Source organism: Actinomadura kijaniata NBRC 14229 (genome assembly GCF_001552175.1).
GTDB lineage: Bacteria > Actinomycetota > Actinomycetes > Streptosporangiales > Streptosporangiaceae > Spirillospora > Spirillospora kijaniata.
Map to the genome: position 1 here is coordinate 1 of NZ_BCQR01000034.1, position 54,838 is coordinate 54,838.

A 54,838-nucleotide genomic window follows, 5' to 3' on the forward strand; every position below is an offset into this window, starting at 1 on the left:
CGCGTCCGCCGCCGCGTCCGCCGTCGTGCGGACCGGCGCGGGCCCGGTGCGCGGCGGCCGGGAGAACGGCGTCACCGTCTACCGGGGCGTCCCCTACGCCTCGGTCGCGCGGCGGTTCGCCCCGCCCGCGCCGCCGGCGCCGTGGAACGGGCTGCGCGAGACGCGCGCGTTCGGCCCGCCCGTCCCGCAGCGCCCCGGACACCTGGCGTGGGTGCCCGGCCTGGGGCCGCAGCCCGGCCCGGCCCGCGAGAACCGCCTGACCCTCAACGTCTGGACGCCCGGCCCCGGCACCGGCCCGCACCCGGTGCTGGTGTTCCTGCACGGCGGCGGGTTCGTGTCCGGGTCCGGTGCGCAGCCGATCCACCGCGGCGAGGTCCTGGCCCGCGACCACGGTCTGGTCGTCGTCACCGTCGACCACCGCCTCGGCCTGCTCGGGTTCGGGTACGACGACGAGATCCCCGCCAACCTCGGGCTCCGCGACCAGATCGCCGCGCTGGAGTGGGTGCGCGACACCATCGCCGCGTTCGGCGGCGACCCCGCCCGCGTCACCCTCGCCGGGCACGGCGCGGGCGCCACCGCCGCGCTGGCGCTGACGGCGAGCCCGGCCGCGCACGGGCTGTTCCACCGGGCCGCGCTGCTGAGCGCGCTGCCGTACGGGTTCGCCACCGAACGCGGGGCCCGCGTGCGGACCGCCGCGTTCCGCCGCGCCCTCGGCCGCGCGCTGCCCCGCTCGGCCCCGCTGCGCGCGGTGCTGGACGCCGAGGCCAGGGCGGTCGCGGCCCTGCCGCCCGTCGAGGGCGTGCTGCCGGTCGCCCCGGTCGTGGACGGCGAGATCCTGCCGCGCCACCCGATGGACGCCGTCCGCTCCGGCACGGCCGCGCGGGTCCCGCTGCTGGTCGCCACCACCGCCGAGGAGACGCGGCTGTGGGCGGCCGACGACCCCGGGAGCCTGTCGCGGGCCGACGTGCGCACCGAGGTGGTGTTCACCCGGCCCGCCAACGAGCTGGCCCGCTGGCACCGCGCCCACGGCTCCCCGGTGCGGCGGGAACTCTTCGAGCACCGCTCGCCGCTGGCCCGCCGGGGCGTCCCGCTGGGCGCGGCGCACCTGGTGGACCTGCCGTTCCGGTTCGGGACCCTGCACGACCGGCGCGTGGCGCCGCTCACCGGGACCGGCCCGGAGGCCGTGGCGCTGGCCGAGCGCGCCACGGCGGCGTTCGCCGCGTTCTGCCACGGCGGCGACCACCGCGCGGAGACCGACCACCACAGCGAAACCCACGACCGAAGGGAGGGACGGCCATGCCGGACGCGCAGCGTGTCGCGATCCTAGGATCGGGCAACATCGGCACCGACCTGATGATCAAGGTGATCCGGACCTCGAAGTCCCTCGACATGGCCGTCATGGCGGGCATCGACCCCGACTCCGACGGCCTGGCCCGGGCCCGCCGCCTCGGCGTCGCCACGACCGCCGAGGGCGTCGAGGGCCTGGTGCGGATGCCGGAGTTCGCCGACGTGACGGTGGTGCTGGACGCCACCTCCGCCAAGGCGCACCGCCACAACGCGAAGGTGCTGGCCCCGTACGGGAAGCGGGTCGTGGACCTGACCCCGGCGGCGATCGGCCCGTACGTGGTGCCGCCGGTCAACCTCGACGAGCACCTGGACGCACCCAACGTCAACATGGTCACCTGCGGCGGCCAGGCCACCGTGCCGATCGTCGCGGCCGTGTCGCGGGTGACGCCGGTCCGCTACGCCGAGATCGTCGCCTCGATCGCCTCGAGGTCGGCCGGGCCCGGCACCCGCGCCAACATCGACGAGTTCACCGAGACCACCTCCCGGGCGCTGGAGGAGGTCGGCGGGGCCGCCCGGGGCAAGGCGATCATCGTCCTGAACCCGGCGGAGCCCCCGCTGATCATGCGGGACACCGTGTACTGCGCGGTCGGCGACTGCGACCACGACCAGGTGCGCGCCTCGGTGGAGAAGATGGTCGCCGAGGTCGCCGCCTACGTCCCGGGCTACCGGCTCAAGCAGAAGGTGCAGATCCGCCCCGTCGCCGACGACGACCCGCTCGCCGGGCTGGCCGGGGGCGGCGGGAACCTGGTCTCGGTCTTCCTGGAGGTCGAGGGCGCGGCCCACTACCTGCCCGCCTACGCCGGGAACCTCGACATCATGACCTCGGCCGCCCTCCGCGTGGCAGAAAGGCTGGCCCTGCGATGACGCACGAGCTGTACGTGCAGGACGTGACCCTGCGGGACGGGATGCACGCCATCCGGCACCGCTACACCGTCGACCAGGTCCGCGAGATCGCCCGGGCGCTCGACGCCGCCGGGGTCGACGCGATCGAGGTCGCCCACGGCGACGGCCTCGCCGGGTCCAGCGTCAACTACGGGCCCGGCGCGCACCTGGACGAGGAGTGGATCGCCGCCGCCGCCGAGGTGATGGAGAACGCCGTCCTCACCACGCTGCTGCTGCCCGGCATCGGCACCATCGCCGAGCTGAGGCGCGCCTACGAGCTGGGCGTGCGCTCGGTGCGCGTGGCCACCCACTGCACCGAGGCCGACATCTCCGCCCAGCACATCGCCACCGCCCGCGAGCTGGGCATGGACGTCGCCGGGTTCCTGATGATGTCGCACATGGCCGACCCGGAGACCCTGGCGGGGCAGGCCAGGCTGATGGAGTCCTACGGCGCGCACTGCGTGTACGTCACCGACTCCGGCGGGCGGCTGACGATGGACGGCGTCCGCGACCGCGTGCGCGCCTACCGCGACGTGCTGGACGACGCGACCGAGATCGGGATCCACGCCCACCACAACCTCGGCCTGGGCGTCGCCAACTCCGTCGTCGCCGTCGAGAACGGCGTGCGCCGCGTGGACGCCTCCCTGGCCGGGATGGGCGCGGGCGCGGGCAACTGCCCGCTGGAGGCGTTCGTCGCGGTCGCCGACCTGATGGGCTGGAAGCACCGCTGCGACGTGTTCAAGCTGATGGACGCGGCCGACGACATCGTGCGCCCGCTCCAGGACCGGCCCGTCCAGGTGGACCGGGAGACCCTGACCCTCGGCTACGCGGGCGTGTACTCCAGCTTCCTGCGGCACGCCGAGGACGCCGCCCGGCGCTACGGCCTGGACACCCGGGACATCCTCGTCGAGGTCGGCCGCCGCGGCATGGTCGGCGGCCAGGAGGACATGATCGTGGACATCGCGCTGGACCTGGTCGAAGGAAAGAACGAGCGATGAGCACCAGAGAGCAGGAGGCCCGGCGCCTCGACGCGACCGACCCGCTGCCGACGCTGCGCGAGGAGTTCCTGATCCCGTCGGCCCCCGGTGGCGACCACGAGGAGTGCGCCTACTTCGCGGGCAACTCCCTGGGCCTCCAGCCGCGCGCCACCGCGGCCCGCGTCGCCGAGGAGCTCCAGGACTGGGCCGAGTACGGCGTGGAGGGCCACACCGACGCCCGCCGCCCCTGGGTGAGCTACCACGAGCTGCTGCGCGAGCCCGCCGCCCGCCTGGTCGGCGCGCTGCCGCACGAGGTCGTGGCGATGAACACCCTCACGGTCAACCTGCACCTGATGATGGCCAGCTTCTACCGGCCGTCCGGCGCGCGGACCCGCATCGTCATCGAGGACACGGCGTTCCCCTCCGACTCCTACGCCGTCGCGAGCCAGGCCGTCCACCACGGCCTGGACCCGGCGGCGGCGGTCGTGCGGCTGCGCCCCCGCGACGGCGAGGAGAACCTGCGCACCGAGGACGTCGTGGCGTTCCTGGAACGCGAGGGCGACACGGTGGCGCTGCTGATGCTCGGCGGCGTCAACTACCTGACCGGCCAGCTCATGGACATGGAGACCCTCACCAAGGCGGGCCGCGCCGCCGGGGCGGTGGTCGGCTGGGACCTGGCGCACGCGGCCGGGAACGTCCCGCTGCGCCTGCACGACTGGGACGTGGACTTCGCCGCCTGGTGCACCTACAAGTACCTCAACAGCGGCCCCGGCGCGGTCGCGGGCTGCTTCGTCCACGAACGCCACGTCGGGAACCCGGACATCCCCCGGCTGTCGGGCTGGTGGGGCACCGACCCGGCGGTCCGCTTCCGGATGGACCCCGAGATCTCCCACCCCGCGTCCGCCGACGCCTGGGCGCTGTCGAACCCGCCGATCCTGTCGCTGGCCCCGGTGCTGGTCTCGCTGGAGATCTTCGACCGGGTCGGCATGGAGGCCCTGCGCGCCAAGAGCCTGCGGCTGACCGGCTACCTGGCCGACCGGTTCGCGGAGATCGGCACGATCGAGGTGCTCACGCCGCCGGACCCGGCCGCGCGCGGCACCCAGCTGTCGGTGCGCGTCGCCGACGCCCGCACGACCGTGACCAGGCTGGCCAGGGAGCACGGCGTGATCGCCGACGCCCGCGAACCGGACGTGATCCGCTTCGCGCCGGTCCCGCTGTACTGCACCTTCCACGACTGCCACCGGGCCGCCGAGGCCCTGGCCGCCGTGACGGCCTGACCCTCGCCACGCGACGGCGGCGCCCCCGGGAGCGGGGGCGCCGCCGTCCCGTTCCGGGATCAGCCGTCGGTCGCGGCGGCGAAGGCCGGGAGGTAGCCCTTGGCGTGGCCCTCCGCCGTGGGGTGGACGTTGCCGCCGTCGATCCACTCGTCGGCGGTGCAGATCTCGTGGCCCGCGAACGCCGGGCGGGCGTCGGCGAACGCGAAGCCGGCGGCGCGGGCGCGGTCGGCGATGACGGCGTTGAGCTGGTCGGACCCGTCGTTGATCAGCTCTCGCTTGGTGGCGTTCATGCCGGCGCAGACGCCGCCCTCCCGGTACAGGTACGGGTAGCCGAGCACGACGACCCGGGCGCGGGGCGCGCGGGTCCTGATCGCGGTGTAGAGCGTGTCGAGGCGCCCGGGGAGCTCGGTGCGGACGAAGACGGCCGCGTTCCGCAGCGCGTTCTGGCAGGCGATGGTCGAGAAGTACCGGCAACTGATCATGGTGCTGGCGAAGCCGGAGTCGTTGCCGCCGATGCTGATGCTGACCAGTTCGGTGGCGGAGGTCAGGGCCGGGAGCTGGGTGTTCTGGACGTCGGGGATCCGCGCGCCCCCGCAGGCGACGAACCTGAAGGCGCCCGGGGAGTTGGCCGCGGCCCACCGCGCCGGATAGGCGTTGCGGCTGCGGGTGCACGCGATGTCGGTGTAGTCGCCGGCACCGGTGCCCGACGAGTAGGAGTCGCCCATGGCGACGTACTCGCGGACCTGCGCGGCGGCGGCCGGAGCGGGCAGCAGGGCGGCGGCGAGCGCTGCGACGGCGACGGGGAGGGCGGGGGACAGGCGCATGAGGCCTCCTTGGGAGCGGGACGCGCCAGTAAAGCCGGGACCGCGGCGCCCCGATACGCCTCGGCGGCCCGAATCGCACGGGCGCCGCGCGGGACGCGCGTCTGGCAGTGGTTTCGGCGCGGCGAGCACCGGCGGGCCGTTCGACCTGGCGCTCCGGACCCGGCGATGTCACCGATGCCCCCACCGATTGGGCGGTGGGCGGAGACGCGGTGCCGACGCCGCCGGAGCGTCGATGCCGTGCCCGGTGCGCACCAGAGGCCCGTTCTCAGCGGGTGTCGTTCCCGGTCGCGAAGTGGCGGACCAGGTCGGTGCGCGAGGTGATGCCGAGCCGTGCGAAGACGTGGCGCAGATGGTGGTCCACGGTGCGGGGGCTCAGCGACAGCCGGGCCGCCACCTCCTTGTTGGTCGCGCCCTCCGCCACCAGCCGCGCGATCTGGCGCTGGCGGGACGTCAGCACGGCGTCGGTGGCGGCCGGGTCGGGTTCGCCGTCGCCGCCCGCGCGCAGCTCGGCCCGGGCGCGTTCCAGCCAGGGCCCGGCCCGGTGCCGCCGGAACACGTCCGCCGCGTCCCGCAGCTGGACGCGGGCCTCCCCGCGCCGGCGCTCCCGGTTGAGGTGCTCCCCGTACAGCAGCGAGGTCCGGGCCCGTTCCAGCTCCCGGCCGCCGGACCGGTGCAGCCGCAGGGCCTCCCGGTAGTGCCGGTCGGGGTCGCCGGTGTCCAGCAGGGCCCGGCAGCGCGCCGCCAGCGCGACGGGCCAGCCCCGGCCGATCTGACCGGCCCACCGGTCGAACGCCGCCGCGGCGCGTTCGGCGCGCTCGCGCCGCCCGGCCCGCACCGCGGCCTCGACATAGGTCGGCACGGCCTCCACCGCGACGCCGGGATGCCCCACGTCCGGGCGGGTGACCTGGCCGAGCCGCTCGGCGGCCCGCGCCCAGTCACCCTCGGCCAGGCTCAGCAGCGCCAGCCCCCACAACCCCAGCGACGACGCCAGGCCCAGACCGTGCTCGGACGCCTCGTCCACCACGCGGTCGGCGTACCGGCCGCAGGCGCGGGCGTCGCCGGTCAGTCCCGCGGCGAGCATCAGCGTGCCCATCAGGGTGCGGGCGCAGTTGAGCTGCCCGGTCTCGCGGGCGAGCCGCAGCCCCTCGGCGGCGGTGCGCGTCGCGGCGGCGGGCCCGCCCAGCCAGCACTCCGGATACGCCTGGTACTGCATGGCGTGCGCCATCGTGGCGGTGTCGCCCGCCGCGCGCGCCAGCGCCACCGCCCTGGACGCCAGCGCGCGGGCGCGCGCGTCGTCGGCGGCGAACAGCGCCCCGTAGGCGCCCCAGGTCAGCAGTTGCGGGTCGGTCATCCGGTCCGCCGCGTCGAGCAGGCGGCGCAGCCGCGGCACCGCCTCGGCGAGGCGCCCCTCGAACGAGCCGGCCACGCCCAGCAGGAAGTCGGCGGCGAACCTGATCTCCGCGCGGTCGGGTCCGGGGGCGTCGCCGAGCAGCGCCGGCAGCCGCCGCCCCGCCCGCACCGGCAGCGCGGCGTCGCCCGCGTACAGCCCGGCCTCCCCGGCCGCGACCAGGGCCTTGGCCGCGAGCGGCCGGTCGTGCCCGGCGAGGTGCCCGGCGGCCGACAGCAGCGCGTCGAAGGCGTCGGGGGCGGCGGCCTGGCGGAGCGCGATGACGCCCTGGAGGTACTGGAGACGGCCCCGCAGGTCCGGGCCGGCCAGGGGCGTCGCGCGGTCCAGGAGCCGCGCGGCGCGCCGTGGGCGGCCCGCCCGCAGGTCGCAGTCGGCGGCGCCCAGCAACCGGCGCGCGCGGCGCTCCCCGTCCCGGCTCAGCCACGCCGAACGCTCCAGCAGCGCGGCGGCCCGCGCCTGCTCGCCCAGCCGGCGGGCCTCGGCGCCCTGGCGTTCCAGCTCGTCGGCGAGCCCGTCGTCGGCGCCGGGCGCCAGCGCCGCCTCGTGCCAGGTCCGCCGCTCGTCGCCGGTCTCGGCGAACGCCCGCGCCAGCGACTCGTGCGCCCAGTGCCGTTCGGCCAGGTCGGCCCCCTGGTAGATCACCCGGCCGAGGTCCGGGTGCCGGAAGCGCACGGCGGTGGCCGACAGCGTCACCAGCCCGGCCTCGGCGGCGGGCGCCAGCGCCGCCGGGTCGAGCCCGGCCCGGCGCGTGACGTGGACCAGCGCGAGCGGTTCCAGCCGGGGTTCGGCCGCCAGCAGCACCAGCAGGCGGCGGCACCCGGCGGGCAGGCGGCGGAACCGGGCCAGGCGCGCGGCGGTGAGCCGGGGGCCGAGCGGCAGCGGGTCGGGCAGCAGGGCGGGCTGCCCGAGCTGCGCGGGGCTCAGCGTGCGCAGCAGCTCCAGCAGCGCCAGCGGGTTGCCGTCGGCGGCGTGCACCAGCACCTCGGGCGTGCCCGGCGCCACCGGCGTCGGCCAGCGTTCGGCGATCAGCCGCAGGCAGTCGCCCTCGTCCAGGCCGCGCAGCGGCAGCACCGGCACACCCGGCATCAGCGCGGCGGGGTCGCCGTCGGTGGCGGCCAGGACCAGCGCCCGTTCCGCGCCGACGCGGCGGGCGACGAACCCGAGGACCCGCCGGGACTCGGCGTCGACCCACTGCAGGTCGTCCAGCAGGACCAGCAGGGGACGCCGGGCGGCGGCCCGCGTCAGCAGCCCGAGCGTCGCGACGGCGACCCGCAGCCGTTCCCGGGGCGGCGGGGTGCGCCGCCCCAGCACCCGTTCCAGGGCCTGGCGGGCCGCCGGGGGCAGGTGGGGGACGCCCTCGGCCAGCGTCCGCACCAGCCGGTGCACCGCCCCGTAGGTCAGGTCCTCCTCCGAGGGGACCCCACCGGCGCGGATCGCGCGGAAGCCCACGGCCAGCCGCACGGCGTGCTCCAGCAGCTCGCTCTTGCCGATCCCGGGGTCGCCGGTCAGGACCAGCGCGCCGCCCTCCCCGCCGCGTGCCTGCCCGACCAGTTCGGTGAGCCGGCGGCACTCGCCGCTCCGGCCGATGAGCGCGTGTTCCGTGCGGGGCCTCATGGGACCTCCTCGGGCCGAACGTCGCCTGGAATAACGTTCGGGGACTTCCACGGACACGGACCCGCCGAGGCGCGCGCCTTCCTGTCCCACCCCGATATCCGGTTGACGTGGCGAGGGCGCCCGGGATGCTGGTCGGATGGACGTTGAAGGCTTTGTGCGCGACGGCTACGCGGTGATCCGGCGGGCGTTCGACGCCGACACCGCCGCGGCGTGCCGCGAGGTGATCTGGTCGGCGCTGGAGTCCCACCGGATCGACCGGGCGGACCGCGGCACATGGCGGATCCCCAGCGTCGAGGCCGAGTGCCCGCCGTCGGGGCCGTTCGCCGTCGCGGCGGGCGGCGCGGCCCTCCTCGACGCCGTCGACACGCTGGTCGGCCCCGGCCGGTGGGAGGCCCCGATCCCCGCGCACGGCGGGATGCCGGTGCGGTTCCCCTCCCCGGACTGGCCGGGCGACACCGGCTGGCACATCGAGGGCAACCGGTGGGGCGGCGAGGACTACTGGACCGACGTGCGTTCCACCGGACGCGGCCTGACCGCCTTCTTCCTGTTCTCCGACACCGGCCCCGGCGACGCGCCCACGCGGCTCGTCGTCGGCTCCCACCTGTACATCCCCCCGATCCTGGCCGCCGCCGGCCCGGCCGGGATGAGCGGCGGCGAGGCGGCCCGGCGGCTGCGGCCCTCCGTGCTGCACCGGCCGGTCGCCCACGTCACCGGCCGGGCCGGTGACGTGTACCTGCTGCACCCGTTCATGGTCCACACCGCGACCTGGCCGCACACCGGGACGACACCGCGGATGATGTCCCAGCCGGGCATCGCCGTTCCCGAAGGCTTCGCCCTGGACGGCAGCGACCCCTCACCCGTCGCCCGGGCGATCGTCCGCGGGCTCGGCTCCGCCCCGGCGTGATGACACCTGCCTTCCGCGCGTTCCCTGGTGGGGGCCAAGCGGCGACGATGCGGAGACGCCGGGGAACGACGGCGGCTCCGGCGAAGAAGCCCACGGCCCCGTGGACCCGCTTGGGGCCGTAGCGCTCCAGCGGCCGGCCGCCGGGGATCTGGGCGATCAGCACCGACCAGGCCCGCGCCTGGATCGTGGACACGTTCGAGGTCGGCACCCGCCCATAACGCGCTGTCCACCGGCTCCGCGCGACAGTGGCGGGTGGTGACGCCGTTGGGCGGGGACGCTAGCTTGCCGGGCATGCGCATGCTGCATCTCGGGCTGCGGGTCACCGACCTGGAACGCTCGCTCGCCTTCTACACCGCGCTCGGATACGCCGTTCTCGGCAGTGTCCCCGAGACGGAGTTCGGCAGTCTGACCATGCTCAAGCTGCCCGACGACCCGTTCGTCAGCCTCGAACTCGTCCACGACCCGGCGCGTCCGGTCAAGGACACCGGCGCCGTCAACCACCTGGTCGTCCAGGTCGACGACCTCGACGCCACGGTCGCCGACCTCGCGGCCGGGGGCGTCACGGCCGAGCCCCCGGCGGACCTGGGACCGGGCATGCGAACGTCGTGGCTGACCGACCCCGACGGCTACCGGATCGAGCTCGTGCAGTGGCCGCCCGGTCACCCCGCCGGTATGACAGCGGCCGACTTCGCCTGACCGTCCGTTGTCCCCCCGGTGCGGGACCTGGTTCCACCCGGCGGAAGCGGGTGGTGCCGGTGGGGACTCGAACCGAACGCACATGCCCGCTCATGATCGGGCACACGTCGGCCGCCGGGCGATGCTCATCCCGGTGCGCGGTCTGCCGGCGAACGAGTTCGGTGACGGGAGCCTCCCCGGCGGTGGCGGGCGCGTCGGACGGAGCTTTGAGGACGAGGGCGGTGTGCTCGGCCGACCGCTTGGCGGTCTTGGAACTCCTGGCACGGTGTGCGTCGGAGGCGGTGCCGGCAGATGATGGCGGCGGCCAGGGCCGGGAACGCCTCGCGGACGTCACCCTGGTCGGCCCACCCGGTCCGCGAGGCCGCGAGCGGGATGCCGTCGCCATCCCGGATCGCATGGCGCCTGGAGCGAGCCCAGGCACGCCCCGCCCGGGCTCGGACCGGTCGTGGGCCGCCTTGACCGCCCGCGCGTGCGAATGGTCGATCACCATCCACGCCCTGCGGTACGGCCGGTGACGTCCCGTTCGGCCCCTACACCAGGCCGCCGTCGGCGACGAGGTTCTGGCCGGTCAGCCACGCGGCGTCCGGGCTGAGCAGCAGCATGACGACGGCGGCGATGTCAGCGGGCGTGCCCACCCGGCCGAGGGCCGTCATCCGCGCCACTCCGGCCACCGCCTCCGGCGGGGCGCCGGCGCGCAGCATGTCGGTGTCGGTGGGGCCGGGTGACACCGCGTTGACCGTGATCCCGCGCCGCCCCAGTTCCCGGGAGGCGACCCGGGTGAGCTGCTCGATCGCCGCCTTGCTGGCGGCGTACACCGACTCGCCCGCGCTGGGCCAGGCGGTGCCGGTGGAGGAGACGCTCACGATCCGGCCGCCCTCGGTCATCCTGCGCGCCGCCTCCTGCACGGTGAAGAACGCACCACGCACGTTGACCGCCATCACCCGCTCGTACGCCTGGGGGGTCAACCGGTCGATCGGCGTATGGTCGATGACGCCCGCGTTGTTCACCAGTGCCGACAGCGGACCCGCGGCCCTGTCGGCGAACACCTCGTCCGCCGTGGCCAGCAGCCGCTTCACCTGGTCCAGATCGGCCGCGTCCGCGCGCACGGCGACGGCCCGCCCGCCGCACGCCCGTTCCACCTGCCGGGCCGCCCGCTCGTCGGCGACGTAGCTGAACACCACCGTGGCGCCGCCGTCGGCCAGCCGCTCGACCACGGCCCGCCCGATCCCGCGCGATCCGCCCGTCACCACTGCCGCATGCATGGATGATCTCCCTTTCGGTTCGAGGAGGCCCCACCATGGCAGCCCTTGCGGAAGCAGGACTTCCGCGAGGTGCGAAATGCTGGACGGCGTGGTCACCAAAGATCCTGCGGCGCGGCTGCTGCGGCTGCTGTCGCTGCTGCAGTCCCGCACCGACTGGCCGGGGCCGGAACTGGCGGACCGGCTCGGCGTCAGCACCAGGACCATCCGCTCCGACATCGAACGGCTCCGCGACCTGGGTTATCCGGTCTCGGCCACCTCCGGCACAGCGGGCGGCTACCGGCTGGGAGCCGGTGCCCGGCTGCCGCCGCTGCTGCTGGACGACGAGGAGGCCGTCGCGGTGGCGATCGGCCTGCGCACCGCGGCGGCCCAGACGGTGGGGGGTATCGAGGAGACATCGCTGCGTGCGCTGGCCAAGCTCGACCAGGTGCTGCCGGCCCGGCTGCGCTCCCGGGTGGCCGCGCTGGCGGCCTCCACGGTGCCTCTGCCCGGGAACGGCCCGGCCGTGGAAGCCGACGTGCTGGCCACCCTGGCCGCCGCCTGCCGGGACCGGCGGCGGATACGGTTCGACTATCGCGACCACGGCGGGAACGCCACCCTGCGCGACACCGAGCCGCACCGGCTGGTGGCGACCGGGAGACGCTGGTACCTGGTGGCCTGGGACGTCGGCCGCGAGGACTGGCGGACGTTCCGCATCGACCGGCTCGCGCCGCGCACGCCCCCGGGGCCGCCCTTTCCCGGCCGCCGACTGCCGCCGGACGAGGCGATCGATGTCGTGACCAAGGGTGTGGCCTCGACGCTGGGTCCCTGCCGCACGGTCGCGACCGTGCACGCCCCGGCCGCGGTCGTCAGCGACCGGATACCGCCGGTGGCCAGGGTCGAGCACCTCGACGACGAGCGGTGCCTGCTGCACATCGGCGCGGCCACGCCACTGACCCTGGCGGTCTACCTCGCCGCGCTCGGCCTGCCTTTCACCGTGGAGGGGCCGGCCGCGCTGTTGGAGGCGTTGCGGCAGGTGTCGCGGCACTGCGCGGGCGCGGTATGAGCGGGGACGTGTGGCTTCGTGGTCGAGACCGGCGGCGGTGCCGGGCACCGTGGCCGCGTCCCGGGGCGGTCACGACGCTCAACCGCGCGGCGGATGCGGGCGGTGGTGTTCGAGGCCGTCCGGGACCCGGCCGGTCGCATCGGTCGCGACCGTCGGCGACCGGCGCGTTCAGCGGTGGGCCAGGACGTTGACCACCCGGCCGTCGGGATCGCGGACGAAGAACCGGCGCACTCCCCACTCCTCGTCCCGCAAGGGGTGCACGATCTCCGCGCCGCTCCGGCGCATGACCGCGTAGGCCGCGTCCACATCGTCCACCTCGACGCTCATGTCGGGGGTGACCGGGGCGGTCCTGTCGCCGGTCACCAAGCTGACCTGCGCCGCCGGGCTGGACGGGGAGGCGAGCGTCACGATCCAGCCGAGGTCCATGACCTCCTCCAGGCCCAGCAGCCCGTAGAACTCCCGGCTCTCCCGCACGGCCTCTGACCGGATGTTGGGCACGACACGGCGAACGGCCATCGACGACTCCTGTCGGAAAACGGCGCGGCGGGCCCGCTCCGTGCAGGCCATCGTCGCCCCGGGGCCGCGTTCGCGTCTTGGACGGACGGGAACTCCGCAGGCCATCCGCGGATGACCGCTCGGAGCCGGATCGGCGGCCCGTTGTTGGTGCGGCGATGGTGGAGGGTTGGCCCGGGCGCGGGCAGGGGTGGGGTGTGGAGTTCGTGCGGGTGTCGCGGTGGGCGCAGGCGTTGGAGGTCAGGGCCGCCTGCCCGCGCGCGGTGCCGGTGTCCGGCGGCACCGACGTGATGGTGGAGGTCAAAGCCGGGCGGCTGCGCCCGGCGATGTTGCTGGACCTGGGACCGGTGGCCGAGCTGGCCGAGTGGGAGCCGGCGGACGGGTGGCTGCGGGTGGGGGCGGGGGTCACCTACACCCGGTTGATCGAGGAGCTGGGGGCCCGGCTGCCGGGGCTGGCCCAGGCCGCGCGCACCGTCGGCTCCCGGCAGATCCGCAACCGCGGCACCCTGGGCGGCAACCTGGGAACCGCCGCGACCAAGGGCGTGTGCCACCCGGTGCTGCTGGCCTGCGACGCCCGCGTCGAACTGGCCGGGGCCACCGGCGGCACGCGCCTGATCGACGCGGACGGCTTCTACCAGGGTGAGCGCCGCACCGCGCTGGCCGACACCGAATTGATCCGCGCGGTGTGGCTGCGCCCGGCGCACGGGCCGCAGTACTTCGCCAAGGTCGGCGTCCGCAACGCGATGACCACCGCGATCTGCTCGCTGGCCCTGACGGTGGACCACGACCGGTGCCGGGTGGGGGTCGGCATCGGCGCCGCCGGGCCGGTCCCGGCGCGCGCCCGGGCGGCCGAGGAGTTCGCCGCCGCCCACATCGACTGGAAGGGCGGGCCCGGCCGTCCCCTGGCGGCGGACGTGGTGGGGCACTTCGCCGATCTGGTGGCCCGGGCCGCCGACCCGGCCGACGACCTCAGAGCCGGCGCCGCCTACCGCCGCCACGCCCTGACCGTGATCGCCCGCCGCACCCTCACCTGGGCCACCACCCCGCCCACGACCCGCCCGGCCGACCATCTGCGGCGACACGGAGGTGAACCATGACCGGCGACAGCGCCACCGAAGGCGACGACGACGTCATCGCGCAGCGCATGGCCGACAACCAGGCCAACTGGGACGCCCGCGCCCGCGTCCACGCCGACAGCGAGTTCTACGACCTGGACCGGCGACCGGCCCACACCCGCTTCCACCCTCGGGAGTGGCAGGACCTGGGCCCGCTGGGCGGACGCACGGTCCTGCACCTGCAATGCCACAACGGCGCCGAGACCCTCGCGTTCGCCCAGCGGGGCGCCCACGCCACCGGGCTGGACTTCTCCGCCGCCAGCCTGCGCGAGGCCCGCCGCAACGCCGACGGCCACGGCGTCGACGTCGAGTGGGTGTGCGCCGATGTCCACGACGCCCTGGACGCCCTGGCCGGGCGCACCTTCGACGTGGTGTACACCGGACGCGGCGCCCTGATCTGGCTCCCCGACACGCGCCGCTGGGCCGAGGTGGTCGCCGGGCTGGTGAGCCCCGGCGGGCTGGCCTACGTGATGGAGTTCCACCCCTTGCTGCTGTCGATCGGCCTGGACGAATCCGCCGCCCCCTCCATCGGGGAGGAGGGGGAACGACTGCTGCGCCACGACTACCTGCCCGGCGACCGGCCCATCACCTCCGACCACCCGCAGACCTACGCCCCCTCCCGTTCGGGACGCGTGGTGGAAGGCGCCACCGTCAGCCACCAGTGGAGCCACACCCCGGTGGAGGTGATGAAAGCGCTCCACGACGCGGGCCTGAACGTCGACCTCGGCCTGTGCTGGGAGACCGACTGGCTCAACACCCGCCGCTGGGACGAGATGGTCCGCGCGGCGCCCGGATGGTGGCGCCTGCCCGACCACCACCTGAAACTCGCGTTGATGTACGGCGTGGGGGCGAGGCGACCCGCCCGGTAGACATCCTTGGCCGCTGCCCGCCCCGGCGGCCAAGGCCGCGGCCATCTTCCGGAAGCCGCCGAGGGGTTCGACGGCGGGGGCCGCCATGCCCGCGACGGCCTTCTCGTCCCGGCCGGCACGGCGATCCTCGCTCAGACCGTGACGGCGAGCTTGCCGAGCGTCCTGCCGGTGAAGTCGGTGATCGCCTGTGCGACCTCGGGCAGCGCGTAGCCGCGGGCGATCGGGACGCGCAGGCGGCCCGCGACCACGTCGGCGGCGAGCCGGGCGAGGGTCTCGGGGGTCGGGTCGGACATGATGGTGGTGGCCTTGACACCGCGCGCGTCGGCGTCCCCCGGCGCGAAGTGCACGGTGGACGTGAACCGCCCGCCATCGGCGACCAGCCCGGACACGGTCGGGCCGTCACCGGCGAGATGCACGGCCGCGTGCACACCGCCGGGCGCGATCTCCCGGACCCGTGCGGTCAGGCCGGTGCGGCCGACCGCGTGGGCCGCGCCGAGGGCGGTGACGAACGCGGCCTCGGCCCCGGGTTCGGCGGTCGCGATGACGCGTGCCCCGCGGGCCGCCGCGAGCTGCACCGCGAACGCGCCGACGCCACCGGTCGCGCCCGAGATCAGGACGGTCTCGCCCGGGGCGGGGGAGACCGCGTCCACCGCGTTGAGCGCGGCCGTGCCCGCCAGGCCCAGCGCGCCCGCGCGGGTCTCGTCGAGACCTTCGGGGATCCGGGTGACGCCGTAGGCCGCGTTCACCGCGACGTATTCGGCGAAGGCGCCCTGGCCCAGCGTCGGGCGCATCACGACGCCGAACACCGCCTCACCGACGGCCAGGTCGCTCACGCCCTCGCCCACGGCGGCCACCGTTCCGGCGAAGTCCTTGCCGACGACCACCGGGAACTCGTATTCGTACACCCCCTTGAGGAACCCGCCCATCGCGCCGAGGTCGAAGCCGTTGAGCGAGGAGGCGCCGACCCGCACGAGCACCTCGCCGGCTCCCGGCCCGGGAACGGGCAGGCCGGACAGGACCGGGGCCTCACCGAAGTCGTGGAACGCCACTGCGCGCATGTCTTTCTCATTCCTTCTCGTCAGGGGAAACGGACGCCTGCCGCCAGGAGGCGCGAAGGACCGTGACGGCCACGGCGAGCTCGGCCTCGTCGCGCGGCGCGTAGAACATCACGATCGTGTCCGGCCACTGCGGCCGGAGGCTGATCGGATGCCGCTCGGCCCAGCCGCCGCCGGTGAGCGCCGCCACCAGCGGCAGGGGCACCGTGAGGTGCATGAATCCGGCACGACGGATGTGGCCGAACTCGTCGGGGCTCGGATGCAGGAACGCCTCCCACGGGCCGGCCGGCCGGTGCAGCCGCAGGGCCAGCGAGGACGGTTCCGACACCTGGCTGGGGCCGGTGAACACCCCCGGCAGCGACTCGGCCTCACGGACCAGCGCGGCCCTGATCTCCGGCGGGGAGAACTGGTCGAGCTGGTCGTGCGGGATCTCGCGGCCGGTGGTCGTCGGGCGGGGCCCGGACCGGCGCGGCGGCGCGTCGAGATTCAGGATCATCAGTACCGCACTTTCTGTGCGTTGGTTACGTGTTGTGCGCACCGAGAGTCTGATCGACAATGCCGTCATGACGGAAGAAGGCACTTTGTCCTACGGAACGAACATCGATGTTCGTTCCGCGGCCGGTCCGGTGGGCGCGGCGACCCCGACCTGCCAGTTGCGCGACGTCCTGGACCGGGTCGGGGACAAGTGGAGCGTGCTGGTCATGGCGCTGCTCGGCGACGGCCCGCGGCGCTACTCCGAGTTGCAGCGCGGCATCGAGGGGATCTCCCAGCGCATGCTCACGCTGACGTTGCGCAGCCTGGAACGCGACGGCCTGGTGGTGCGCACCGTCACCCCGAGCTCGCCGCCGCGCGTGGACTACTCCCTGACGCCGGTCGGCCGGACGCTGTCCACCGAGGTCGGCTCGCTGATCCGCTGGGCGGAGGCCCACCGCGACTATGTGGCGCAGTCACGCGCGCACTACGACGAGCAGTAACAGCCGCCGCCTCTATACCCACGTGGGACGGCCATCGCCATCACGACGGTGGCCGTCCCACGTCCAGCCGCTCACCGAGCCAAGATCCCCACCTGCGGCCGGAGCGCTAGAAAAGCTTGATGGCATCAGCGACCTGGCGGAACTCGTGCCGTTCCATGAGGAGGACGGGGCCGTCCGGCATCTTGCTGTCGCGAACGACTACGACGCCCGGGACGTCCGCCAGTTCGATGCAGTTGCCTTGATTGTCGGCGCTGTGGGAAGACTTGCGCCAGCCGAGAGTGCGTAGCTCCATGGCTGAGGCTCCTCGCTGGATCGTGTCGGGTTAGTAGCCCTTGATGGTGGCGGTGATCCGACGGAACTCATGGCGCTCTATGAGAAGCACGGGGCCGTCAGGCTTCTTGCTGTCACGAACGGCAACGACCCCGGGCACGTGCGCCAGCTCGACGCAGTTACCGCCCTGCCCAGCGCTGTATGAAGACGTTCGCCAGCCAGCGGTACTCCGCTCCATGTTTTAGACACCTCCTGGATCGCGTCCGTCTAGATACCCCTGATAGCAGCGGCAATCCGGTGGAACTCGTGCCGTTCCATGAGGAGGACGGGGCCGTCAGGCTTCTTGCTGTCACGAACGGCAACGACACCGGGCACGTGCGCCAGCTCGACACAGTTGCCGCCCTGCCCACCGCTGCGTGAGGATTTCCGCCACTGGACGGTGCTCAAGTCCATCTTTCTTTTACCACCTTGCGGATTATTTCCAGGGACTCGTCCCCCGGGTAAGCGAGGTCACGAACTTCCATCAGTGCCTGATGTACAAGTTGAAGATGTTCGGGTTCTTCGGCTGTTACACCGTGTGAGATCACGTCGTAGTAGGCGATCTCCGCCATGTTGGGCAGTTTTGCCAGTGCGACCGAGCAGATGGTGCCCAGGTGTCCGCCGCGTTCGGGGACGATCTGGATCTTGAGGCGTGGTGAGACGCTGCGTGTCAGGTGGAGGAGTTGCTCGCGCATGACCTCGGGACCGCCGACCTGCCGTCTGAGAACGCCCTCCTCCAGGAGCAGGTGGTACATGGGAGGCGGCGGGTCTTCCCGGGTGAAGATCTCCTGGCGCGCGAGCCGGGCGGCAACGGCTTCCTGGTCGCCGTAGAGGATGGTGGCTGCGTAACCGGGGATCTGGAGCAGTCCGGGGATGATCATCGGCTGCCACTCAGTCAGGGACACCGCCTCGGCCTCGACGGATGGCCAGTCGAACCAGCTGGGGAAGGCGGCGCCCGACGAGTTGTCGGCCAGGTCGTCATAGAGCTGGAGCAGTGCGCCGCCCGCCTTCAGTTCGGGATCCATGATCTCGACGAACTTCCGGTTGCACCGTTTCTTGCCGCTCTCGACCTGCGAGACGAATGACGGGGTGACTCCCGTGCGCGTCGCGACACGAGCCTGGCTCAACCCGGCGCGTTCCCGGTAGCGCCGGAGTTGGCGGCCGAATGCCGCCAGTGCCGGGGACGTCGCCGCACGTCGGCGGGGCACTGTCATGATCGCCTCACATGGCCGATGTTAACCCGTTATTACTGCCAAGTGGAGATCGTTAACGGGTTTGTTTGGGATCGACAGGTTATCTAGAACCGTTCGCCTGTGAGTGCGTTACTTGTGAAAACGCAGAGTAGCCGCTCGAAAGTGTGAAACATGATCACAAATGGGCCGTGTCCGCCGCCTGTCACAGTGGGTGATCCGTCGATGTTGGTGATCGCTTCGGTGGCGGAGTCGATCAAGAGTGCGCGGGATTTCGCTCGGGGCTGGCTACACGCCAAGGGATATGCGGACGAAAGGGTCGCGGTCGCCGTTCTCGTGGTCACCGAGCTCGTCACCAACGCCTACAAACACGGCAGCGAGCCCGGTGATGTGATCTCCCTGCGGCTCTATCTGTCGGAGGCCGGGCCCGTCGTCGAGGTTCGGGACGGGAGTGACGCCGAGCCACGGGTGAAGCCGTTGAGGCTCGACGCGTTCACCGGGCGGGGGCTCGCGATCGTCTCCGAGCTCAGCGCTGCGTGGGGGTTCCGACGGCTCACGCCCGGGGGCAAGGCCGTGTACGCCGTTCTGAACGGCGGCGCGCCGTGACGCCCCGGGACGTTCTGCTGGTGATCCTTCGGGATCTGTTCCCCGCCTGGCAGATCTGGGTGTGCGACCGGGGCGTGTGGCGGGCGGCCGGGTTCATGCTGGTCAGCTCCTCCACGGTCGAGGGGCTGGTCGGGCATCTGGCGGGGGCCGACCCGGCGGCGTTCGAACGGGCCGCGCGTCGGATAACCGGTTCGCTATAGCGGGCGCGAGCAAAGGTATTGGCGGTTATGCCCTGCCGAACGTGATGATCTCGCCTACCTGAAAAGCGGGGGACGACGAAGGGAATTCCGTATGAGGAAAATCCGCCTGGCGGCGGCCGGTTCGCTGGCCGTGGTCGTCGCGCCGCTCGCGGTGAACGGGTCCACCGCGGCCCAGGCCGCGCCCTCCGATCCCTACGTCCCCGTCGTCTGCGGTGACCGGCGGCCCTCGGAGCCGGATCCGGGCAGCTTCGGGATGCAGCTCGACGGCACCTTCCGGCACCCCGCGCTCACCCCGCCGGGCGAGGAACGGCACTCGTTCCCCGGCGGGGCGCAGGACCTGTTCCCGAAGACCAAGGGCTATGACCCGAAGTCCCACCTGTCCGGCCCGGTGAAAGTCGAGGCCGCTTACCGGGGGCCGGAATTCACGCCGGACTACTTCCACTCCTGGCAGAACGTCGTCGACTTCAAGGGGCGGCGTTATCTGTTCCAGTACGACCGGAGCGAGGGCCGCGTCTACGACGTCACCGACGTCCGCAAGGTGAAGGTCGTCGAGAAGCTGACCCGCAACGACGTCGACGGCGACGAGAGCAAGGGCAACGCGTCCTGGGCCCCGCACGACATGTGGGGCGCGTCCACGATCCAGTGGAACAGGAGGCTCAACGCCTACGTCATGGTCCAGAGCTTCGAGGCGCGGCGGCAGGTCTCCGAGCTGGGCGACGGCGTGGACAGGAGCAAGTTCAACAACCCCGCCGGGGTCGCCGCGCTCCGCAAGAAGATCGCGCTGAAGGGCTTCAAGGTCTACCGGCTGGACGGGCCGCGCAAGAAGGACTGGCGGCTGCTGGCCACGGTCACCACCGACGCGACCGCGGCCGACCCGCTCAAGCCCGACATGACCAGGCCCCAGCAGGGGTCGGGGTCGCTGGACGTGCCGTACTACACCGGCGACAAGTACATGTTCATCGCGACCGCGCCCCGCGACTCGTGGGGCAACACCGAGGTCCCCACGTACCTGTACTCGCCCGGCTACCAGTCCTGGGACATGTCCGACCCCGCGCACCCGCGCAAGCTCGGCGAGTGGCACCTGCCCGGCCAGGTCAAGGGCGAGGAGGCCGCCTACCGGAAGAACCCCCGGTGCGGCAACCAGACCTCCTGGAACGGCGCGCGCATGCCGCTGTTCATCCCCAGGCCCGTCGAGCGGGGCGGCCGGTACGCGTTCGCCGCGCAGGGCGGGTTCGGGTTCACCGTGCTGGACATCTCCGACCCGGCCCGCATGCGGACCGTCGGCCACCTGGACCTGCCGCCGTCGGTCGGCGGCACCGAGGCCGACAACGTGGACGTCTCCCAGTACGCGAAGACCGGCATGGTGTACGTCAGCGGCTACCCCCTCGGCGAGGACTGCCACGAGCCGTACAAGGAGATCTTCCAGATCGACGTCCGCGACCCGGCCCGGCCGCGCATCGTCGGCGCGCTGCCCCGCCCGGTGCCGCCCAAGGGGGCCGGGTTCACCGACTACTGCCAGCGCGGCGGCTCGTTCGGTCCCAAGCGCTCCGGCTACTACACCTCGCCCGGCAACCCGCCGAACGGCCTGCTCGCCTACGGCTTCTACAACGCCGGGGTGCAGTTCTTCGACGTGCGGGACGTCCGCCGGCCCCGGATCGCCGGCCAGTTCGTCCCGCAGGGCTACAGCCCGCGCGTCCCGGACTGGGCGCTGGGCAACCAGACCCACGGCACCTACGTCGAGTGGGACCGGAAGATCGTCTGGGTGTTCACCAACGACGGCGTCTACGCCGTCTCCTCCCGGAAGCTGATCGGCGAGCCCAACCTGGGCAGGCCGCGGACCCCGTTCCGCAACTCCTGGCTGTGACTTGCGCCACCTGTCCCGTGGATCCGTGCCAATCGCGGATCCATGGGGTAGGCTCAACCTCGTTGCAGTCTTAGCAGTTCCTCGTAGTTTCGCTCGACGAAGCGCCCGCGGAAGTTCTGGACGGCGGGCGTTTTCGCTTTCTCCCGATGAATCGGGCGGATCGCAGAAGGGTCCGCACGCAGCCCCGGCCACCGAGGTGGCGGCCGGTGAGGCTTTATCGCAAGGAGAAAGATCATGGCTGAAGGTACCGTGAAGTGGTTCAACGGCGAAAAGGGCTTCGGCTTCATCGCGCCCGACGGCGGCGGCCCGGACGTGTTCGTCCACTACTCGGCCATCGCCACCCAGGGCTACCGTAGCCTCGACGAGAACCAGCGCGTGTCGTTCGACATCACCCAGGGCCAGAAGGGCCCGCAGGCTGAGAACGTCATGCCGCTCTAATTCCTGAGCTTCGAACGGCGACCGGGGGCATCCCCCGGTCGCCGTTCGCTTTTCCCGGGCGGTCAGGCTGCGGTGGTGACCTTCCACAGATGGCCGTCCGGGTCGCGGAAGCAGCCGGAGTACCCGCCCCAGTCGGCGGCGGCCGCCGCCGTGACCACGGTGCCGCCGGCGGCCTCCGCGGTCCGCATGACCTCGTCCACCTCGTCCCTGGAGTCGGTGATGAAGTGGTACGACACGCCGCGGAACCCCGTTCCCTCCGCCGGGACGCCGGCGTCCCGCGCCACGGCCTCCCACTCGTAGAGCGCGAGCATCGAGGACCCCTCGCCCAGGCGGCACCGGACGAAGCCGGGGAAGTCCTGGTCGACCTCGCACCCCAGACCCTCGACATAGAACCTCCTGGCGCGGTCCACATCCCGCACGCCGAGCACGATGACGCTCACCTGCAATGACACGGCCGTCTCCCTGTCGTCGCGTTCCCGTCACGCTAGGGCGGCCGGGGGATCCGCGCTTCTCGATTCCTGACCGGTCCGGAACGGGCCCTCAGACCCCGACGCGGCGGCGGGGCCGCAGCATCCGGCGGGCCGGGCGCACCACCCGCAGCAGCTCGCCGCCGATGTAGACGCCCGCGCCGATCGCCAGCGCCGTGGCCAGGGACTCGACCAGGATCAGCCCGCCCCGGCCCGCGTTGCCGCCGGTGAGCTGGATCATCCCGCGGTACATCAGCGTCCCGGGCATCAGCGGCGCCACGCACGGCGTCACCAGGATCAGCGCCGGGACGCGGCGCAGCCGGGCGGCGGTCGCCCCGAGCGCGCCGACCAGCGTGGCGGCCAGGAACGTGGCCGGCGCCGACGGCAGGTCCAGCGCGCGCAGCTCCACGTAGGCGCCCCAGCTCAGCATCCCGCCCAGCGCGACCGGCGGCAGCCAGCGCCGCGGCACCAGGTGGTACACCGCGAACGCCGCCGCGATGGCCGCCGCGCCCAGCGTCTGCGGCGCGGCCACCGACGACGGCGCCGACGGCAGGTTCTGCAGGGAGATCGGAACGCCCTGCCGGGCCGCCACATAGGTCACCGCGCCGATCCCGCTGAGGATCGCGGTGATCAGGAACAGCACCTCCACCAGCCGGGTGGTGCCGGTGACCAGGTCCCCGGCGATGCCGTCCTGCATCGCCACCACCAGCGCGCGGCCGGGGATCAGCGCGATCACCACGCCGACGATCACCGTGCCCGACCGCACCGGGGCGTCCACCGCCAGCAGCAGCACCGTGACCAGCGTGCCGATCGCCGCGGCCACCGCCATCTGGAAGAAGTCGGCGATGCCGCGCCGCCCCAGCCAGGCGCCGGTCCGGTCGCCCACCAGCGTCGCCAGGAACGCCGCGCACGCCGCGACGAACCCGCCGCCGACCAGCACCGCCCCGGCCGCGCCCAGCAGCGACAGCGCGCCCGCCTGCGCCCACCCCGGATAGGCGGGCCGCCGCCCGATGATGTCGCCCAGCCCGTACTTGGCCTGCTGGAGGCTGAGCCCTCCGGCGACGGCGTCGCGCACCAGGTCGTGGATGGCGGCCAGGCGCGTGTAGTTGGGCTGGCGGCGGCGGACGCGGCGTTCGGCGGTGACCGGGGGGCGGCCGCCGCGCGGCAGGTAGGACAGGCCGACGGCGGCGAGGGTCACGTTGGTCTCGGGGTGCGGCAGCCCGTAGGCGCGGCCCAGCCGGGCCATCGCCAGGTCGGCGGCCTCGGCGGTGTCGCCGCCCGCCAGCATCAGCTCGCCGACCCGCAGCGCCAGGTCCATCGTGGCGTAGGCGTCCTCGCCGACGCCGGGCTCGGCCCCGCCGCGCAGCGCGGCCTCCATGGCGGCGTCCGCCCCGGGGTCTCCCGGGCCGCCGGTGCCCGCGTCGCTCGTGTCCCCCGACTCGGCCGTCACGCCGGTGGAGCCTAACCAGCGCGGCGGCGCGGATCAGCGGGGATCGGTGGCCATGGGGGAGTCTTTGCCCGCCGGGTCCCTGCCCGGCGCGGGCAGGCGTTCCCCCGAGCGCAGCCGGTCCAGCCCGAGCCAGATGAACTCGACCGCCATCTGCTCGGCGCGCTCGCGCGCGGTGTCGGGGTGCTCCAGCCACCACGACACCATCGACAGCATCGACCCGTACATCAGCGGGACCAGCAGCCGGGCGCGGCGCTCGTTGGCGGCCAGCGCGGCGGGGGACAGGGTCGGGTCCGAACGGCGGCGGCGCAGCAGCAGGTCGGCGAACGCCTCCCCGAGCCGGTCGCGCAGGTCCCGCAGCTCCAGCCCCACCTCGGGCTTGTCGAGGTGGGTGATCACCAGGTTGTAGGCGTCCGGCTCGGCGGTGGCGTAGTCGAACAGCACCCGCACCATCGCGCGGATGCCGTCCATCGAGGACTGCTCGGCCAGCACCGCCGCGTTCAGCCGGGCCGTCAGGTCCGCCACGATCGCCTCGGTGACCTGCGCGAACAGCGCCTCCTTGGAGTCGAAGTGCTGGTACAGCAGGGCCTTGGAGACCTGCGCGGCGGCGGCCACGTGCTCCATCTGGGTCAGGTGGTAGCCGCGCCGCCCGAACTCGCCGAGCGCGACCCTCAGCAGTTGCTCGCGGCGGCGGGCGTGCGGCATGCGCCGCCGCACACCCGGAGCCGCGTCCCCCGTTGCGTTAGCCATCAACCGGTGAACTTACCCAGTTCCGCGCGCGCGACGGACCGCACGTGCACCTCGTCGGGGCCGTCGGCGAGCCGCAGGGTCCGCAGGCCCGCCCACATCGCGGCCAGCGGCGTGTCCTCCGACACCCCCATGCCGCCGTGGACCTGGATCGCGCGGTCCACGACCTGGAGGGCGGCGCGCGGCACCACCACCTTGATCGCGGCGACCTCGGAGCGGGCGGCCTTCACGCCCTGCTCGTCGATCAGCCAGGCGGTCTTGAGGGTCAGCAGCCGGGCCTGCTCGATCGCCATGCGGGACTCGGCGATCTGCTCGCGCACCACGCCCTGCGCGGCCAGGGGCTTGCCGAACGCCACCCGCGACACCGCGCGACGGCACATCAGCTCCAGCGCCCGTTCGGCCATGCCGATGGCGCGCATGCAGTGGTGGATGCGGCCGGGCCCGAGCCGCGCCTGGGCGATCATGAAGCCGTCGCCCTCCTGCGCGATCAGGTTCTCCACCGGGACGCGCACGTCGGTGAAGCGGATCTCGCAGTGGCCCTCCTGGTCGTGGTAGCCGAACACGGGCAGCGCCCGGACGACCTCCACGCCGGGGGTGTCCATCGGCACCAGCACCATCGACTGCTGCCGGTAGGGGTGGCCGTCGGGGTCGGTCTTGCCCATCACGATCATGATCTTGCAGCGCGGGTCGGCGGAGCCGGTGATCCACCACTTGCGGCCGTTGATGACGTAGTGGTCGCCGTCGCGCTCGATGCGGGTGGCGATGTTGGTGGCGTCGGAGGAGGCCACCTCCGGCTCGGTCATCGCGAACGCCGACCGGATCTCGCCGTTCAGCAGCGGTTCCAGCCACCGCTTCTTCTGCTCGGGGGTGCCGAACATGTGCAGGACTTCCATGTTGCCGGTGTCGGGGGCGGCGCAGTTGGTCGCCTCCGGGGCCAGCAGCGGCGAACGCCCGGTCACCTCGGCCAGCGAGGCGTAGTCGGTGACGCTCAGCCCGTGCTCGGGGTCGGTGCTGCCGGGCAGGAACAGGTTCCACAGGCCCCGCGACCGGGCCTCGGCCTTCAGCTCCTCCACGATCGGCGGGACGGTGTGCTCCTCGCCCTTGGCGATCAGGTCGGCCCGCTGCCGGGCGTAGACCGGCTCGGCGGGGTAGATGTGGGAGTCCATGAAGTCCGTCAGGCGGCCGAGGTAGTCCTGGGCCCGTTCGCTCAAACCGAAGTCCATTCCGCTAGAGTAACTGACGAGTCAGTTACTTGTGGAGGGTCCCATGGCATTCGAGGGCGCGGGCAAGGTCGCTCTGATCACGGGCGGGTCCAACGGCATCGGGGCGGCGGTCGCCCGGAAGCTGGCCGAACAGGGCGCGCACCTGGTGCTCGCCGACGTCGACCGGGAACGCGGCGGCGCGCTGGCCAAGGAGCTGGACGCGGCCTTCGTCCGCTGTGACGTGCGCGAACCCGACGACAGCAAGGCGGCGGTCGCCACGGCCGTGGAGCGCTTCGGCGGCCTGGACCTCGCGTTCCTCAACGCCGGGGTCGCCAGCGGCTTCACCCTCGGCGACGACTTCGACGTCGAGCGGTACCGCCGCGCGATGGCCGTCAACCTCGACGGCGTCGTCTACGGCGTCCACGCCGCGCTGCCCGCGCTGCGCGCCCGGGGCGGCGGCGACATCATCGCCACCGCGAGCATGGCCGGGCTCACGCCCATCCCGCTCGACCCCGTCTACGGGGCGAACAAGACGGCCGTGGTCGGCCTGGTCCGCTCCCTCGGCCCCGCCTACGCCGCGGAGAACATCCGGGTCAACGCGCTGTGCCCGTCGTTCGCGCACACCGACATCATCGACCACATCAAGGACCACCTGGTCTCCACGAACTTCCCGATCCTGGAGGTCTCCGCCGTCGTCGACGCGTTCCTGGGAATCCTGAACGCGGAGGGAACGGGTGAGGCATGGTTCGTTGTGCCAGGTCGTCCCAGCGAACCGTTCAAGTTCCGCGGCGTCCCCGGCCCGCGCTGAACCAGAGAGGGAGAAATGCGCGCCATCCAGATCACCGAGTTCGGCGGCCCCGAGGTCCTGACCCTCGCCGACCTGCCCGACCCGGTCGCCGGGCCCGGCCAGGTCCTGGTCGACGTCTCCCGCGCCGGGATCAACTACGCCGACACCCACCAGGCCGAGAACAGCTACCTGTCCGCCGCCGAGCTGCCGCTGGTGCCCGGCGGCGAGGTCGTCGGCCGCACCCCCGACGGCCGCCGCGTCGTCGCGCTGGTCGGCACCGGCGGCTACGCCGAGAAGGCCGTGGCCCCCGAGGCGATGGCCTGGAACGTGCCCGAGGGCGTCGACGACGCCACCGCGCTCGCCATGGTCGTGCAGGGCGCGTCGGCGTGGCTGCTGCTGCGCCGCAGCGTCCACCTGGCCCCGGGCGAGTCGGTCGTCGTGCACGCCGCCGCCGGGGGAGTGGGCACCCTGGCCGTGCAGCTGGCCAAGGCGTGGGGCGCGGGCCGCGTCATCGCCACCGCGTCCTCGAAGGAGAAGCGGGACCTGGCGCTGTCGCTGGGCGCGGACGTCGCGGTCGACGCGGGCGAGCCCGACATGAAGTCCGCCCTCATCGAGGCCAACGGCGGCCGCCGCGTGGACGTGGTGCTGGAGATGACCGGCGGCACCGTCACCGACCAGAGCCTCCAGGCGCTGGCGCCGTTCGGGCGGCTGGCGTTCTACGGCATGGCGTCGCGGCAGGCGCCGAAGCCGGTGCAGCCCGCCAACCTGATGAAGTACTCCACCACCGTCGCCGGGATGTGGCTGGCGCACGTCTTCCAGCTGCCCGGCGACGTGATGGGGCAGGCGCTGGACGAGCTGTTCGGCCTGGTCGCCGAGGGCCGGCTGAAGGCGGTGCCCGGCGGCGAGTACGGCTTCACCGAGGTCCGCCGGGCGCACGAGGACCTGCGGGCCCGCCGCACCACCGGCAAGCTGCTGCTGGACCCCTCCCGCTGACCCCTCCCGCCGACTCCGGGACGCCGACGGGCGACGGCCCGGCCCTACCCGGCCAGGCCGTTCTCGTAGGCGAACACGACCGCCTGGGTGCGGTCGCGCAGGGACAGCTTCGTCAGCACGTGGCCGACGTGGGTCTTGATGGTCTGCTCGGCCAGCACCAGCTCGGCGGCGATCTCGGCGTTGGACAGGCCCTTGGCGATGAGCCGCAGCACGTCCAGCTCGCGCGGGGTCAGCGAGGCCGTCGCGGCGGGGCTGGGCCGCTGGTGGTGCCGCCGCCGCGCGAAGTCGCCGATCAGCCGCCGGGTGACCGAGGGGGCCAGCAGCGCCTCCCCGGAGGCGACCACCCGCACCCCGTTGACCAGGTCGGCGGCCGAGGCGTCCTTGAGCAGGAACCCGCTGGCGCCCGCGGCGAGGGCCTCGTAGACGTACTCGTCGAGGTCGAACGTCGTCAGGATCAGCACCTTCGGCCGCAGCTCGGCGGGGTCGGCCCCGGCGGCGGCGCGGGCGCCGACCAGCTCGCCGGTGGCGGCCAGCCCGTCCAGCTCCGGCATCCGGATGTCCATGACCACCACGTCGGGGTCGAGGTCCCGGGCCATCTCCACCGCCTGGCGGCCGTCGCCGGCCTGCCCCACCACCTCGATCTCGGGGGCGGAGGACAGCAGCGCGGCGAGGCCGTCGCGGATCATGATCTGGTCGTCGGCGATGAGCACCCGAATCGTCACGAGGGCACTTTACGGGGAAGGGGCCCTACGCCGAGGCCTCGTAGGGGATCTCGGCCCGCACGAGCCATCCGCCGTCCGGCGCGGGCCCGGCCTCCAGGGCCCCGCCCAGCATCGTGACGCGCTCGCGCATCCCGACCAGGCCGTGGCCGCCGCCGTGCGACTCCTCCCGGTCCCGCCGCGCGCCGCCGTCGGCGACCGTGATCGTGAGCCGGTCGCGGCCGTAGCGCAGCTCGACCGCCACGCGCGCGCCGGGCGCGTGGCGGCCGGCGTTGCTCAGCGACTCCTGCACGATCCGGAACGCCGACAGGTCCACCCCCGCCTCCAGCGGCCGGGGGACCCCCACGATCGCGACGTCCACCGCCAGCCCGTGGTGCTCGGCCGACGTCACCAGGTCGTCCAGGCGGTCCAGGCCGGGCTGCGGGGCGCGCTCGGCGCCCTCGTCGTCGGCGCGCAGCAGCCCCACCACCCGCCGGGTCTCGGTGAGCGCCTCGCGGGCGGCGTCCCGCACCACCACGAACGTGTCGCGCGCCGCGTCCGGCAGATCGGGGATCTTGTAGGGGGCGGCCTCGGCCTGCATCGCGATCACCGACATGTGGTGGGCGACCACGTCGTGCAGCTCGCGGGCGATGCGGGCGCGCTCCTCCAGCACCGCCTGCCGGGCCAGGTCGCGGCGGCGCAGCTCGGTCTGCTCGGCCAGGTCCGCCACCAGCGTGCGCCGCGCGCCGATCGCGTCGCCGAACGCCAGCGCCACCACCGTCAGCGCGACCAGGATCGCCGCGAACCAGGCGGCCGTCCCGTGCGCGACCGCCGCGCCCAGGACCACGGTGGTGACCGCGCCGACCGCCACCGTCGTCCGGCGCGGCACCGAGGCCCCCACCCCGAACAGGATCGCCAGCAGGGCCAGGAACGCGGGCACCGGCCACGGCCAGAACCCCCGCCCGCCCACCACCACCAGGCACAGCACGAACCCGAACGCCGACGCCCGCCAGGCGTGCAGGGGCCACCGCGCCGCGACCGCCAGCGGCCCCGCCATCAGCACCCCGATCGGCCAGGCCACGTCGGCGTTCACCTTCGTGCTCCCGACCAGGAGCGCGATGGACCCGGCGGTGAACCCGGCGCCCAGCACCGCCAGCACCCCCAACGCCGGATACCGGTAGCGGCCGCGCACCGACATCAGCGGGCCGGCGGGCTCGCCGCGCCGGGGTGTCAGGGCGTCGCGCAGGCCGTCGCTCAGGCCGTGCGGCCACGGGGCGGGGGAGGAGTCGTTCATCGTCCGCGAGCCTAGGCCGCCGGACCGCCGCCCGGCATGACCCCCGAGGAGGAGATCGAGACCACCGCCCCAGGTAGCGGTCGCCGCGCGGCGGCGGTCCCCGGCCGGGCGCCCCGAAAGCTTGATCCGTTCGCGGCGGCGACGGACACTGCGGAAATGGCTGGTGATCTCAGACACCCGATCTTCGCCCGGCTCTATCCCCGGATGGACGCCGCCACCGCGCGGATCGGCGGCGCGGCCCACCGCGACGAACTCCTCGACGGCGCCTCCGGCCGGGTGCTGGAGATCGGCGCCGGATACGGGGCGAACTTCGCGCACTACCCCAAGACCGTCGGCGAGGTGGTCGCGCTGGAGCCGGAGCCGACGCTGCGCCGCCGCGCCGAGGAGGCCGCCGCCGTCGCCCCCGTCCCGGTCACGGTGCGCGCGGGCGTCGCCGAGGACCTGGACCTCGACGACGCCTCGTTCGACGTGGCCGTGGCCTCGCTGGTGCTGTGCTCGGTCCGCAACCCCGTCCGGGCGCTGGCCGAGATCCGCCGGGTGCTGCGCCCCGGCGGGGAGCTGCGCTACTACGAGCACGTGCGGCACCGCGACCCCGGCGGCGTGCGGTTCCAGCGCTACGCCGACCTGGTGTGGCCCTACCTGGCCGCCGGATGCCGCACCTCCCGCCCCACCGACGAGTGGATCGCCGGCTCCGGCTTCACCGTGCTGCGCGAGCGGCGCTTCTCCTTCCCCCCGTCGCGGCTGCCCAACCCGGCCGCCCCGCATGTGATCGGCGTCGCGGTGCGTGACTGACGCCGCATCCTGTTTCCGGCATAAGCCCAGCTCGGTAGGGAAGATCACCGTGCATGACTACAGAGGGTGGTGACGCGGTCGACCGGCCGCAGGCCGAACCCTCGCACTCGGCCGCGATCGCCGCACTGCTGGCGGGGGCGGCGGCCCTGGGCGGGTTCCTGTTCGGCTACGACACATCGGTGATCAACGGCACCGTCGAGGCGCTGAAGTCGCAGTTCCATCTGAACTCCTTCGTGGTGGGCCTGGTGGTGTCCTCGGCGCTGCTGGGCTGCGCGGTGGGGGCCTGGTTCGCCGGCCCGCTGGCCGACCGGTTCGGCCGCGTCCGGGTGATGCAGGCCGCGGCGCTGCTGTTCGTGGTCAGCGCGCTGGGCTCGGCGCTGGCCTTCAACGCCTGGGACCTGACCTTCTGGCGGGTGGTCGGCGGCCTGGCCATCGGCGCCGCCTCGGTGATCGCCCCCGCCTACATCGCCGAGATCGCCCCCGCCGACCTGCGCGGCCGCCTCGGCTCGCTCCAGCAGATGGCGATCGTGCTGGGCATCTTCGCCGCCCTGGTGGTGGACTACATGATCGCCCGCGTCTCCACCGGGGGAGCGGCCGGGGAGTTCCCCTGGGGCGGCACCGCCTGGCGGTGGATGTTCGCCAGCGCGGTCGTGCCCGCGGTGATCTACGGGGTGATCGCCTCGACCATTCCCGAGTCGCCCCGCTACCTGGTCAAGAAGCGCAAGCTGGACCAGGCCCGGCAGGTCCTGCTCAAGGTCACCGGTCGGGGCGGCGACGTGGACCTGAAGATCCGCGACATCGTCCGGTCGCTGACCACCGAACGCCAGGTGAAGCTGTCGGACCTGCGGGGTCCCCGGCTCGGCCTCAGGCCGATCGTGTGGGTCGGCATCCTGCTGTCGGTCTTCCAGCAGTTCGTCGGCATCAACGTGATCTTCTACTACTCCTCCACGCTGTGGCAGTCGGTCGGCTTCAGCGAGGACGACGCCATGATCACCTCGGTGATCACGTCGGTCACCAACGTGGTGACCACGCTGATCGCCATCGCCCTGGTCGACAAGATCGGACGGCGGAAGCTCCTGCTCGTCGGCGCGGCCGGGATGGCGGTCACCCTCGGCACCATGACGGTCTGCTTCGCCACCGCGCCGGTCGTGGGCGGCGAACCGCACCTCGGCGAGGTCGCCGGGCCCCTCGCGCTGATCGCCGCCAACCTCTACGTGCTGTTCTTCGGCGCCACCTGGGGCCCGGTGGTGTGGGTGATGCTCGGCGAGATGTTCACCAACTTCATCCGCGCCTCCGCGCTGGCGGTGGCGGCCGCCGCCCAGTGGATCGCCAACTGGCTGATCACCGTGTCGTTCCCCGGCATGGCCTCGCTGGGACTCGGGTTCGCCTACGGCTTCTACGCGCTGTGCGCGGCGATCGCGTTCGTGTTCGTGCTGCGCGACGTGCCCGAGACCAGGGGCCGGGAGCTGGAGGACATGGACCAGCTCGAAACCCCCCGCGTCCGGGCCTGAGGGCTGGGCTACCATGGGGGCATGGCGGCGGTGCTGAGCACGGAGACGCCGGGGACGCCCCGGCGCGATCACCGCACGCCCTAGAACCTGACACGCGGTGAGGCCCCGGGAGCGATCCCGGGGCCTCACCGCTTTCCGGGGTCGCGTCCGGGGCGCACCGCCCGGCCGACAGGAGCGCCCCATGCCCCCGGATGCGTCCGGCGACGATCCCGACTCGATAGCATCGGAAACCCTTGAACCCGTCCCACCACCGCGAGGAGAACCCGTGTCCACCGTGTCGTCTGAGCTGCGCGTCACCCTCGACGGGAGCGAACGAGTGGTGCCCGCCGGCGCGACCGCCGGACAGGCCCTCGAAGCGGACGGCCGCACCGTGATCGCCGCCCGGGTCAACGGCGAGCTGCGCGACCTGGAGCACGTGCTGGGCGACGGCGACGCCGTCGAGCCCGTCGAGATCGGCTCCGACGACGGCCGCGCGATCATGCGGCACTCGGCCGCGCACGTGATGGCCCAGGCCGTCCAGGAGCTGTTCCCCGAGGCCAAGCTGGGCATCGGCCCGCCGGTCGAGAACGGCTTCTACTACGACTTCGACGTGGCCGAGCCGTTCACCCCCGACGACCTCAAGCGCATCGAGAAGCGGATGCGCGAGATCGTCAAGCAGGACCAGCGGTTCTCCCGCCGCCCGGTGTCGGACGAGGACGCCCGCGAGGAGCTGGCCGACGAGCCCTACAAGCTGGAGCTGATCGGTCTCAAGGGCTCCGCCGGCTCCGAGGACGGCGCGAACGTCGAGGTCGGCGCGGGCGAGCTGACCATCTACGACAACCTCGACGCCAAGTCCGGCGAGCTGCGCTGGAAGGACCTGTGCCGCGGCCCGCACCTGCCCAGCACCCGCGTCATCCCGGCGTTCAAGCTGATGCGCACCGGCGGCGCCTACTGGCGCGGCAGCGAGAAGAACCCGCAGCTCCAGCGCATCTACGGCACCGCCTGGGAGTCCAGGGAGAAGCAGGACGAGTACCTGCGCCTCCTGGAGGAGGCCGAGAAGCGCGACCACCGCAGGCTCGGCGCCGAGCTCGACCTGTTCTCCTTCCCGCCGGAGCTGGGCTCCGGGCTCCCGGTCTTCCACCCCAAGGGCGGCATCATCCGCAAGGTGATGGAGGACTACATGCGGCAGCGGCAGATGGAGGCGGGCTACGAGTTCGTCAACACCCCGCACCTGACCAAGTCGTCGCTGTTCGAGATCTCCGGTCACCTGCCCTACTACGGCGAGGACATGTTCCCGCCCTTCGAGGTGGACGGCACCGACTACCGGGTCAAGCCGATGAACTGCCCGATGCACAACCTGATCTTCCGGGCGCGCGGCCGGTCCTACCGCGAGCTGCCGCTGCGCTTCTGCGAGTTCGGGTCGGTGTACCGGTACGAGAAGTCCGGCGTGGTGCACGGCCTCACCCGCGTGCGCGGCATGACCCAGGACGACTCGCACATCTACACCACCAAGGAGCAGATGGGCGACGAGATCAAGTCGCTGCTGAACTTCGTGCTCAGCGTGCTGCGCGACTTCGGTCTCAGCGAGTTCCACCTGGAGCTGTCCACCCGCGACGACTCCGACAAGTTCATCGGCGAGGCCGCGGACTGGGAGGAGGCGACCGAGGCGCTGCGCCAGGCCGCCCTGGAGTCCGGGCTGGAGCTGGTGGACGACCCGGGCGGCGCGGCGTTCTACGGCCCGAAGATCTCGGTGCAGGCCAAGGACGCCATCGGCCGCACCTGGCAGCTGTCGACCATCCAGCTCGACTTCAACCAGCCCAAGCGGTTCGGGCTGGAGTACCAGGCCGCCGACGGCACCCGGCAGACCCCCGCGATGATCCACCGGGCGCTGTTCGGGTCGATCGAGCGGTTCATGGGCGTGCTGATCGAGCACTACGCGGGCGCGATGCCGCCGTGGCTGGCCCCCGTCCAGGTGGTCGGCATCCCGATCGGCGACGCGCACGTGCCGCACCTGGAGAAGGTCGCCGAGCGGCTGCGCGGGCGCGGCGTCCGGATCGAGGTGGACGCCTCCGCCGACCGGATGCAGAAGAAGATCCGCAACGCGCAGAAGCAGAAGATCCCCTTCATGCTGCTGGCCGGGGACGACGACGTCGCCAAGGACGCGGTGTCGTTCCGCTACCGCAACGGCGAGCAGAAGAACGGCGTCTCGATCGACGAGGCGGTCGAGGAGATCGTCAAGGCCGTCGAGGACCGGGTCCAGGTCTGACCCCGGGACCGACCGCCGCGACGGCGGGAACCGCGCCCCCGGCCGGTTCCCGCCGCCGCGGGGGCGGCGACTTGCGCCGTTCGACGGGCGGGGTGCCGGGCGGTGCGGGACACTCGCGGTAGGTGATTCCCCCCGAAGGGTCGCGCCGTCATGGACGATCGCTACATCCAGGAAGTGGCCAGGCTCATCGCCCGGGCGGACGCGCGGGGCCCGCGGGCCTGCGAGCTCTGCGGCGGCCGGGAGGTGCTCACCGCGGCGGTGCCGCTGGACCCCGACACGATCGGGGTCGCGGCGATCGCGATCACCTACTGCCGGGCCTGCGACGGCGGCGATCCGGCGGTCGCGGAGATGTTCGCCCGCCTCGACGCGGCCGCCCGCGAGACGGGCGACGAAGCCGGCGGCGAAACGGGCGGCGAAGCCGACGGTGAGGCGGCCGGCGAGGGGCGGTGACCACGCGGCGAGCGAGGTCGGAGCGCCCCGGGGCGACCTGTTAGCCTCAACGGTCACTTGGCACAACCGGGGAGACAGCGGATGAGGACCACGAAGCCGACCATGGGGGCCCGGCCGGGCTGGAGCCGGGTCGCCGGCTACGGCGGCGCCGTGCTGCTGGTGGTGGCGGCCGTCGTGGTGCTGCTGATGCCGTTGTTCGACGGGAACGACGGCGCGCGGGCGGGAGACCGGAACGTGGGGGCCACCGGGCGGCCCTCCGACCCGGCACCGCCCGGCGCGGGCGGCCCGAGCGCCGCCCCCACCAACCCCACGCCCCAGCAGAACCAGGGCGGCCGGCCCTACCCGACCACCCAGCCCCGCCAGCGCGGCGGGCAGGGCGGCCAGGGCCAGCAGGGCGGGCTGTCGCCCACCACCGGCGACGTCGGCTTCACCTGGTGCCCCCAGGGCACCGCCTTCTACCGGCCCACCGGCGACAGCCGGGGCGTGGAGGTCGTGGTGCGGGTGTCGGGCAACGGCGCGGTCAAGGCCGAGGTGATCACGCCCGGCGGGTCGAAGACCCAGCAGACCACCGTGCGGGGCGGGCGCCCGCACACGTTCCGCTTCCCGGGCGTCGCCCCGCTCCAGGTGCAGCGCGTGAAGATCACCACGCTGTCGACCGGGCTGTCCTCCGACACCTGCTACGCGCCGCCCGGCTCCTGACCGGCGTTCCGGCGGGGACCGGAGCAGGACGCGGGCAGCGACTCCAGCACCGAGTCGACGTCGGGGCAGACGGCCAGCCGCCGGTCCAGCCCGGTGACCTCCAGCTTGCGGGCGACCGCGCCGCTCGGCCCGACCAGGAACAGCTCCCCGCCCGCGGCGCGGGCCCGCCGCCAGAAGTCGACCAGCACCGCCAGCCCCGACGAGTCGACGAACGTCACCCGAGTCAGGTCCAGCACCAGCCAGGGACCCAGATGGCAGAGCACGGCCAGCAGGTGGTCGCGCAGGTCGGGAGATGATCCCAGGTCCACCTCGCCGCCGGCCAGGACCACGGCCAGCGGCCCGACCAGACGAGTGGACAGCCAGAGTTCCGCCACTGCCGTGTTATGGCCGCCAGGGACGGGGTTATGCGCTTTCGGGCGAGGTTTCCGGTGAAGGCCCGCGAACGGCTCAGCCGCGGTCGGCGGCGGGCATCCGGACGTCCTCGACGGTGACGTTCACCGCCGCGACCCGCATGCCGAGCATCAGCCCCAGCACGCGCGTCACGTTGCCGCGCACCACCCGCGCCACCTCCATGATCACGCTGCCGTACTCCACGGCCACCCGCAGGTCGACGGTGATCTCGTCGTCGCGGATCATCGCCCGCACCGGCGGCCGGGCGGAAGGGCCACCGGGAACGCCGCCGGGGGCGTCCCCGGCGGACGGGCCCTCCCCGCCGAGCCCGGCGACCCCGCTGACCTCCAGCGCCGCCAGCGTCGCGATCCTCTCGACGACCGCGTCCTCGATCACGATCCGTCCCTGTGCCGCCTGGGGGTCCCGGGAGCCCCCGGAGACCGGTTCGGAGTAGTCGCGCTTCGGGGCGTACTGCCCGCCCTGCGCGGGCTCGCGGGGCGGGGCGACGGTGGGGGCCGCCAGCGGCCCGGTCGCCCCGGCCGGCGCGCCCGGTCCCGGCGGCGCGGACGGGCCGCTCGGCGGCCCCGGCAGGTAGGGCATGGACCGGACCTCGGGGCGCGGGTCCGGCCCGGCGCCTCCGGAGTAACTGCTGTCGAGGTCGGACATCGGTCGGCTCCCCACGGTTCGGCTGGTGCCCATGATGCAGGAGTGACGCGCGGGGTGTCAGGGACCCCCGGTTTTCCGAGTGAAGATCGTTGTTCGGCGGCCATCCCGACTTCAGGGCGCGCGCCCCGGCTCTCTATGCTGCTGGACAGGCCGTGAACAAAAGGAGACCGCCGCCTTGAGCGTAGAGCCGGACAAGCCCGTGGTGCACGAACGAGCGCCTGGACAGGGCGTGCGAGAGCCCCAGCTCGAAGAGGAACGGGGCGGCGCGGGCGCTCCCGACAACTTCCAGCGGCTGTGGACCCCGCACCGGATGGCCTACATCAAGGGCGAGAACAAGCCGACCGGGGCGGGCCAGGGGGACGGCTGCCCGTTCTGCGAGATCCCGGCGATGTCCGACGAGGACGGCCTGGTCGTGGCGCGCGGCACGGCGGTGTTCGCCGTGCTGAACCTCTACCCCTACAACTCCGGCCACCTGATGGTCGTGCCCTACCGGCACGTCGCCGACTACACCGAGCTCGACGACGCCGAGTACACCGAGCTGGCCGTGCTGACCCGCCGCGCCCTGACCGCGCTGCGCAAGGCCAGCGGCGCGCAGGGGTTCAACGTCGGCATGAACCTCGGCCACGTCGCCGGGGCCGGGATCGCCGCGCACCTGCACCAGCACGTCGTCCCGCGCTGGGGCGGCGACACCAACTTCATGCCGGTGGTCGGGCAGACCAAGGTGCTGCCGCAGCTGCTGCGCGACACCCGCCGGATGATCGCCGAAGCCTGGCCGGACGAGGACTGAGGACCATGCCCCCCACCACCCCCGCCGGCACCCCCGTGGACGCCCCCGCCGACGACCGTCCCGTCCTGCTCTACGACGGCGACTGCGGCTTCTGCACCGTCTCGGTGCGCTTCCTGGAGCGCCACATCCCCACCCAGGCGGAGATCGTCGCCTACCAGTTCGCCGACCTGGACGCGCTCGGCACCACCGCCGAGCGCGCCGACTACGAGGTGCTGTGGATCGACCGGCGCGGCCGGGTCGCCGGGGGCGCGCAGGCGGTGGCGCGGCTGCTGATGGACGCGGGCGGGGTGTGGTGGCCGCTGGGCGCGGTGGTGCGGGTGCCGCCGTTCCGGTGGCTGGCCCACGGCGTGTACCGGCTGGTCGCCAACAACCGTTCCCGGCTGCCCGGCGGCACCGCCGCGTGCGCCCTGCCCGCACAGCAGCGGCCCCGCGACTGACCCCTCCCGACGTCAGCCCGCCGTCAGCCGACGGCGACCCGCTCCTTCTCCCCGCGGCGCGCGCGGCCGCGCGCGCCGACGCGGTCGCCGAGCCGCTCCAGCGGCAGGAACGCCGCCAGCCAGATGGCGTGCGGCAGGAAGTGGATGCTCAGGATCGCCCAGGTCACGACGTGGAACGCGACGCACATCGCGACGCCCACGTACAGCGCCCGCCCGCGCAGGAACAGCAGCGCGGGGGAGACCATCTCCGCGATCAGCAGCCCCCACTGGCCGATCCGCAGCGCCAGGGACTGGTCGATCAGCAGGCGTCCCAGCGGCGTTCCCCGGCGGCTGAGCGCCCACTGGATGGTCGCGCCGTTGGGCCACTGCGGGAACCCGCCGATGCGGACCTTCGCCCAGGCCGACAGGAAGTAGGCGGCCACCACCGCGACCTGGACGCACCGCACCGACCAGCCCGAGGCGTGGCACCCGTCGCGGTCGCGGATCGACGCGCGCCCGACGGTCGGCAGCACGAACAGCGCCACCACCAGCGCCAGATGGTCGTGGTCGACCTTGCCGTAGGACATGCCGACGGTGACCCACCACAGGTACCCGACGGCGGTGACGAGCCCGGCGGCGCGCGGCAGCCGTCCACCGGCGGCGACGGCGGCGCTCACCAGCGTCACCGCCAGCAGCAGGTACATCGCCACCGGCGTCGGCGCGGGCAGGTGCAGCCAGCGCGCCAGCCGCACCGGCTGGTACAGGTCGGCCGGCAGCCCGGCGTGCGCCAGCGCGCTGTTGGTCAGCAGCAGCATGTCGAACGGCAGGAATCCGTACCCCAGCAGCCGCAGCCACGCGATCCGCGCCCGGGGCACCGGCGTGAACCACCAGCCGTCCCACAGGCTCGCCGGGGACCTCATCGCACCTCCCAGGTGACGCGGGGCGCCGTGGTGGTCGACACCACGCGGCCGCGCCGCAGCTGCTTGATCTCCCGCACCACGATGATCCGGGCCAGGGGCCGGTCGGGACGGCGCGCGTTCTGCTGCCGGGCGATGCCCTCCAGCAGCGAGGGGTCGGCGACGAACCGCTTGATCTGGCCCTCGACCTCGGCGCGCTTCAGCCCGGCGCCCATCGCGTCCATCGGGAGCCGGAAGCGCGTCCCGTCCCTGGTCTCGGCCTCCAGCCAGTGCGACTGGATCTGGCCGCCGTCGTCGGACACCGAGAAGGCGAACTGGGTCATCGGGCCCAGCGGGAAGTCGTCGTCGGTCCCGGCGACCGTGGTCCACACCAGGGTCGCGGTCACCGCGGCGGCGGCCAGCGACCGCCACAGGCGGGGGACGCGGCCGAGGGCCGGAGGGGTGGTCTGCACGGGGACAAGCGTAGAGCGCGGACGCCCCGCCCACGGCCGCTCCGGGCCGGGGCGCCCGCGCCGAGACGATCAGCGGCGGCCCTGCCGCCGGCCGGTCTCAGTCGACGCGCTCCTCGGCGGCGACCTTGTCCGCCAGGTGGGTCGGCAGCGGCTCGTAGCGCAGGAACGTCCGGCTGAACGTCCCGGTGCCCTGCGACATCGACCGCAGGTCCACCGCGTACCGGATGATCTCCAGTTGCGGGACCTCCGCCCGGACCAGCGTGCGCCCGCCCGGCACCGACTCGGAGCCGAGCACCCGGCCGCGCCGCGAGGACAGGTCCGACATCACCGAGCCCACGTACTCGTCGGCGACCAGCACCGCGACCTCGTCGACCGGCTCCAGCAGCAGGACCGGCACCTTGGTCGCCGCGTCCTTGAGCGCCAGCGCCCCGGCCGCCTGGAACGCCATGTCGGAGGAGTCCACCGAGTGGGCCTTGCCGTCGTACAGGGTGACGCGGATGTCGACCAGCGGGTATCCGGCGGACACGCCGCGCGTCATCTGCTGGCGCACGCCCTTCTCCACCGACGGGATGAACTGCCGGGGGACCACCCCGCCGACGATCTTGTCGACGAACTCGAGGCCCTCCCCGGACGGCAGCGGCTCGACCTCGATGTGGCAGATCCCGTACTGGCCGTGCCCGCCGCTCTGCTTGACGTGCCGCCCGAGGCCCTGGGCCTTGCCGCCGAACGTCTCGCGCAGCGGCACCCGCAGCTCGACGCGCTCGACCTCCACCCCGTAGCGGGCCGACAGCCGGTCGATGAGCACGTCGGCGTGCGCCTCGCCCATGCACCACAGCACGAGCTGGCGGGTCTCGGAGTTGTTCTCCAGCCGCAGCGTCGGGTCCTCGGCGACCAGCCGGTTCAGCGCCTGGCCGAGCTTGTCCTCGTCGGCCTTGGACCGGGCGCGGACCGCCACCGGCAGCAGCGGGTCGGGCATCGTCCACGGCGCCATCAGCAGCGGCCGGTCCGGGTCCGACAGGGTGTCGCCGGTCTCGGCGCGCGCCAGCTTGGCGACCGCGCAGATGTCCCCGGCGCGGCACTCGGCGATGGTGCGCTGCTGCTTGCCCAGCGGGGAGGACAGCGCGCCGACGCGCTCGTCCACGTCGTGGTCCTCGTGCCCGCGGTCGGCCAGGCCGTGGCCGGACACGTGCACCACGGTGTCGGGCCGCAGCGTCCCGGAGAACACCCGCACCAGCGAGATGCGCCCCACGTACGGGTCGGAGGTGGTCTTGACCACCTCGGCGACCAGCGGGCCCTCCGGGTCGCACTCGATCCGCTGGGGCGGGCCGCCGGTGACGGCGGTGACCGGCGGGACGGTGTGCTCCAGCGGGCAGGGGAACGCCTGCGTGATCACCTCCAGCAGCTCGGCCATCCCGATCACCGGGCCGGGGTGGTCGCCGTGCGGCACCGAGGTGGTCAGCACCGGGTAGAAGCTGCCGCGCGCCACCGCGGTCTCCAGGTCCGCGATCAGCCCCTTGACCTCGATCTCCTCGCCGGTCAGATAGCGCTCCATCAGGGACTCGTCCTCGGACTCCTGGATGATGCCCTCGATCAGGGCGCCGCGCTGCTCGGCGATGCGCTCCAGGAACTCGGGGTCGGGCTCGCGCTCGACGCGCTCGCCCGAGGAGTAGTCGAAGCACCGCTGGGTCAGCAGCCCGATCAGCCCGCTGACCCGGTCGCCGTCGGCGACCGGGAAGTAGCAGGGCAGCACACCCTCCCCGAACGCGTCCTGGCAGGTCATCAGGGTGTCGTCGAAGTCCCCCCGGGCCTGGTCGATCTTGGTGATGACGACGGCGCGGGGCATCTGGACCGCCGCGCACTCCTCCCACAGCATCCGGGTCAGCCCGTCGATGCCGTCCACCGCCGAGACGACGAACAGCGCCGCGTCGGCCGCGCGCAGCCCGGCCCGCAGGTCGCCGACGAAGTCGGCGTAGCCGGGGGTGTCGATGAGATTGACCTTGACGTCGCCGAAGCGGAGGGGGGCGAGCGCCAGGTTCACCGAGCGCTGCTGGCGCATCTCCACATCGTCGAAGTCGCTGACCGTCGTTCCGTCCTCGACGCGGCCCCGCCGCTGGATCGTGCCGGTGGCCGCCAGCAGCGCCTCCACCAGCGTCGTCTTCCCGGCTCCCGAATGGCCGACCAGCACGACGTTGCGCACCCCGTCGGGCCGGCCGACCTCCGGCGCCCTGCCGGGGCCCCCCGGGTGGCCTCCCTTGTCCGCCATGACTAACCTCCTCGGACGGGCCCCCACGCCGGAGCCCGCGTGCGGCTTCCGGGCCCGGCCGAGGGATCGGCCCGGCCCTGACGTCCGAGTGCGGCGCCCGGCCTGCGACGTGCGTGACCGACGTCACACCCGTGTCACCCACCCTTTCCCGGTACGGGCCAGATCACAAGAGGCGGACGGCAGAAGAAGCGCCGCCGGCCCTCCGGCGGCGGGGCGGGCGGCCGGGCCCGCCCGGTCCGGGCCCGGCCCGGCGGGCGCTCCCACTACGATGGGCGCGCCGTACGGCCCGCGGGCCCGACCGGCTCCCCACACGACGAGAACGGACGGCGATGCTCAACAAACTGCGGCCCGCGCTGGGACGAGTCCTGACCCCGATCGGCCAGGCGGTCGCGCGGACCGGGATCTCGCCCAACGCCATCACCGTCATCGGCACCGCCGGTGTGGTCGCGGGCGCGCTGGGCTTCTTCCCGCGCGGCTCGTTCTTCTGGGGCACCATGGTGATCACGGTGTTCGTGCTGTTCGACATGCTCGACGGCGCGGTGGCGCGGGTCACCGGCAAGGGCTCCAAGTGGGGCGCGTTCCTGGACTCCACAATGGACCGGGTCGCCGACGCCGCGATCTTCTCCGGGCTGGCGATCGGGCTGTACGCCGACGGCCAGGAGACCCTGGCCGGGGTCGCGCTGTACTGCCTGGTGGCGGGCGTGGTGGTGTCCTACGCCAAGGCCCGCGCCGAGGGACTGGGCTTCACCTGCGACGTCGGTATCGCCGAGCGTTCCGAACGCCTGGTCATCGCGCTGGTCGCCGCCGGACTCGACGGCCTGGGCGTCCCCTACGTCCTCACCGCCGCGCTGTGGCTGCTGGCGGTCCTCAGCACCTACACCGTCGGCCAGCGGTTCGCCGTCGTGCGCAAGCAGGCCCTCGCCGAGGCGGGCGGCGCCGCCCCCGAGCCGGAGAGGCAACCATGATCCATACCGGTGGACTGCGCGACGAGGTGACCGACGCCGCCTACGCCCTGGGCTGGACGGTCGTCCGCAAGATGCCCGAGCGCGCCGCCCGCCTGGCGTTCACCGGCCTGGCCGACCGCACCTGGCGGCAGCGCGGCCGGGGCGTGCGGCAGCTGGAGCGCAACCTGCTGCGCGTCACCGGCAGGAAGGAGGTGGACGACGAGATCCGCCTGCTGAGCAGGAAGGTGCTGCGCTCCTACTTCCGCTACTGGCTGGAGGTCTTCCGGCTGCCCGAGTACGACCGCGACCGCATCCTCGGGAGGATGCGCATCACCGGGCACGAGAAGCTGTTCGCCACCCTCGACTCCGGGCGCGGCGCGGTCGTCGCCCTGCCCCACATGGGCAACTACGAGCAGGCAGGGGCGTGGCTGGTCCATAGCGGCCACCCGTTCACCACCGTGGCCGAACGCCTCAAGCCCGAGTCGCTTTTTGACCGGTTTGTCGCGTTCCGTGAGAGCCTGGGGATGGAGGTGCTGCCGCACAAGGGGGCCGCGGCGTTCGGGCAGCTCGCCCGGCGGCTGCGGTCGGGCCGCCCGGTGTGCCTGGTCGTGGACCGCGACCTCACCGACAGCGGCGTCGACGTCGAGTTCTTCGGGGAGACCGCCCGGATGCCCGCGGTGTCGGCGGCGCTGGCGATCCAGACCGGCGCCGCCCTGTACCCGGTCACCCTGTGGTACGAAGGCGAGTACTGGGCGGCACGTGTCCACGAGGAGATTCCGGTGCCTGACGAGGGCGTCAGACAGGAGAAGATCCAGGTCATGACCCAGGAGCTCGCGCGCGTCTTCGAGGAGGGCATCGCCGCGCACCCCGAGGACTGGCACATGCTGCAGAAGGTGTGGGTGGCCGACCTGTCCCCGCGGAACGGGGACGGCGCGGAGGCCGGCCGGTGAGGGTCGGCATCGTCTGCCCCTACACCTGGGACGTCCCCGGCGGCGTCCAGCAGCACATCCGCGACCTGGCCGAGGCCCTGCTGGGGTTCGGCCACCACGTGTCGGTGATCACCCCGGCCGACGACGACGCCCCGCTGCCCGACTACGTGGTCCCGGCGGGCCGCGCCGTCCCGGTGCCCTACAACGGGTCGGTGGCGCGGCTGGCGTTCGGGTTCCTGTCGGCCTCCCGCGTCCGGCGCTGGATCAACGAGGGCGACTTCGACGTCCTGCACGTCCACGAGCCCGCCGCGCCGTCGCTGGGCCTGCTGGCCTGCTGGACCGCCGACGGGCCGATCGTGGGCACCTTCCACGCCTCCTACGAGAAGTCGCGCATGGTGTCGGTGACCGCGCCGATCCTGCAGAGCGCCCTGGAGAAGATCACCGGGCGGATCGCGGTGTCGGAGGCGGCCCGCAAGACGCTGGTGGAGCATCTGGGCGGCGACGCCGTCCTGATCCCCAACGGCGTCGCCACCGAGAAGTACGCCATGGCCGACCCGCTGCCGGGCTGGCCCGGCCGCAACGGCGTGGACCAGACCGTCGAGGGCGGCGGCACGCTGGGCTTCCTCGGCCGCATGGACGAGCCCCGCAAGGGCCTGCCGGTGCTGCTGCGCGCCTTCGAGATCCTCGGCCGCGAGCGTCCCGGCCTGCGGCTGCTGCTGGCCGGGCCCGGCGACGCCGACGACGTGGTCGCCAAGGTCTCCCCGGAGCTGCGCGACCGCGTGGTGGTCCTCGGCATGGTCAGTGAGGAGGACAAGGTCCGCGCCTACCACTCGGTGGACGTGTTCGTGGCCCCCAACCTCGGCGGCGAGAGCTTCGGGATCGTGCTGGCCGAGGCGATGAGCGCGGGCGCGCCGATCCTGGCCAGCGACATCGAGGCGTTCGACCGGGTGCTGCGCGGCGGCCGCGCCGGGGCGCTGTTCCCGGTCGGCGACCACGAGGCCCTGGCCGCCGCCGCCGGGGAGCTGCTGGACGATCCGGCCCGCCGCAAGCAGCTGTCGGCCGAGGCCCGCGCCGCCGTGCGCGTCTACGACTGGTCGGCGGTGGCCCGCGACGTGCTGCGCGTCTACGAGACCGTCGCGCTGGACGGACTGACCGTGACGGCCTCCGGCCGGGGCGGGTGAGGGAGGACCCGTGTTCCCCGGTTGGATCATCGACGCCCTGTTCTGGATCGCGCTGCTGTTCCTGGTCGGCGTGTACGTGTCGTGGCGCGCGACCCGGCTGGACCGGCTGCACGTGCGCGTCGAGACCGCCCGCGCCGCGCTGGACGCCGCGCTGGTGCGCCGCGCCGCCGTGGCGCTGGAGCTGGCCGCCTCCCGGCTGCTGGACCCGGCCACGAGCCTGGTGCTGGCCACCGCCGCCCACGAGGCCCGCACCGCCGACGCCGACGGCCGCGAGTTCGCCGAGAGCGACCTGTCGCGGGCGCTGCGGGCGGTGGTGGACCAGCCCGAGTTCGCCGCGACGCTGGAGGACCGCGGCGACGGCAAGGCGGTGCTGGACGAGCTGGCCGCCGCGGCGGCCAAGGTCGTCTACGCCCGCAACTTCTACAACGACGCCGTCGCCGCCGCCCGGACCGCCCGCTCCAAGCTGCTGATCCGGGTGCTGCCGCTGGCGGGCAAGGCCCCGCTGCCGGACTTCTTCGAGATCGACGACGACCCGCCCAAGTGGTGAGCGACCACCGCTACCTTTACCGCGAATCTGGACAAAGGGTGACAAGGGCTTGGCTACCCTCGGGCACGTCGCCAACCGGAGGGAAGGACGCCGTGCGCCTGGTCTGGGAGTGCTCGACCCGGGGCCGGACGGCCCTCGTCCTGGGGGCCGCCGTCCTCGGCGGAAGCCTGACCGCCTGCTCCGGCGGGGAGGGGACGAAGGTGGTCCCGCCGCCGGGCAACGCCGCCGCCACCGGGTCGCCGAGCCCCACGCCGGCCGTCCACCCGTTCACCGGGGGCCGCACCGGGCTGCGCAACCCGGTGCTCGCCGTCAAGATCGAGAACACCCGGCCCGCCATGCCGCAGCACGGGGTGTCGGCCGCCGACATCGTCTACGTCGAGCAGGTCGAGGGCGGCGAGACCCGCCTGATGGCCGTCTACTCCTCCAGGCTGCCGGGGCAGGTCGGCCCGGTCCGCAGCGCCCGCATCTCCGACCTGCACATCCTGCCGCAGTTCGGCCGCCCGGCGTTCGCGTTCTCCGGCGTGCAGGGCAAGATGAAGAAGTACATCCGCCGGGCCCCGGTGTACGACATCTCGCAGGAGAACGCAGGCCGCGCCTACTACCGCCGGGGACCCAAGCAGATCCCCTACAACCTCTACGCCGACCCCAAGGTCCTGCTGAAGCAGGCGCCCAAGGCCCAGGGCCCCCGCGACATCGGCTTCCGCTTCGGCCCCGCGCCCGAGGGAGGCAGGCCGACCAGGAGCTTCACCGCCAGGTGGCCCGCCGCGACGATGGCGTTCACCTGGTCGGCCAAGGAGAAGCGCTGGCTGTCGTCGTGGGGCGGAAGCCCGCACACGGCCGCCGAGGGCGGCCGGCTCGGCGGCCGGACCGTCGTCGTCCAGTACGCCAGGACCACGCGGTCGAGGTTCCATGACTTCCTCGGCTCCTACACGCCGCTGATCCACACCACCGGCACCGGCCGCGCCGTCGTGCTGCGCGACGGCAGGGCCTACGACGCCCGCTGGTCCCGGCCCGCCGAGGACAAGGGCACCACGTTCACCACCGCCGACGGAAAGCCGATGACCTTCGCGTCCGGCCAGGTCTGGGTCGTCCTCGTCAACGACGGCAAGCCCCACATCCCCTGACCGCCCCCCGCACGATCTTCGGTCGGTCACTCCGTAAGGCGAGCGCGGCTCCCGCTGACACTCTGCCGGGTCCGTAACGGGCGCTAGCAGGCAATATCATGGGACCGACTTATCGTCCGCCACGTGAGGAATGCCCGTGTCCACTCCCAGTGCCGCCACCGAGAACACCGTGCCCGCGACGGGGACCGCCCGCGTCAAGCGCGGCATGGCGGAGCAGCTCAAGGGCGGCGTGATCATGGACGTCGTCACCCCCGACCAGGCCAAGATCGCCGAAGACGCCGGCGCCGTCGCCGTCATGGCCCTGGAGCGCGTCCCCGCCGACATCCGCGTCGAGGGCGGCATCTCCCGGATGAGCGACCCCGACATGATCGACGGCATCATCAACGCGGTGTCGATCCCGGTCATGGCCAAGGCCCGCATCGGCCACTTCGTCGAGGCCCAGGTGCTCCAGTCGCTCGGCGTCGACTACATCGACGAGTCGGAGGTGCTCACCCCCGCCGACTACACCAACCACATCGACAAGTGGAAGTTCACCGTCCCCTTCGTCTGCGGCGCCGTGAACCTGGGCGAGGCCCTGCGCCGCATCACCGAGGGCGCGGCGATGATCCGCTCCAAGGGCGAGGCCGGCACCGGGGACGTCTCCAACGCCACCACCCACATGCGCAAGATCCGCCAGGAGATCAAGCGCCTGCAGGGCCTGCCCGAGGACGAGCTGTACGTGGCGGCCAAGGAGCTCCAGGCCCCCTACGAGCTGGTCAAGGAGGTCGCCGAGAAGGGCAAGCTCCCGGTGGTGCTGTTCACCGCCGGCGGCATCGCCACCCCGGCCGACGCCGCGATGATGATGCAGCTCGGCGCCGAGGGCGTGTTCGTCGGCTCGGGCATCTTCAAGTCCGGCAACCCGGCCCAGCGCGCCGAGGCCATCGTGAAGGCCACCACCTTCCACGACGACCCCGACGTCATCGCCAAGGTCTCCCGCGGCCTCGGCGAGGCCATGGTCGGCATCAACGTCGCCTCCCTCGGCGAGGACCAGAAGTTCGCCCACCGCGGCTGGTGACCTCTTCCCGAGGGGCCGCCTGACACGGTGTGAGACCGCCCGGTCAAGCGACCGGGCGGTTTATTTTCGCGCCCCCTCCACACCGCCGGGCCGCAGGGTTTACGCTGGCCGCGCGGCCGAAGGGGGGTGCTAGACCCCCGGGGCGCGTACGGCCGCGGGAGGGGAAACGAGCATGGGGTGGTCGGTCGCACTGGCGTGCGCGAGCGCGGGGGATCCCGCCGAGGTCTTCCGGCCGGGACTGGCGCCCGACCCCGCGGCCGCCGCCGGTCTGGCGCGCCGCCTGCACCCGTCGGCTGGGCTCACCGAGACCGGCGAGACCGTCCTCGACTTCGCGCTGTGGCCCTACGAGGACGAGCTGTTCGTCGGCGCGTTCGACCGGGCGCTGCTGGTGTGCGACCGGCGGCTGTTCCGCCCCGACGACGACGCCCGCCGCATCGCCGACACCGTCGCCGCCGCCCTGCCCGACGCGCGCTGCGGCGTGCTGGTGATCAACAACGTCGTGCCGGGCTGCTGGTTCCGCTGGTACACCGGCGGCGAGCTGCGCCGCGACGTGTTCGTCACCGCCGAGGACGGCGTCGTGGTCGACCAGGGGGCGCGGCTGCCCGCCGAGTACCCGTTCTGGAAGGCCATCGACGAGGGCGAGCCCGACGTCCCGCTGCCGTTCGCCCCCGAGGCGTTCGGCCTGGCGCTGGCCGAGACCCACATGTTCGGCCGCGGCATCGGCGAGCGCGGCGCCGACGGCTTCCTGCCGTTGGAGCTGCCCGTCAGGCGCTTCAAGCTGGGCTGATCCGCCCCTGTCCGGGGAAGAACGGCCCGGTTCGGGCGCGTTGTAAGGAGCGTCTAGGGTGGTGGCGACCGACCCCCCGAGCGCATCCCGGAAGGATCATTGGTGACTGCTGAGCCGACCATCGGCGTGCTCGCCCTGCAGGGCGACGTGCGCGAGCATCTGCGGGCCCTGGCGGGCGCCGGCGTCCGCACCGCCGCGGTGCGCCGCCCCGCGGAGCTGGAGGCCGTCGACGCGCTGGTCATCCCCGGCGGGGAGTCCACCACGATGTGGAAGCTCGCCACCGCGTTCGAGCTGATGGAGCCGCTGCGCAAGCGCGTGGAGGCGGGCATGCCCGCCTACGGCACCTGCGCCGGAATGATCATGCTGGCGGACCGGATCACCGGCGGCGTCGAGGGGCAGCAGACCATCGGCGGCATCGACATGACCGTGCGCCGCAACGCCTTCGGCCGCCAGGTGGACTCCTTCGAGGCCGAGGTGCCGCTGACCGGCATGGGGGACACGCCGTACCACGCCGTTTTCATCCGCGCCCCCTGGGTGGAGAACGTCGGCGAGGGCGTCGAGGTCCTCGGTCGTGCCGAGACCGGCCCGAACGTCGGTAGGATCGTCGCCGTCCGTCAGGGCCGCCTCATGGCGACCTCCTTCCACCCGGAACTGACGGGCGACTTCCGCGTGCACCACTACTTCGCCGATCTGGTGCGCCGGGCGATGGATCAGGAGGATTGACGGATGTCCGGCCATTCCAAATGGGCGACGACCAAGCACAAGAAGGCGGCCCTGGACGCCAAGCGGGGCAAGCTCTTCGCCAAGCTGATCAAGAACATCGAGGTCGCGGCCCGCACCGGCGGCGGTGACCCCGACGCCAACCCGACCCTCTACGACGCCATCTACAAGGCGAAGAAGAGCTCGGTGCCCAACGACAACATCGAGCGCGCGCGCAAGCGCGGCGCCGGTGAGGAGGCGGGCGGCGCCGACTGGCAGACGATCATGTACGAGGGCTACGCGCCCGGCGGCGTCGCGGTGCTCATCGAGTGCCTCACCGACAACCGCAACCGCGCGGCCTCCGAGGTCCGCGTCGCGCTGACCCGCAACGGCGGCTCGCTGGCCGACCCCGGCTCGGTGTCGTACATGTTCAACCGCAAGGGCGTCGTGATCGTCCCCAAGGCGGGCACCACCGAGGACGACGTCATGATGGCGGTCCTGGAGGCGGGCGCCGAGGAGGTCAACGACATCGGCGACTCCTTCGAGGTGGTCTCCGAGGCGAGCGACCTGCTGGCGGTCCGCAAGGCGCTGCAGGACGCGGGCATCGACTACGACTCGGCGGAGAGCAAGTTCCTGCCGACGATGAGCGTGCCCCTGGACGCCGACAACGCCAAGAAGGTGTTCAAGCTGCTGGACGCGCTGGAGGACTCCGACGACGTCCAGGAGGTCTACGCCAACTTCGACGTCACGGACGAGGTCATGGCCGAGGTCGACGCCTGACGAACGCACGGTCGAACGCCGCCGCATCCCCCGGGACGCGGCGGCGTCGTGTTTCGGCCCGTGTTCCGGCCCGTGTCCTGGCCCGCGTGCTTGCGCGTGGGGAGGCCGTTACGGTCGGCGTATGGAGATTCGTTCGCTGACCTTCGACGAGATGGACGTCACCCGCTCGATCCGCTCCCAGGCGTTCGGGCGGTTCTCGGACGCGGACTGGGCGGAGACGATGCGGGTGGCGCGGCCCGTGGTCGAGGCGGGGCGGCAGTACGGGGGGTTCGACGGGGACCGGCTGGTCGCGACGGCCCGGCTGCACGACATGACGCAGTGGTGGCACGGGCGGCCGGTGTCGATGGGCGGGGTCGGCGGCGTCGCGGTCGCGCCGGAGGAGCGCGGCCGGGGGCTCGGCCGCCGGATGATGACCGAGGTGCTGCGGCGCTGCGCCGAGTACGGGCATCCGCTGTCGATGCTGTATCCGGCCACGACGCCGCTCTACCGTTCGCTGGGCTGGGAGCACGCGGGCGCGCTGCACGTGGCCGAGCTGCGGACCGAGGCGTTGCGCGGGGTCGGCGGGGAGCGGGTCGCGGTGCGCCGCGCCGGGGCCGGGGACGCGGCGGAGGTCGCCGCGGTGATCGCGCGGGTGCACGGGACGGCCGGGGACTGCGGTCCGGTCGGCTGGCGGGAGGAGGTGTGGCGCGCCTTTCTCGCCGAGGACGACCGCTTCTTCTACCTGGCCGCGGACGGGTACCTGGCCTACCAGTGGTCGGGGCCGAGCGAGCTGGAGGTCGAGCGGGTCGTGGCGGCGTCGGAGGCGACGCTGCGGGCGCTGTGGGCGATCGTCGGCTCGACGTCCTCGACGGCGGACACCGTGCGGGCCCATGTCGCGCCGGACGACCCGGTGCTGTGGCTGCTGGGGGAGCGGACCGCCGAGAGGGTGGAGCGCACCCGCTGGATGCTGCGGGTGGTGGACGCCCCCGCCGCGATCGGGGCGCGCGGGTTCCCGGCGGCGGTGGACGCGAGCGTCCCGCTGCGGATCGACGACCCGCACCTGCCCGCCAACTCCGGGGACTGGCTGCTGTCGGTGAAGGAGGGGCGGGGCGTGCTGGAGCCCTCCGGCGGCGTGGCCGACCCGGTGCGGGTGGGGGTGCGCGGACTGTCGGCCCTGTACGCGGGCGTTCCGGTGGCGACGTTGCGGCGCTCCGGGCTGCTGGAGGGCGGCGGCGCCGCCGACCTGGCGGCCCTGGGGGCGGTGTTCGCGGCGGTCCCGTTCTCGCTGGACCACTTCTGACGCCGGACTGTTCCGGACACGGCACGCCGTGCGGGAGGATGTCGCCGGGGTTCGGTAGCGTGGAACGGCAGCCGAACAGATGATCGAAGGAGTGGGTCGTGCGGGTCATGGGCGTGGACCCGGGGCTCACCCGGTGCGGCGTCGGCGTCGTGGAGGGCGTGCCCGGCAGGCCGCTGCGGATGCTCCACGTCAGCGTGGTGCGCACCAGCCCCGACGACGACATCGCGCTCCGGCTGCTGGGCATCGACCAGGGGATCAACGCCCTGATCGACGAGTGGCGGCCGGACGCGATCGCGGTGGAGCGGGTGTTCGCCCAGCACAACGTCAGTACCGTGATGGGCACCGCGCAGGCGGCCGGGATCGCGCTGGTCGCGGCGGCGCGGCGGGGCCTGCCGGTGGGGATGCACACCCCCAGCGAGGCCAAGGCCGCCGTCACCGGCAACGGCCGGGCCGACAAGGCGCAGGTCACCGCGATGGTGACCCGGCTGCTGGGGCTGGAGACGCCGCCGAAGCCCGCCGACGCCGCCGACGCGCTCGCGCTGGCGATCTGCCATGTGTGGCGGGGCGGTGCGCAGTCGCGGCTGACGCAGGCCCGGCAGGCGGCGGCGCGCGGCGGCGCGGGGATGACGCAGGCCGAGATCAACGCGGGGAAGCTGGCGGCGGCCCGGCGGGCCGCCCGGGGCAAGGGAGGATACGGACAGTGATCGCCTTCGTCAGCGGCCGGGTGGCCGCGGCCGGACCGGACGGCGCCGTGATCGACGTCGGCGGTGTCGGGTACGCGGTGCAGTGCGCCCCGGCCACGCTCGCCGGGCTGCGGGTCGGCGAGGAGGCGAAGGTCCCGACCTCGCTGGTGGTGCGCGAGGACTCGATGACGCTGTTCGGGTTCGCCGACGACGACGAGCGGCAGGTGTTCGAGCTGCTGCAGACCGCCAGCGGCGTCGGCCCCCGGCTGGCGCTGGCGATGCTGGCGGTGCACAGCCCCGACGCGCTGCGGCACGCGGTGGCCTCCGAGGACGTCACCGCCCTGACCAAGGTGCCCGGCATCGGCAAGAAGGGCGCCCAGCGGATCGTGCTGGAGCTGAGGGACCGGCTCGGCGCGCCCAGCGGTGCCGCGCCGAGGGCGCGGCCCGCCGCCGCGGGCGCGGCGTGGCGCGAGCAGGTCCAGGCCGGTCTGATCAACCTGGGCTGGTCCGCCCGGGACGCCGACGCCGCCGTGGACGCGGTCGCCGCCGACCTGGGCGACGGCGACACCCCGCCCGTTCCGGTCCTGCTGAAGGCCGCGCTGAAGAAGCTGAGCAAGTGAACGACGACGACTACACCGACCGGCTGGTGTCCGGCGGCGCCGAGAGCGCCGAGGAACAGGTCATCGAGGCCGCGCTGCGGCCCAAGAAGCTCGACGACTTCGTCGGCCAGGACCGCGTGCGCGAGCAGCTGTCGCTGGTGCTGCACAGCGCGCTGCGGCGCGGCCGCACCCCCGACCACGTGCTGCTGTCGGGCGGCCCTGGCCTCGGCAAGACCACCCTCGCGATGATCATCGCGGCGGAGCTGGGGCAGCCGCTGCGGATCTCCTCCGGCCCGGCCATCGAGCGCGCCGGGGACCTGGCGGCGATCCTGTCCACCCTCCAGGAGGGGGAGGTGCTGTTCCTGGACGAGATCCACCGGATGGCCCGCCCCGCCGAGGAGATGCTCTACATGGCGATGGAGGACTTCCGCGTCGACGTCGTGGTCGGCAAGGGCCCCGGCGCGACCGCGATCCCCCTCGACATCGCCCCGTTCACCCTGGTCGGCGCGACCACCCGCGCCGGGATGCTGCCGGGCCCGCTGCGCGACCGGTTCGGGTTCGTGGCGCACATGGACTTCTACGCCCCGGCCGAGCTGGAGGTGATCGTCCGGCGGTCCGCGCGGCTGCTCGACGTGGAGATCACCGACGAGGGGGCCGCCGAGGTGGCGGGCCGGTCCCGGGGCACGCCCCGGATCGCCAACCGGCTGCTGCGCCGGGTCCGCGACTACGCCGAGGTCCGCGCCGACGGCGTGGTCACCGAGGAGCTCGCCAAGGCCGCCCTGCGCCTGTACGAGGTGGACGAGCGCGGCCTGGACCGCCTGGACCGGGCGGTGCTGGGAGCGCTGCTGCGCAAGTTCGGCGGCGGCCCGGTCGGCCTGTCCACGCTGGCGGTGTCGGTGGGGGAGGAACCCGAGACCGTGGAGGTGGTGGCCGAACCGTTCCTGGTCCGGCAGGGGCTGCTGGCCCGCACCCCGCGCGGCCGGATCGCGACCCCCGCCGCCTGGGCCCACCTGGGCCTCACGCCGCCCCCGACGGCGCCGCTGGCGGGCACGCTGTTCGACCTCGACGAGGGGGCGGACCCGCAACAGTGATCTTCCGGTAACGGGTTGGGAACTTCCCGGCGTCGCCGCTCGTCCCGTCGTTGCCGGGCCCTGGCGTACTCTCTAAACTCCGGGACTTGGTCACCGTCTCCCAGCCGACGGGCCCGTGAACGGCCGGTACCGGCGACGGGCTGGGGCAAACCACATCGGAAGGACGCCCGATCATGGGCAACGAAATGATTCTCGCGGCACAGAACTCCGGCAGCGGCGCCTTCAACCTGCTGCTGCTCCTCGCGGTGCCCGTCGTGTTCTACTTCCTGCTCATCCGCCCGCAGAACAAGCGGCGCAAGGAGCAGCTGCGGATGCAGAACTCCGTCGCGCCGGGCGCCAAGGTGGTCACCACCGCCGGCATGCACGCCACCGTGGTCGAGGTCGACGACGACGGCGTGGTGCTGGAGATCGCCCCGGGCGTGCACGCCCGTTTCGTCAGGCAGGCCGTCATGCAGGTCGTCCGGGAGGACGCCGCGGCCGACGACGCCGACACCCTCGACGGTGACGAGGGCAAGCCCGCGGGCGGGTCGATCGACCTGTCCAAGGACGACACGGGTGCCGACGACGCCGAGAAGGCCGAGAAGGCCGAGAAGGCGGAGAGCAAGGCGACGGAGAAGCCGTCGGCCTGACGTCGCGCCGGCACCGAACTCAGACGGGAAGTATGACGACCAGTGGCTCCGCCTCGTAGCAATGTCCCCAGGCCCGGGCGCACCCTCCTCGCCCTCTTCGCGGTCCTGGCGGTCCTGACCGGTGTGATGGTCATGCAGGGGCAGTTGACCCCGAAGCTCGGCCTGGACCTCGCCGGCGGCACGACCGTCACCCTCACCGCCAAGACCGGGAGCGGCGGCGCCCCGCCCGCGACCCAGATGGACCAGGCCGTCAAGATCATGACGCAGCGCGTCAACGGTCTGGGCGTGTCCGACGCCGAGGTCGCCAAGCAGGGCAGCAGCAACATCGTCGTGAACGTGCCCGGCGAGGGGCAGGACCGCGTCGTCCAGCTCATCGGAACCACGGCGAAGCTCCAGTTCCGGCAGGTGTACGCGGCCGCCGACGGCAAGCCGATCACGGCGGCGCCGACGCCGACCCCGACCGACGGCAAGAAGAAGAACGACAAGAAGGCGTCGCCCTCGCCGAGCGCGACGCCGTCGGCCTCCTCGACGCCGCGCGGGCGGGCGCTGTCGGAGGCGCTGACCGCCGCCGCGCCGTCCCCGTCGTCGAGCGCGTCGCCGTCCGGCACGGGCACGCCCAAGCCGTCCGGCACGCCCAAGTCCTCGCCGTCGCCGTCCGGCACGCCGAACCTCCAGGTCCCGCCGATCGCCAACCCCGGCCAGGACTACACCGGCATCGACGACAAGGCCGTGATCAAGCAGTTCGAGGAGCTGAACTGCTACCGGTCCGACAAGACGGTGCCCGGCGCCAACGACCCCAACCGCAAGTGGGTCGCCGCCTGCGACCAGAAGGAGGAGCGCGGGCAGGTCGCCAAGTACATCCTCGGCCCGGTCCGGGTGCTGGGCGAGCAGGTCGCCGAGGCCAACGCGATGCCGCCGGACGCCACCCAGGGCCAGGCGAGCTGGTCGGTGCAGCTGCGCTTCAAGTCCCAGGGCGCCCGCGAGTTCGGCGAGGTCACCACCGACGCCTACAAGGCGTTCCAGGAGCAGGGCCAGGGCACCCCGCGCTCGCAGGTCGCGATCGTGCTGGACGGCAAGGTCGTCTCGGCGCCCACCATCGAGCGGGGCGCGATCACCGGCGGCACCGCCAGCATCGACGGCCCGCCCGAGAGCTTCACCCAGACCTACGCCACCGACCTGGCCAACGTGCTGAAGTACGGCGCGCTGCCGCTGGAGTTCACCCAGTCCTCCATCGACGAGGTGTCCTCCACGCTGGGCTCGGACCAGCTGCGCGGCGGCCTGATCGCCGGTGCGATCGGCCTGGTGCTGGTCGTGCTGTACTGCCTGTTCTACTACCGGGGCCTCGGCGTGGTCGCGGTGGCCAGCCTCGTGATCGCGGCGGGCATCACCTACCTGTCGGTGGTGATCCTCGGCGAGAACATGGGCTTCCGGCTGTCGCTGCCGCACATCATCGGTCTGATCGTGTCGATCGGCATCACCGCCGACTCGTTCATCGTCTACTTCGAACGGCTGCGTGACGAGCTGCGCGCCGGACGCAAGCTGCGGCCCTCGGTGGAGACGGCCTGGAAGCGGGCCCGGCGCACCATCCTGGTCGCCGACGCCGTGACGTTCCTGGCCGCGCTGGTGCTGTTCTTCCTGGCCGTCGGCGGTGTGGCGGGCTTCGCGTTCGCGATGGGCCTGACCACCCTGATCGACATCGTGGTGGTGTTCTTCTTCACCAAGCCGCTGGTGGCGCTGCTGTCGCGGACCAAGTTCTTCGGCAGGGGCCATCCGATGTCCGGCCTCGACCCGCGCCGGCTGCACAAGGCGACCCCGGCGGCGTCCGTCCGCCCGACCGGTCAGGAGGCCTGATCATGGCGTTTCGCGCGGTACTCGCCCGCGTCTACCGGGGCGAGGTCAGCGCCGACATCGTCGGCAAGCCCA

60 protein-coding genes (1 of these 60 cut by a window edge) are annotated in these 54,838 nt (G+C 73.3%); 39 read left to right on the plus strand and 21 right to left on the minus strand.

Going from position 1 to position 54,838, the window contains the following annotated elements:
• The 4 genes from AKI01S_RS12365 to kynU form a co-directional block, all read left to right on the plus strand.
• Positions 1–1,327 (plus strand): carboxylesterase family protein (locus AKI01S_RS12365; protein ID WP_067815365.1); only part of this gene is annotated, 1,327 nt, incomplete at its 5' end.
• The gene (locus tag AKI01S_RS12370; protein WP_067815368.1) at positions 1,297–2,211 is read left to right on the plus strand and encodes an acetaldehyde dehydrogenase (acetylating); all 915 of its coding nucleotides are present in this window, start codon (positions 1,297–1,299) and stop codon (positions 2,209–2,211) included. The genes AKI01S_RS12365 and AKI01S_RS12370, both read left to right, overlap by 31 nt.
• Entirely contained in the window at positions 2,208–3,227 is a 1,020-nt protein-coding gene (gene dmpG, locus AKI01S_RS12375) for a 4-hydroxy-2-oxovalerate aldolase (RefSeq protein WP_067815371.1), read from the plus strand. The genes AKI01S_RS12370 and dmpG overlap by 4 nt, the downstream gene beginning before the upstream one ends.
• Positions 3,224–4,483, plus strand: coding sequence for a kynureninase (kynU, locus tag AKI01S_RS12380; RefSeq protein ID WP_067815374.1), 1,260 nt, complete (start codon positions 3,224–3,226; stop codon positions 4,481–4,483). The genes dmpG and kynU overlap by 4 nt, the downstream gene beginning before the upstream one ends.
• Before the next feature lie 59 nt (positions 4,484–4,542).
• On the opposite strand, the gene AKI01S_RS12385 is transcribed toward kynU, so the two are convergent.
• On the minus strand, positions 4,543–5,307 hold the full coding sequence (locus tag AKI01S_RS12385; protein ID WP_067815377.1) for an SGNH/GDSL hydrolase family protein: 765 nt from the start codon (positions 5,305–5,307) through the stop codon (positions 4,543–4,545).
• A gap of 265 nt (positions 5,308–5,572) precedes the next feature.
• On the minus strand, positions 5,573–8,329 hold the full coding sequence (locus tag AKI01S_RS12390; RefSeq protein ID WP_083999429.1) for a helix-turn-helix transcriptional regulator: 2,757 nt from the start codon (positions 8,327–8,329) through the stop codon (positions 5,573–5,575).
• A 136-nt stretch (positions 8,330–8,465) separates the two neighbouring features.
• On the opposite strand from AKI01S_RS12390, the gene AKI01S_RS12395 reads away from it, so the two are divergent.
• Positions 8,466–9,233, plus strand: a complete 768-nt coding sequence (locus AKI01S_RS12395; protein ID WP_067815380.1) for a phytanoyl-CoA dioxygenase family protein — start codon at positions 8,466–8,468, stop codon at positions 9,231–9,233.
• A gap of 291 nt (positions 9,234–9,524) precedes the next feature.
• On the plus strand, positions 9,525–9,929 hold the full coding sequence (locus tag AKI01S_RS12400) for a VOC family protein (RefSeq protein WP_067815383.1): 405 nt from the start codon (positions 9,525–9,527) through the stop codon (positions 9,927–9,929).
• A 530-nt stretch (positions 9,930–10,459) separates the two neighbouring features.
• Here the strand turns inward: AKI01S_RS12400 and AKI01S_RS12410 are convergent.
• Positions 10,460–11,191: an SDR family oxidoreductase gene (locus tag AKI01S_RS12410; protein ID WP_067815390.1), complete on the minus strand. Its 732-nt coding sequence runs from the start codon at positions 11,189–11,191 to the stop codon at positions 10,460–10,462.
• A gap of 76 nt (positions 11,192–11,267) precedes the next feature.
• Here AKI01S_RS12410 and AKI01S_RS12415 point away from each other — a divergent pair, with 76 nt between their 5' ends.
• Complete coding sequence (locus AKI01S_RS12415) at positions 11,268–12,233, plus strand: helix-turn-helix transcriptional regulator (protein WP_067815394.1); 966 nt, start codon at positions 11,268–11,270, stop codon at positions 12,231–12,233.
• Positions 12,234–12,401: 168 nt separating this feature from the next.
• Here the strand turns inward: AKI01S_RS12415 and AKI01S_RS12420 are convergent, their stop codons facing one another.
• Complete coding sequence (locus AKI01S_RS12420) at positions 12,402–12,749, minus strand: VOC family protein (RefSeq protein WP_067815397.1); 348 nt, start codon at positions 12,747–12,749, stop codon at positions 12,402–12,404.
• A 194-nt stretch (positions 12,750–12,943) separates the two neighbouring features.
• Here AKI01S_RS12420 and AKI01S_RS12425 point away from each other — a divergent pair, with 194 nt between their 5' ends.
• Positions 12,944–13,843: an FAD binding domain-containing protein gene (locus AKI01S_RS12425; RefSeq protein ID WP_067815400.1), complete on the plus strand. Its 900-nt coding sequence runs from the start codon at positions 12,944–12,946 to the stop codon at positions 13,841–13,843.
• Positions 13,840–14,730 (plus strand): class I SAM-dependent methyltransferase, encoded by an 891-nt coding sequence (locus AKI01S_RS12430; protein WP_067815403.1) that lies wholly within the window; start codon positions 13,840–13,842, stop codon positions 14,728–14,730. The genes AKI01S_RS12425 and AKI01S_RS12430 overlap by 4 nt, the downstream gene beginning before the upstream one ends.
• A 131-nt stretch (positions 14,731–14,861) precedes the next feature.
• Here the strand turns inward: AKI01S_RS12430 and AKI01S_RS12435 are convergent, their stop codons facing one another.
• Positions 14,862–15,788, minus strand: a complete 927-nt coding sequence (locus tag AKI01S_RS12435) for an NADP-dependent oxidoreductase (RefSeq protein ID WP_067815405.1) — start codon at positions 15,786–15,788, stop codon at positions 14,862–14,864.
• A gap of 7 nt (positions 15,789–15,795) precedes the next feature.
• Positions 15,796–16,281, minus strand: coding sequence for a luciferase domain-containing protein (locus tag AKI01S_RS12440; RefSeq protein ID WP_067815409.1), 486 nt, complete (start codon positions 16,279–16,281; stop codon positions 15,796–15,798).
• A 67-nt stretch (positions 16,282–16,348) separates the two neighbouring features.
• Here AKI01S_RS12440 and AKI01S_RS12445 point away from each other — a divergent pair, with 67 nt between their 5' ends.
• Positions 16,349–16,759, plus strand: coding sequence for a winged helix-turn-helix transcriptional regulator (locus AKI01S_RS12445; protein ID WP_157419797.1), 411 nt, complete (start codon positions 16,349–16,351; stop codon positions 16,757–16,759).
• 106 nt (positions 16,760–16,865) lie between these two features.
• Here AKI01S_RS12445 and AKI01S_RS12450 read toward each other — a convergent pair whose 3' ends face one another.
• The 4 genes from AKI01S_RS12450 to AKI01S_RS12460 are packed head-to-tail and all read right to left on the minus strand — an operon-like array spanning position 16,866 to position 18,282.
• Positions 16,866–17,051, minus strand: coding sequence for a DUF397 domain-containing protein (locus tag AKI01S_RS12450; RefSeq protein ID WP_067815412.1), 186 nt, complete (start codon positions 17,049–17,051; stop codon positions 16,866–16,868).
• Positions 17,052–17,081: 30 nt separating this feature from the next.
• On the minus strand, positions 17,082–17,267 hold the full coding sequence (locus AKI01S_RS12455; RefSeq protein ID WP_067815415.1) for a DUF397 domain-containing protein: 186 nt from the start codon (positions 17,265–17,267) through the stop codon (positions 17,082–17,084).
• 29 nt (positions 17,268–17,296) lie between these two features.
• Positions 17,297–17,482 (minus strand): DUF397 domain-containing protein, encoded by a 186-nt coding sequence (locus tag AKI01S_RS49105; RefSeq protein WP_083999432.1) that lies wholly within the window; start codon positions 17,480–17,482, stop codon positions 17,297–17,299.
• Complete coding sequence (locus tag AKI01S_RS12460; protein WP_083999434.1) at positions 17,473–18,282, minus strand: helix-turn-helix domain-containing protein; 810 nt, start codon at positions 18,280–18,282, stop codon at positions 17,473–17,475. The genes AKI01S_RS49105 and AKI01S_RS12460 overlap by 10 nt, the downstream gene beginning before the upstream one ends.
• A 150-nt stretch (positions 18,283–18,432) precedes the next feature.
• Between AKI01S_RS12460 and AKI01S_RS12465 the strand changes: the two genes are divergently transcribed.
• From AKI01S_RS12465 to AKI01S_RS12480, 4 genes are all read left to right on the plus strand, one after another.
• Positions 18,433–18,864, plus strand: a complete 432-nt coding sequence (locus AKI01S_RS12465; protein WP_083999435.1) for an ATP-binding protein — start codon at positions 18,433–18,435, stop codon at positions 18,862–18,864.
• A 20-nt stretch (positions 18,865–18,884) separates the two neighbouring features.
• Entirely contained in the window at positions 18,885–19,064 is a 180-nt protein-coding gene (locus tag AKI01S_RS12470; protein WP_157419798.1) for a hypothetical protein, read from the plus strand.
• A gap of 91 nt (positions 19,065–19,155) precedes the next feature.
• On the plus strand, positions 19,156–20,928 hold the full coding sequence (locus tag AKI01S_RS12475; RefSeq protein WP_067815426.1) for an LVIVD repeat-containing protein: 1,773 nt from the start codon (positions 19,156–19,158) through the stop codon (positions 20,926–20,928).
• A 234-nt stretch (positions 20,929–21,162) separates the two neighbouring features.
• Positions 21,163–21,366, plus strand: coding sequence for a cold-shock protein (locus tag AKI01S_RS12480; protein WP_067815429.1), 204 nt, complete (start codon positions 21,163–21,165; stop codon positions 21,364–21,366).
• Between the two features lie 62 nt (positions 21,367–21,428).
• On the opposite strand, the gene AKI01S_RS12485 is transcribed toward AKI01S_RS12480, so the two are convergent.
• The 4 genes from AKI01S_RS12485 to AKI01S_RS12500 form a co-directional block, all read right to left on the minus strand.
• Complete coding sequence (locus AKI01S_RS12485) at positions 21,429–21,818, minus strand: VOC family protein (protein WP_067815432.1); 390 nt, start codon at positions 21,816–21,818, stop codon at positions 21,429–21,431.
• Positions 21,819–21,906: 88 nt separating this feature from the next.
• Complete coding sequence (locus tag AKI01S_RS12490) at positions 21,907–23,283, minus strand: threonine/serine exporter family protein (protein WP_245681595.1); 1,377 nt, start codon at positions 23,281–23,283, stop codon at positions 21,907–21,909.
• A gap of 33 nt (positions 23,284–23,316) precedes the next feature.
• The gene (locus AKI01S_RS12495) at positions 23,317–24,030 is read right to left on the minus strand and encodes a TetR/AcrR family transcriptional regulator (protein WP_067815436.1); all 714 of its coding nucleotides are present in this window, start codon (positions 24,028–24,030) and stop codon (positions 23,317–23,319) included.
• Positions 24,030–25,250 carry an acyl-CoA dehydrogenase family protein gene (locus tag AKI01S_RS12500; protein WP_067815438.1) on the minus strand — a complete coding sequence of 407 codons (1,221 nt, stop codon included), beginning with the start codon at positions 25,248–25,250 and terminating at the stop codon, positions 24,030–24,032. Before AKI01S_RS12500 ends, AKI01S_RS12495 begins: the two co-directional genes overlap by 1 nt.
• A 43-nt stretch (positions 25,251–25,293) precedes the next feature.
• Here AKI01S_RS12500 and AKI01S_RS12505 point away from each other — a divergent pair, with 43 nt between their 5' ends.
• Positions 25,294–26,037 (plus strand): SDR family oxidoreductase, encoded by a 744-nt coding sequence (locus AKI01S_RS12505; protein ID WP_067815441.1) that lies wholly within the window; start codon positions 25,294–25,296, stop codon positions 26,035–26,037.
• 15 nt (positions 26,038–26,052) lie between these two features.
• Positions 26,053–27,009, plus strand: a complete 957-nt coding sequence (locus tag AKI01S_RS12510) for a quinone oxidoreductase family protein (protein WP_067815443.1) — start codon at positions 26,053–26,055, stop codon at positions 27,007–27,009.
• A 44-nt stretch (positions 27,010–27,053) separates the two neighbouring features.
• Here the strand turns inward: AKI01S_RS12510 and AKI01S_RS12515 are convergent, their stop codons facing one another.
• Complete coding sequence (locus AKI01S_RS12515; protein WP_083999437.1) at positions 27,054–27,731, minus strand: response regulator; 678 nt, start codon at positions 27,729–27,731, stop codon at positions 27,054–27,056.
• A 25-nt stretch (positions 27,732–27,756) separates the two neighbouring features.
• Entirely contained in the window at positions 27,757–29,001 is a 1,245-nt protein-coding gene (locus tag AKI01S_RS12520; RefSeq protein WP_067815446.1) for a sensor histidine kinase, read from the minus strand.
• Between the two features lie 156 nt (positions 29,002–29,157).
• Between AKI01S_RS12520 and AKI01S_RS12525 the strand changes: the two genes are divergently transcribed.
• From AKI01S_RS12525 to AKI01S_RS12545, 5 genes are all read left to right on the plus strand, one after another.
• Positions 29,158–29,793 carry a class I SAM-dependent methyltransferase gene (locus AKI01S_RS12525; protein WP_067815449.1) on the plus strand — a complete coding sequence of 212 codons (636 nt, stop codon included), beginning with the start codon at positions 29,158–29,160 and terminating at the stop codon, positions 29,791–29,793.
• Positions 29,794–29,846: 53 nt separating this feature from the next.
• The gene (locus tag AKI01S_RS12530; protein ID WP_067815452.1) at positions 29,847–31,304 is read left to right on the plus strand and encodes a sugar porter family MFS transporter; all 1,458 of its coding nucleotides are present in this window, start codon (positions 29,847–29,849) and stop codon (positions 31,302–31,304) included.
• Positions 31,305–31,569: 265 nt separating this feature from the next.
• Positions 31,570–33,549, plus strand: a complete 1,980-nt coding sequence (thrS, locus tag AKI01S_RS12535; RefSeq protein WP_067815455.1) for a threonine--tRNA ligase — start codon at positions 31,570–31,572, stop codon at positions 33,547–33,549.
• 150 nt (positions 33,550–33,699) lie between these two features.
• Complete coding sequence (locus AKI01S_RS12540) at positions 33,700–33,999, plus strand: hypothetical protein (RefSeq protein WP_067815457.1); 300 nt, start codon at positions 33,700–33,702, stop codon at positions 33,997–33,999.
• An 81-nt stretch (positions 34,000–34,080) separates the two neighbouring features.
• Entirely contained in the window at positions 34,081–34,698 is a 618-nt protein-coding gene (locus tag AKI01S_RS12545; protein WP_067815460.1) for a hypothetical protein, read from the plus strand.
• On the opposite strand, the gene AKI01S_RS12550 is transcribed toward AKI01S_RS12545, so the two are convergent.
• Both AKI01S_RS12550 and AKI01S_RS12555 read right to left on the minus strand, forming a co-directional pair.
• Entirely contained in the window at positions 34,677–35,072 is a 396-nt protein-coding gene (locus AKI01S_RS12550; protein WP_083999441.1) for an STAS domain-containing protein, read from the minus strand. The genes AKI01S_RS12545 and AKI01S_RS12550 overlap by 22 nt on opposite strands.
• Before the next feature lie 73 nt (positions 35,073–35,145).
• Positions 35,146–35,754: an Asp23/Gls24 family envelope stress response protein gene (locus tag AKI01S_RS12555; protein ID WP_067815462.1), complete on the minus strand. Its 609-nt coding sequence runs from the start codon at positions 35,752–35,754 to the stop codon at positions 35,146–35,148.
• A 229-nt stretch (positions 35,755–35,983) separates the two neighbouring features.
• On the opposite strand from AKI01S_RS12555, the gene AKI01S_RS12560 reads away from it, so the two are divergent.
• Positions 35,984–36,541: an HIT family protein gene (locus AKI01S_RS12560; protein WP_067815464.1), complete on the plus strand. Its 558-nt coding sequence runs from the start codon at positions 35,984–35,986 to the stop codon at positions 36,539–36,541.
• Positions 36,542–36,546: 5 nt separating this feature from the next.
• The gene (locus AKI01S_RS12565) at positions 36,547–36,978 is read left to right on the plus strand and encodes a thiol-disulfide oxidoreductase DCC family protein (protein ID WP_067815467.1); all 432 of its coding nucleotides are present in this window, start codon (positions 36,547–36,549) and stop codon (positions 36,976–36,978) included.
• 23 nt (positions 36,979–37,001) lie between these two features.
• On the opposite strand, the gene AKI01S_RS12570 is transcribed toward AKI01S_RS12565, so the two are convergent.
• The 3 genes from AKI01S_RS12570 to AKI01S_RS12580 form a co-directional block, all read right to left on the minus strand.
• Positions 37,002–37,877, minus strand: a complete 876-nt coding sequence (locus AKI01S_RS12570) for an HTTM domain-containing protein (protein ID WP_067815469.1) — start codon at positions 37,875–37,877, stop codon at positions 37,002–37,004.
• Positions 37,874–38,326 (minus strand): hypothetical protein, encoded by a 453-nt coding sequence (locus AKI01S_RS12575; RefSeq protein ID WP_067815474.1) that lies wholly within the window; start codon positions 38,324–38,326, stop codon positions 37,874–37,876. Before AKI01S_RS12575 ends, AKI01S_RS12570 begins: the two co-directional genes overlap by 4 nt.
• A gap of 97 nt (positions 38,327–38,423) precedes the next feature.
• Positions 38,424–40,589, minus strand: coding sequence for an elongation factor G-like protein EF-G2 (locus tag AKI01S_RS12580; protein ID WP_067815477.1), 2,166 nt, complete (start codon positions 40,587–40,589; stop codon positions 38,424–38,426).
• Positions 40,590–40,918: 329 nt separating this feature from the next.
• Between AKI01S_RS12580 and pgsA the strand changes: the two genes are divergently transcribed.
• The 16 genes from pgsA to secF form a co-directional block, all read left to right on the plus strand.
• Positions 40,919–41,554, plus strand: a complete 636-nt coding sequence (gene pgsA / locus AKI01S_RS12585) for a phosphatidylinositol phosphate synthase (RefSeq protein WP_067815480.1) — start codon at positions 40,919–40,921, stop codon at positions 41,552–41,554.
• Positions 41,551–42,483, plus strand: a complete 933-nt coding sequence (locus AKI01S_RS12590; RefSeq protein WP_174567378.1) for a phosphatidylinositol mannoside acyltransferase — start codon at positions 41,551–41,553, stop codon at positions 42,481–42,483. Before pgsA ends, AKI01S_RS12590 begins: the two co-directional genes overlap by 4 nt.
• Positions 42,480–43,643 (plus strand): glycosyltransferase family 4 protein, encoded by a 1,164-nt coding sequence (locus tag AKI01S_RS12595; RefSeq protein ID WP_067815483.1) that lies wholly within the window; start codon positions 42,480–42,482, stop codon positions 43,641–43,643. The genes AKI01S_RS12590 and AKI01S_RS12595 overlap by 4 nt, the downstream gene beginning before the upstream one ends.
• 10 nt (positions 43,644–43,653) lie before the next feature.
• On the plus strand, positions 43,654–44,190 hold the full coding sequence (locus tag AKI01S_RS12600) for a hypothetical protein (protein WP_083999445.1): 537 nt from the start codon (positions 43,654–43,656) through the stop codon (positions 44,188–44,190).
• A gap of 92 nt (positions 44,191–44,282) precedes the next feature.
• Positions 44,283–45,314 (plus strand): DUF3048 domain-containing protein, encoded by a 1,032-nt coding sequence (locus tag AKI01S_RS12605; protein ID WP_067815486.1) that lies wholly within the window; start codon positions 44,283–44,285, stop codon positions 45,312–45,314.
• A 130-nt stretch (positions 45,315–45,444) separates the two neighbouring features.
• A complete protein-coding gene (gene pdxS / locus AKI01S_RS12610; protein ID WP_067815489.1) occupies positions 45,445–46,368 on the plus strand; it encodes a pyridoxal 5'-phosphate synthase lyase subunit PdxS in 924 nt (307 codons plus the stop codon).
• Positions 46,369–46,540: 172 nt separating this feature from the next.
• Positions 46,541–47,155, plus strand: a complete 615-nt coding sequence (locus AKI01S_RS12615) for a DUF6928 family protein (protein ID WP_067815492.1) — start codon at positions 46,541–46,543, stop codon at positions 47,153–47,155.
• 102 nt (positions 47,156–47,257) lie between these two features.
• Positions 47,258–47,878, plus strand: a complete 621-nt coding sequence (pdxT, locus tag AKI01S_RS12620) for a pyridoxal 5'-phosphate synthase glutaminase subunit PdxT (RefSeq protein WP_067815494.1) — start codon at positions 47,258–47,260, stop codon at positions 47,876–47,878.
• Positions 47,879–47,881: 3 nt separating this feature from the next.
• On the plus strand, positions 47,882–48,634 hold the full coding sequence (locus tag AKI01S_RS12625) for a YebC/PmpR family DNA-binding transcriptional regulator (protein ID WP_067815497.1): 753 nt from the start codon (positions 47,882–47,884) through the stop codon (positions 48,632–48,634).
• 121 nt (positions 48,635–48,755) lie between these two features.
• Positions 48,756–49,913, plus strand: coding sequence for a GNAT family N-acetyltransferase (locus tag AKI01S_RS12630; RefSeq protein ID WP_067815500.1), 1,158 nt, complete (start codon positions 48,756–48,758; stop codon positions 49,911–49,913).
• A gap of 98 nt (positions 49,914–50,011) precedes the next feature.
• Complete coding sequence (ruvC, locus tag AKI01S_RS12635) at positions 50,012–50,617, plus strand: crossover junction endodeoxyribonuclease RuvC (RefSeq protein ID WP_067815503.1); 606 nt, start codon at positions 50,012–50,014, stop codon at positions 50,615–50,617.
• Positions 50,614–51,216: a Holliday junction branch migration protein RuvA gene (gene ruvA, locus AKI01S_RS12640; RefSeq protein WP_067815506.1), complete on the plus strand. Its 603-nt coding sequence runs from the start codon at positions 50,614–50,616 to the stop codon at positions 51,214–51,216. Before ruvC ends, ruvA begins: the two co-directional genes overlap by 4 nt.
• Before the next feature lie 23 nt (positions 51,217–51,239).
• Entirely contained in the window at positions 51,240–52,286 is a 1,047-nt protein-coding gene (ruvB, locus tag AKI01S_RS12645; protein WP_218009654.1) for a Holliday junction branch migration DNA helicase RuvB, read from the plus strand.
• 173 nt (positions 52,287–52,459) lie between these two features.
• A complete protein-coding gene (yajC, locus tag AKI01S_RS12650; protein WP_067815512.1) occupies positions 52,460–52,915 on the plus strand; it encodes a preprotein translocase subunit YajC in 456 nt (151 codons plus the stop codon).
• Between the two features lie 42 nt (positions 52,916–52,957).
• The gene (gene secD, locus AKI01S_RS12655; protein ID WP_369688718.1) at positions 52,958–54,766 is read left to right on the plus strand and encodes a protein translocase subunit SecD; all 1,809 of its coding nucleotides are present in this window, start codon (positions 52,958–52,960) and stop codon (positions 54,764–54,766) included.
• Between the two features lie 2 nt (positions 54,767–54,768).
• Positions 54,769–54,838 carry the 5' end (the start) of a protein translocase subunit SecF gene (secF, locus tag AKI01S_RS12660; RefSeq protein WP_067815518.1) on the plus strand. The gene runs 1,100 nt beyond the window's last position, so 70 of the gene's 1,170 nt are visible here — the first part of the coding sequence; its start codon is at positions 54,769–54,771; its stop codon lies beyond the right edge, outside the window.

Coding starts and splice junctions, on each gene's coding strand:
- AKI01S_RS12370 (WP_067815368.1), top strand. CDS start 1,297: ATGCCGGACGCGCAGCGTGTCGCGATCCTAGGATCGGGCAACATCGGC.
- dmpG (WP_067815371.1), top strand. CDS start 2,208: ATGACGCACGAGCTGTACGTGCAGGACGTGACCCTGCGGGACGGGATG.
- kynU (WP_067815374.1), top strand. CDS start 3,224: ATGAGCACCAGAGAGCAGGAGGCCCGGCGCCTCGACGCGACCGACCCG.
- AKI01S_RS12385 (WP_067815377.1), bottom strand. CDS start 5,307: ATGCGCCTGTCCCCCGCCCTCCCCGTCGCCGTCGCAGCGCTCGCCGCC.
- AKI01S_RS12390 (WP_083999429.1), bottom strand. CDS start 8,329: ATGAGGCCCCGCACGGAACACGCGCTCATCGGCCGGAGCGGCGAGTGC.
- AKI01S_RS12395 (WP_067815380.1), top strand. CDS start 8,466: ATGGACGTTGAAGGCTTTGTGCGCGACGGCTACGCGGTGATCCGGCGG.
- AKI01S_RS12400 (WP_067815383.1), top strand. CDS start 9,525: ATGCGCATGCTGCATCTCGGGCTGCGGGTCACCGACCTGGAACGCTCG.
- AKI01S_RS12410 (WP_067815390.1), bottom strand. CDS start 11,191: ATGCATGCGGCAGTGGTGACGGGCGGATCGCGCGGGATCGGGCGGGCC.
- AKI01S_RS12415 (WP_067815394.1), top strand. CDS start 11,268: ATGCTGGACGGCGTGGTCACCAAAGATCCTGCGGCGCGGCTGCTGCGG.
- AKI01S_RS12420 (WP_067815397.1), bottom strand. CDS start 12,749: ATGGCCGTTCGCCGTGTCGTGCCCAACATCCGGTCAGAGGCCGTGCGG.
- AKI01S_RS12430 (WP_067815403.1), top strand. CDS start 13,840: ATGACCGGCGACAGCGCCACCGAAGGCGACGACGACGTCATCGCGCAG.
- AKI01S_RS12435 (WP_067815405.1), bottom strand. CDS start 15,788: ATGCGCGCAGTGGCGTTCCACGACTTCGGTGAGGCCCCGGTCCTGTCC.
- AKI01S_RS12440 (WP_067815409.1), bottom strand. CDS start 16,281: ATGATCCTGAATCTCGACGCGCCGCCGCGCCGGTCCGGGCCCCGCCCG.
- AKI01S_RS12445 (WP_157419797.1), top strand. CDS start 16,349: ATGACGGAAGAAGGCACTTTGTCCTACGGAACGAACATCGATGTTCGT.
- AKI01S_RS12450 (WP_067815412.1), bottom strand. CDS start 17,051: ATGGAGCTACGCACTCTCGGCTGGCGCAAGTCTTCCCACAGCGCCGAC.
- AKI01S_RS12455 (WP_067815415.1), bottom strand. CDS start 17,267: ATGGAGCGGAGTACCGCTGGCTGGCGAACGTCTTCATACAGCGCTGGG.
- AKI01S_RS49105 (WP_083999432.1), bottom strand. CDS start 17,482: ATGGACTTGAGCACCGTCCAGTGGCGGAAATCCTCACGCAGCGGTGGG.
- AKI01S_RS12460 (WP_083999434.1), bottom strand. CDS start 18,282: ATGACAGTGCCCCGCCGACGTGCGGCGACGTCCCCGGCACTGGCGGCA.
- AKI01S_RS12465 (WP_083999435.1), top strand. CDS start 18,433: ATGATCACAAATGGGCCGTGTCCGCCGCCTGTCACAGTGGGTGATCCG.
- AKI01S_RS12475 (WP_067815426.1), top strand. CDS start 19,156: ATGAGGAAAATCCGCCTGGCGGCGGCCGGTTCGCTGGCCGTGGTCGTC.
- AKI01S_RS12480 (WP_067815429.1), top strand. CDS start 21,163: ATGGCTGAAGGTACCGTGAAGTGGTTCAACGGCGAAAAGGGCTTCGGC.
- AKI01S_RS12495 (WP_067815436.1), bottom strand. CDS start 24,030: ATGGCTAACGCAACGGGGGACGCGGCTCCGGGTGTGCGGCGGCGCATG.
- AKI01S_RS12500 (WP_067815438.1), bottom strand. CDS start 25,250: ATGGACTTCGGTTTGAGCGAACGGGCCCAGGACTACCTCGGCCGCCTG.
- AKI01S_RS12505 (WP_067815441.1), top strand. CDS start 25,294: ATGGCATTCGAGGGCGCGGGCAAGGTCGCTCTGATCACGGGCGGGTCC.
- AKI01S_RS12510 (WP_067815443.1), top strand. CDS start 26,053: ATGCGCGCCATCCAGATCACCGAGTTCGGCGGCCCCGAGGTCCTGACC.
- AKI01S_RS12520 (WP_067815446.1), bottom strand. CDS start 29,001: ATGAACGACTCCTCCCCCGCCCCGTGGCCGCACGGCCTGAGCGACGGC.
- AKI01S_RS12525 (WP_067815449.1), top strand. CDS start 29,158: ATGGCTGGTGATCTCAGACACCCGATCTTCGCCCGGCTCTATCCCCGG.
- AKI01S_RS12530 (WP_067815452.1), top strand. CDS start 29,847: ATGACTACAGAGGGTGGTGACGCGGTCGACCGGCCGCAGGCCGAACCC.
- AKI01S_RS12540 (WP_067815457.1), top strand. CDS start 33,700: ATGGACGATCGCTACATCCAGGAAGTGGCCAGGCTCATCGCCCGGGCG.
- AKI01S_RS12545 (WP_067815460.1), top strand. CDS start 34,081: ATGAGGACCACGAAGCCGACCATGGGGGCCCGGCCGGGCTGGAGCCGG.
- AKI01S_RS12555 (WP_067815462.1), bottom strand. CDS start 35,754: ATGTCCGACCTCGACAGCAGTTACTCCGGAGGCGCCGGGCCGGACCCG.
- AKI01S_RS12565 (WP_067815467.1), top strand. CDS start 36,547: ATGCCCCCCACCACCCCCGCCGGCACCCCCGTGGACGCCCCCGCCGAC.
- AKI01S_RS12570 (WP_067815469.1), bottom strand. CDS start 37,877: ATGAGGTCCCCGGCGAGCCTGTGGGACGGCTGGTGGTTCACGCCGGTG.
- AKI01S_RS12580 (WP_067815477.1), bottom strand. CDS start 40,589: ATGGCGGACAAGGGAGGCCACCCGGGGGGCCCCGGCAGGGCGCCGGAG.
- pgsA (WP_067815480.1), top strand. CDS start 40,919: ATGCTCAACAAACTGCGGCCCGCGCTGGGACGAGTCCTGACCCCGATC.
- AKI01S_RS12590 (WP_174567378.1), top strand. CDS start 41,551: ATGATCCATACCGGTGGACTGCGCGACGAGGTGACCGACGCCGCCTAC.
- pdxS (WP_067815489.1), top strand. CDS start 45,445: ATGCCCGTGTCCACTCCCAGTGCCGCCACCGAGAACACCGTGCCCGCG.
- AKI01S_RS12615 (WP_067815492.1), top strand. CDS start 46,541: ATGGGGTGGTCGGTCGCACTGGCGTGCGCGAGCGCGGGGGATCCCGCC.
- AKI01S_RS12625 (WP_067815497.1), top strand. CDS start 47,882: ATGTCCGGCCATTCCAAATGGGCGACGACCAAGCACAAGAAGGCGGCC.
- AKI01S_RS12630 (WP_067815500.1), top strand. CDS start 48,756: ATGGAGATTCGTTCGCTGACCTTCGACGAGATGGACGTCACCCGCTCG.
- yajC (WP_067815512.1), top strand. CDS start 52,460: ATGGGCAACGAAATGATTCTCGCGGCACAGAACTCCGGCAGCGGCGCC.